Here is a 55,245-nt window from a genome sequence, read left to right on the forward strand (position 1 = left end):
GCACAGCCTTGCCGACGTGGAACTGGCCACCGCCGAATGGGTGGCCTGGTTCAACACCACCCGCCTGCACTCGGCCATCGGACACCTCCCGCCCGAGGAGTTCGAGGCGATCTACTACGCTCAACACCACTCCAACGAAGTCCTAGCAATCAACCGCTGAGGTCTCCATCAAACCCGGGGCGGTTCAAAGTGCGCTCCCAACTGGGCCCACTCCTGGTCCATGAACCGACGTATGCGCTGGAAGTCGGTGAGACCAGGGTCGAAGGCATCGCCGAGATAAGTGGCCAGGCGCTGCCATGCCGTCTCAATGTCGGGATACGCCCTGGTCCACGTCACTTGTGTGACCTCGGTACGGTAAGGGCCGCGTTCGATTCCGCTGCCTGCCGGATGGCCTCTGTTACACGAAGAACGTGCAATGCCGATTCGCCGGATGCCTTGGATGGGCGTCTGCTGAGCATGGCGTCGGCGAGATCGAGAACGCCCATGCCGCGGCCGATCACCTCGAACTCGGCTGCTTCCTGCGGGAGAACTCGCCAGTTCGTCTCATCACGGCGGCGGACGCGTACGACACCCTCGTGGAAGTTCGGGTCGAGGAGGACCAACGTGCCTTCGGTCCCGTAGATCTCCAGGTGTGGACGGGTAGTCGCCTGAACGTCGAAACTCGTGGTCAGCGTGATGGAAACTCCAGTAGTGGTCTCCAGCAGCGCTTCGACGTGTGTCGGCGATGCAGTCGTGAACACCTCGCCGGACGGGCGGGTTCGGCAAGATCGGCTACGGCAGGTGGCACCGCGGACCTTCCCGATCGGGCCGAGCAGCGCGGTCAGAACACTCAGGTAGTAGGGCCCCATGTCGAGGAGCGGACCAAGATCGTAGATCGGCTGAGGGTTTGGGTGCCAGCGCTCCGGGCCTGGTGAAAGGAGAGCGCCTGTGCCGGCGATCGGTTCTCCGATGAGGCCGGAGGTGAGCGCCACGGCGGCAGTGTGCGTCGGCGGGGCGAGGAAGGTGTCCGGTGCCGCCCCCACGAGTACACCGGATCGCTCCGCCATGGCCAGCAGGGACTCGGCCTCTGCCACGGAGCCGGCAAGAGGCTTCTCCACGTACACGGACATCCCCGCTGAGATGGCGGAGGAGGCGACATGCGCGTGGTGTTCCGGTGGTGTGAGCACGAGTATCACATCGGCGTCGAGCTGCTGGAAAGGCGCGACGTACGAGATGCCGTGCCGGTCAGCGAACGCGCGGGCCCGATCAAGGTCGATGTCGGTGCAGGCCACGAGTTCGACGAGGGTACTCGGCCGCAGGGTGCTCGCGTACTCGTCGGCCACCATTCCGCAACCGGCGATGGCACAGCGAAGCCTGCGGCTCATGCTCGGGCACCTTCGATCGCACGGCCCAGTAGCTCTAGGAACTCCTCGGGGCGGTCGGTGTACGGAATCTGAATGTCCAGGTAGTGGTCCCAGGCGTTCGACGGTGTAGCCACAGGCCAGGCGGCGCAGGTATGTAGGTCGCCCGGCGTCGGCCGCCAGCAGCGCAAGTGAGCGAGCCGTGCCGCAAGTACTTCGGCGGCTGCCGGTGTGTCCAACCAGACGCCGACATGGGCGCCGTTGCCGGCGTCAATATCACTGGGAAGAACCATCCCCACTGCGCGCAGCAACTCCACGGCTGGGCGTTGGAGCGAGCGCAATCGCTCGACCAGTTTGTCCAGCCGATTGAGCTGCGGCAGGGCCAGGGCGGCCGAGATCTCTGGCATCCGGACGTTGCCCCGCCAGATCGGCGCGGATGTCCGTACGCGCGTATCTCCAGCCAGCGCGCGCATGCGCGAGACCAGCTCGGTGTCGTCGCACAGGGCAAGGCCGCCTTCCCCGGTCGCAATGACCTTGTACGCCTGGGTGGAGAAGAACGCCGCCGCGCCGTACGTACCGGCCCTCGGAACACCCCACGCCTGGGCACAGTCCTCGATCAGCGGGATGCCGCGCCGGTGCAGCTCCGCGGCGATCCGCGCCACGTCGCCCGCCAATCGGCCACGTAGATGAGCGATGACCACGGCCTTCGTGGCGGGCGTCAGCAGGCCGGAGAGGTCTTCAAGAGAAGGGGTTAGGTCTGCCCCGGTCGGTGCGATGCGCACCGATGCTCCGGTCGCGGTGACCGTCGCGCCGACCGACACCCACCCGAGTCCGGGGATCACCACCTCGTCACCAGGCCCTATGTCGAGCCCCCGCAGGATCACATCGAATGCCGCCGTGGCGCTGGCGGTCGCGATGGCATGTGCCCGGCCGGTTCGGGCGGCGACGGTGGCTTCGAGTCGCGGTACGTAGACGCCGCCGATCGACCCGAGGTGCCCAGTGGTGATGACCTGCCTGGCGAGATCGCTCTGAGTGTCAGCGGTGAGCAGGCTGTACTGGTAGAGCATCGTCGTGCGCCTCCGCTGGAGTCACAGGAAGTCGGATGCAGGAAGCCGTCCGAGCACCGGGACAGGAGTGAACGCCTCGCCGTACGCGGTGCCGATCCGGCCGCCGTGCAGCCGGGCGAGGTTCTCGGCCATCGGACCGAAGTGCTCGTCGATGGGCTGGGAGCGATGCACGGCGAGGGCGCGCATCTTCGTGGTGAAGGTCGTGCTGATGTCGATGATCGTGTGCGGAGCGGTGGGGCCGTCCAGCGACAGGCCGTTGTAGGACTCGCACATGTAGACCCGGCAGGGGCGGCCGGTGGCGATCACCGGCGCCGGGAGCGCGTCGAGAACGGCCAGGCACGCTTGCCGGTGATCCGGGTGGACGTCCCGGCATCCGTGGGTGATGACGACGTCCGGGCACAGCTCGGTGAGCAGTTCGGCGACGATCGTCGCAGTGACCTCGGGCAGGAGCCGCAGTGACGCACCCAGGACGGACGCACCGGCGGCGGCTTCGGCGTCACGTACCGGGTCGTGTGCCGGGACGGCGATGGTGACCTTCGCTCCGGCCTCGGCGTGCCGGGCGAGTGTGCCGCCCGCCCAGAGTTCGGCGTCGTCGGGGTGTCCCATGACGGTCAGGACCGACGGCGGGTTCACCACAGGCCCAGCTTCTCGACGATCTCGGCGGGAGTGGGGAGCGGTGGGCTCGCAGCGCCGCAGGGCCGGTACGGTACCGCCACGTCGGTCCGGACGCGGATCATCTCTCGCCAGGCCAAGACCTGGCCGAAGCCATCCCGCACTCGCTGTCCGGCGGCTCCGGCAAGACGGCCGGAGCCCGGCAGGTCTTCCAGCGCGAGGCCGTCGGCCAGCAATCGGGCGGCCGTGACCGAGCCGATCCCGCGTACGCCGGGGATGTTGTCCGACGGATCGCCGCACAGTGCCCGAAAGCACGGCCACTGACCAGGAGTGACGCCATAGCGCTCGATCACCTCGGGCGGGCCGATATGGCGCTTGCCCGGATGCATCGCGGTGTTCAGCACACGGACGTCATGGCCCAGAAGCTGGTAGAAGTCCCGATCGCCGGACATGATCAGCCGCTCGCGTCCGGGAGCCAGGCGCACGAGGGTGGCGATCGTGTCGTCGGCTTCGGCGTCGTCGATCTCTATCCAGGCGATGCCGTAGGCGTCCAGGCCGCGCTTGACGTCGGGCAGCGCGCGGATCGGCTTGAGCGCGGTCTCGTTGGTGACCCGGTTGGCCTTGTAGGAGGCGTCGGCCTGTTTACGCTCGGCCGAGCCGTACTCGCCGTCGAAGACGACGATCACTTCGGGCGGATCGGGGATCTCGTCGCGGATCGCCACCCGGAGCAGGGCGAAGAATCCGAAGACACCGGTGAGTTCCCGGGACTTGTCGCGGGAGTGGATCGGCGCGGGGAACCCGAAGGTCGCCCGGAACAGCAGATTGTGGCCATCGACCAGCAACAGTGGAACTTCCATCACCAGACCGCCTTCAGAAATGCTTCAGCGATTGTGGTGGGCCGGAAGTCCCGTGACCGGTAGTACGCAGCCCGTGACGTACGCAGGTAGGTTACCGCGTCGCTCGTGATCGCCGCAGCGGCTCGCCAGAGTCCGGCCGCTCCCATCGACCGCCGGACGATGATGCCGCCGGGGCCGATCAGTTCGGGGAGGTTGCCGACGTCGTAGGCGACGACGGGTGTGCCTACGCTCATCGCCTCCAGCGCCACGAGCCCGAAGGTCTCCGCATGCGAGGGCACGACGACCACCGCGGCACCCGCGAGCCAGCCCGGCACCTGACGCCAGAGGAGGCCGCCGGTTCGTACCGTTAGATGAGGGGCGCTGAGGCATCGGCGGACGATCTCGGCCTGCCCGCCCTGCTTGTCCTCGAACGGTGCCGAGGCCAGGACGACCTGCACGCGCCGGCCATCCGGCGGTGAGGAGGTCAGAAGGTCCTCCACTCCCTTCTCCGGCGCGGCCCGGGCCAGCACGCGGATGGGTCCACGTTGGCGCAGTCGCCCTCGCCGGGTGTCGTCGAGCCAGGCGCATTCGTCGTAGAGCAGCGCGTTCGGTACGACCTGCCATCGATGTGTGGGATAGCCACGCTCGGCCGCCTGGCTGAGCACGGTGGCCGAGGGCGCGATGACGGCTTCGGCCGACGCGAGCGCCGGGCCGAGGTCTTCGTCGTGGCCGACGACGTGTACGGCGAGCACCTTGCGCGCGGGGTGTACGGCCATCGCCCGGCCGAGACCCCACAGGGCATCGGTGTAGACAACGATGTCCACACTCCGCTGATCAAGGATCTTCGCGATCTCCTCCCGGAGCGCGGAGCCGCCGATGGCATGCCGCAACGTGGCATCGTCGGCGGGAAAGGACACAATGAGGTGGGTCAACCGGACACAGTCCGCCGAATCGGTGCCGCTCAGAATGAGCGTCTCGTGGCCGAGTTCGCGAAGGCCGGCGGCGAGGGCGGCCGTGGCGCGTTCGATCCCGGCGGGCGTGTCAGGCCGGTACGAAGCCAGCACGAACGCGATCACCATGACCGCACCCCGACCGCATCGGGCAGCCGACTGGTCTGCTGCCCAGGCGGAGTCTGTTCCCACGGGAAGATCACCCAGTCGGCGACCTCCCACACGTACAGGTCGGGCAGTTCGGGTGGTGCCCCCGCGTTACGGCAGAGCGTCACCGTACGAATCTCACCCTTGGGAAGGCCGGAGACCACGGCGGTGAGCGTCGCGCCGCTCCCGCAGATGTCGTCCACGACGAGGATCGGGCCGGGCGGGGGCTGGCGGACAGGGCTCAGGTCATAGGTCACCTCGCCGGTGGCGGGGATTCCGACCTCCTCGGAAGCGTTGTGGCGAGCCTCGACGATGACCACGACAGCCCCGGTCTCCGCGCCGATGGCGTACGCCGGAGCGCGCCCGCCGTTCGCGATCCCGACGACCATGCCCACGCTTCCGAAGCGCTCACGGGCTGCCATGGCCAGCAGGCGGGTGGCGACCCAGTACTGATCGGGGTCCATGCGCCAGACGGTGCGGCCCTCGAAGACCCTGCTCATGCGGACCCGTCCGGTCCGGTCAAGGCGAGGTCTGCCGGGCTGCGCAGCGGGCGCAGGGCGGAGATGTGCTCGGCCGGACGGTCGTTGCGCCACACCCGGCCGTCGGCCCGGATGACGGTGAAGCCGCCCGCGCCGCGCCGGGTGCGAAGCCGTACCGTGAGCTCAGGCGGCACGTCGAGCCGTTCGACGAGTGCGTGGGCTTCGTTGTCGCTCAGCATCTCCGCCGGTGGCAGCCGGGCGGCCTCGCCGATCGGGAGCATCTGCAGGAACGTGACGCCGGCGGCACCGAGGCGGTGCGCCAGGCGTACCAGGTCCTGCGCGAAAGCACGGCTGGACGCCATGAGCACGCTCTGGATCTGCACGCACAGACCGGCTGCGACGGCCTCCTTCACCCCGTCGATGGCGCGGCTGAACGATTCCGGCCCGCGCCACGCGTCGTGAACCAAGCTGCTCGGGCCGTCGAGACTGACCTTGACCGCGTCCACATGCCCGGCGAGCCGGCCGGCGCGGCGCTGGAGGTGCCAGCCGTTGGTGGTCACGCTGACCGTGCAGCCGCCTGCCGTCAGCTCGTCGGCCAGTTGAGCGAGGTCGGGCAGCAGGAGCGGTTCTCCGCCGGAGATGTCCACTCCCAGGACGTCCGTGCCCGCGATCAGGCGGGCGATCCGCCGCCGGTCGGCCGCCCCCAGTTCGGTGACGGACTTGTCGTCCAGGCAGTGCGGGCACTGAAGGTTGCAGCGGACTATCGGCGACCAGCAGACGCTGACCGGGACGGTTCCGCCGCAGGCAGCGGGATGTATGACGGGCCACCCGCTCGCCTCGGTCCCGTCTAGCTCCGCGCGGCCGGGAGGTAGAGCGCGAGGGGTGCGATGGGTGAGCCCGGTCGCTGGATCATGAACGAGCGTCGTTCCATCGCGTACGGCGACGGCGAAGGCTCGGATCACCTGTTCACCTCACATCGGGAGAGAAGCCGGAGCGTTTCGGCAGTGAAGAGGGCGGACCGCTGAGGTGGTGGCGCTTCCAGCAGGGAGCGGTAACGACGGAGCGTGGCGGGCCAGGACGCCAGCTTGGACTGCCAGAGAGCCGCGGCGTCGGGCGGGTCGAGATGGAACCCGGCGGCCTGCCGCACCGGGATGACCACCAGCCCGGCGGCGATCAGCTTCGCGCCCAGATGGGTGTCCTCCATGCCCCACCCGAGCCGGCCGAACTCCGGATCGAACCCGCCGACCTCGAAGAATGCATGCCGGGGCACGGCGAGCAGGGCGGTGACCACCATTCGGGGCAGGTCCCAGTCGTAGTAGGTCCGTCCGTATCCGAGGTCGATCAGGTCGCGCGTGTGTTCCAGGGGCCATCCGTCGATCGGTTCGTCCAGGACGATCCCGGAGTAGAGCAGCGGCGTGCCCACAGGCGGACGCCATCGGACCCGATGATCCTCGTAGATGTCCGGGGTGTCAGGGAGCGGCGTACCGTGGGCGACGTTGTGGCGGAAGCCCAGCAGTACGGCGGCGTCGTCGGCACGGGCCGCCAGGTCGGCGATCACGTACGGCGGGATGACCATGTCGGCGTCCATGAAGACGACCGTGCTCTGAGAGGCGGCGACCGCTCCCACGTTCCGGGCCGTGGCCGCGCCCCGATGCTCGGGCTGGCGGATCACCTGATCGACGTATGTGTGCCTGCGGGCGATGTCGGCGGTGCCGTCCGTGCTGCCATCGTCCACCACGATGATCTCTGGGGTGTGCGTCTGGACGGACAGGGCGTCGAGTACGGCGGGCAGGCAGTACGCGACGTTGTAGGCCGGGATCACCACCGAGGCGCACGGCCTGGTGGGCGTGGCGCCGGCCTCGTGCCAGCGGTGCCGGTTCTCCGCCTCGAATCGACTGGTGATCGGCCGGTAGTCGTTGTCCTGGCGGAGGAGCAGAGCGCGAAGGGAGTCGGTCACGGCCACCCCCATGTGTCGAGTACGACGGAGGCGGTCGCCCAGTCGCGCGGGTCGTTGACGAGGCGGACCCGGACGTTGCGCAGATGCTCCCGCACGATGTCCTGGTAGGGCGGCTCGGCGATGAGCAGGACGCCGGTCGGCGTGCCGTATCGCTCGAATTCCCGCGCCAGTACGGACCCTGCGTTCCGTCGCAGCTCAGAGGCCCGCTCGGGGGTGAGAGCCCGGTCGTACGGCAGGAGCGGCCGGTCGGCATCGATCAGGCCGTGCTCGGCCGACAGGATGCGCACCTGCCGACGCAGACCCTGACGCTGGCCGATGCGACGGCGCAGTTGCGGGATGCAGCCGCCCTCGTAGAGGTCGAGCGCGGGGACCGGGGTCGCGGTGTCCCGCTTGCGACGGGAACACCCGACAATCACGAGTTTCACAGGTCACGCACCACCCGGAAGCCGATGCCCGGCGATGCCAGTTCGACCGGAGCGGCGTTGAGGAAGGTGCATTGGGCGTACAGCGGCGGTGACGCGAACGAGCCGCCCCGGATGATCGCGCCGTCCCCCATCACGGTCGTGGCCGTCCACTCCCAGACGTTTCCCGCGACGTCGAGCAGCCCGAGCGTGGTTGCCCCTTCGGGACAGACACCGACGGGGCACGGACGCCCTTGGCCGGACTCCCGCAGGTTGGCCAGGTCGGGCCGCCAGGGCCGGTCGCCCCATGGGTAGAGCCGTCCCTCGGGCCCGGCGGCCATCCATTCCCATTCCACCGAGGTCGGCAGGCGTCCGCCGAGTCGTACGGCGATGGCGGCGGCCTCCCCGTGGCTGACTCTGGTCAGCGGGTGGTCATCGGCTCCCGTGATCGGAGTCGCCGTCCAGCGAAGGCTGCGGACCGGGACCCGGCGGCCCTGGTCGCCATACTCACAGCTACCGCCAGGCACGAATATCCAGGTCAGTGCCATTGTGATACCTCCTTCACCCGTCGATCAGGAATAGGTCCTCGGCGCACGCCGAGGTTCTGATGCGGCTCTTGCGGGGGTTGGCGGCGAGGCCGATGTTCTTGAGGGCGCGCCCGATGCGGTTCATCGCCTGCCTCGCTTCGGCATGGCCGGCCGTGAAGGCGCAGTAGTTGTCCACGAAGCGCACGATCCGCAGATCGGAAAGAAGCCGGTCGGCCGGAGCCAGCCGCAGGTTGATCAGGGTCGGTGCCAGCCCTGTACCGGGCACCAGCGGGTACGGCAGGCCGGACAGGGCAGTGCGGAACCGGTCCAGAAATTTGCTGTCATGGACATGTTCGGCCAGCCAGTCGGTGACCTCGTCGGCGTTCGAGCCCTCGGACACGCGGGCGACGTCGACGTCGGCCACCCAGGTGAACCCTTTGTCGATGTACGTCATGGCCTGCCGTAGGGCGGTCAGCCGGTTCCGCCGCGGCCGGTAGCCGGACACCCAAGGGGCGAGGACACCGCCTTCGAGGATGTGGTCGATCGCGTTGCGCATCGCCCGGTGTACCAGGCGGTCCTCAACCGTCGGGATCACGCACATCAGTGGCCTGCCCGTGTAGGTCAGGATCGAGTTGGCCCGAAGCGGCGCCGGTCGCCAGCTCCCTTCGCGCAGGGCCACTGCCAGCCGTGGAATCCGTACGGCGGCGGCTCTGCGGTAGTCACCCCACGTCACGCCGTCAGTCCCGGGAGAGGAACAGCGACGGCCGCACTGCCGAAGCGCCCGGACGAGATGGACCTCCCCGAGAAACGGCATCAGCGAGTGAGCCTGAGGGAGTACGCTGGTGCTCGCCTGAGCGGCAGGAACGATCCCGGCTTCCCCTTCGGACACTGGCCTGCAACCCAGCACGCGCGGCCCGGGAAGCCCGGAAAGACGGCCCCGCTCAGGTCTGGTCTCAGCGGACACTTGTCCCCTCCAGCAGGATGTGCAGGCGGGTGCTCAGATTCCAGCGCCGGGCAAGGATCTCGTCCGCCATCTCCCGCATCACCGTCAGCACCTGTGGCGAGCTGGTCGCCTGTGGCATGACCCAGATCGGCACGAGGCCGTGCTTCTCCTCCAGCCTGGCGATCTCTTTCAGATCGGCGAGGCTCTCCACGACGAACTTGAACGCCGCGCGCCCCGAGCTGACGAACATGGCGAGCGCGTCGGGCTTGATCCGCTTACCTTCCGGGATGCCGGAGTTCGCGAGCTTGGGAGAGACGTTCCACTGCCGCACCGCGTTGAGCAGCCCGCGCGAGGGCACGATGGTGCCGTTGGTCTCGATCTCGACCCGCCGTCGGTTGGCGCGGAACATGTCGGCCAGCCAGACGAGCCGATCTTTCTGAAGCAGCGGCTCGCCGCCGGTGATCACGACCAGCGGTGCGGGGATCGCGAGTACTTCGTGCAGCGCTTGCGCGTCGGTCATCCGGCGGGTGATGGCGGTCAGGTCATGGCGGCTGGCGTCCCAGGTCTCGGGGGTGTCGCACCAGGTGCAGGTCAGATTGCACCGGCTCAGCCGGAGAAAGGCGGCGAGCTGTCCGGCCGAAGGCCCTTCTCCCTGGAAGGTGGGGCCGAAGATCTCGGTGACGAGAAGGCTCACGGCTCCTCCCGGTACTCGGCCCAGGTGAACGGCGTTTCCGAGACGCGAACCGCGCGCAGCAGGTGGGCGACGGGCAGGTTGTCCGAGCACCACCTGTAGAGGCGTCGTGCGAGCCGTTCGCAGGTCGGTTGCTCCAGGACGTCGTTGAGGCAGCGGTGGTCGTAGGTGTCCGCCAGGTGGTCCCGTACCGGGGTCAGCTCGCTGAAGTCCGCGACGAAGCCGTAGGGGTCGAGTTCCTGCGCGGTCAACTGGATTTCGACCACGTAGTTGTGCCCGTGGTCCCTGCGGCACGGGTGGCCCTCGGGCAGCAGGTCGAGCCGGTGGCTGGCGCTGAAGGCGAACCGTTTCGCGATCACATACACGGCGTCTCCGGGTTTTCGTAGTCGGTGGGGTCGGGGACTTGTGCCAGGACGAACGCCTCCTTGCGCTCGGTGCAGGTACCGCACCGGCCGCAGTGCCGCGGCCCGCCCGCGTAGCAGGACCAGGTGTCGGCGAACGGGACGCCCAGGTCCGCGCCGAGTCGAACGATGTCCGCCTTGGTCATGTCCATGAACGGCGCGATGACCTGGAGACCGCTCACCGTGAGACCCTCGTTGGCCACGGCGGCCATGCGCCGATAGGCGTAGAGGAAGGACGGCCGACAGTCCGGGTAGATCGGGTGATCGCCCGCGTGCGCGCCGAAGGCGACGGTGTCGGCCTTGACGGAGATGGCCAGGGCTACGGCGATGTCCAGCAGCAGGGCGTTCCGGTTCGGCACCACCGTGACGCGCATGGAATCGTCGGTGTAGTGACCAGCCGGGACCGTCGCCTGCTCGTCGATGAGCGCGGTCCCGGACAGGACCGGCCTGAGACCGCGCAGGTCGAGGATGACGCATTCGGCGTCGAGTGCCTGCGCGAGCGCGGTCAGCCGGGACAACTCGACCCGGTGGCGCTGGCCGTAGTCGATACCGAGCAGGGTGAGCCGGCCGGTGCCCTTCGCCTGAAGCCAGTAGGCCAGCGTGGTGGAGTCCAGGCCACCGGAGGACACGACAACGGCGTGCCCGGCCTGGCGTTGGGTGGTGATCATGGTTGTCCTCCCCGAGCGGGTGAAGTCAGGAACGACCGCGCATGCGGGCCACTCGAACGGCGGCCCAGGAACGGAAAAGTCTGCGCCTGCGCACAGGGACTCGGGCCGCTGAAGGGAGTGCGAAGCCGACCGCCTTGCCGGGAATGCCGGTGTCGCACGTCGTTGCGGGGTAGACGCCACAGCGCCCCCTGGAGAGCTGATGGACCATGAGAAGTCCTCGGCCGCTCTCCTGAAACCACATGGCGCACGGGTCGAAGCCGCTCATCCCGCGCAGCAGGCGGGAGACCACGCGCAGTTCGGGATCGCCGTCGGTGATCTCGCACCAGGCGGGCTCGCCATTGGTGGCCGCGATCCGTAGGGCGTACGGCGGGCGGGCGTGTGTTTCCGCCTTGGCGGCGAGTTCGGCTATCGCGATCTCCGCGTCACCGATTTCCTCGTCATCGATACCCGCCTGCAGGAGTACCTGGCGGACGGCGGTCCGGGCCTGGTGAGCGGCGGAGCCGGGCAGGAGTGCCTGCACGAGAACGTAGTGATGGGGCCGGGTGAAAGGTTCCACGGCGTACCTCCGGGTCTTTCTGCGACCGGACTCATGGCGGTCGCGAACTCCGGCACCCAGTGGATCAGGATGATTACTCTGAGTGAATAGATTCGTAGTGTGAAGGTCATGAAGCTTCCGACCACTGCGTGAAGGTCGTGAAGGTGGCCCACTTTCGGCCCAAGTGCCGTTCGTGGAGCCGTAAACCCGGGGTTACCGTCGCATCAGGCAAGGAGGGGCTTTGATGACAGAAGCACCCACGGCACTCGCCGAGCTCCTGCAGCGAGCCGGCATGAACGCGCGACAGCTCGCCGCCGCCGTCAACGCCTGGCTGGAAGGGCGCGGCCTCAGCTCCCGTCGCATCGACCCCACCGCTCCATATGCGTGGGTGCGGCATGGCTACAAGCCGTACGAGCCGCTGCCCTCCGTGGTGGCGGCCGTATTGTCCGATCAGCTCGGGTACGCGATCCCCGTGGACCAGATCTGGCCCGGTCGTTCGGCGACCGCCGTATACGCGGCATCCGGCTTCGGGAAACGAGGGACCACAGACGACGCGCTGCGGTCGCTGTGCGAGTTGACGACGGTCAGCGCCGGAAAGCACACCGACATCACCGCCGCCTCGGGGCCCGACCTGGCTGCCGCCGTTCTCGACGGGCTGCGTACGACCGCGACCAAAGCCCACCGCACTGCGAGCCGCGAACGCGTGCTGGCTCCCCAAGCCCGCCTGATCGGCGCCCACGTCACCGCGATGCCGCCAGGCTCGACGACCGGCACGGCGGCGGCCTCGTCAGCCTCAGATACGTGACGAGCGAGCTACGCAACATCCTGGACCTGATCCAGGCCGCGGACTACGTACCCGCCGTAGGGCACGAGCTGATGACCATCGCCGCCGACCTCGCCCAGCTCGTCGGCTGGATGCACTTCGACGCCCACCGGTACGGCGCGGCCGAACGCTACCTGCTGCTCAGCGAACGCATCGCCCGAGGAGCCGGCGAATCCGGCCGCGCCGCGAACGCCATCGGCATGCTCGCCTACATCTCCGCATTCGCCGGTCACGGCCGGGCGGCCGTCCACATCGCCGAGGCGGCCGAGCGTTCCTGCCCCGCTGACCCGGTACTCCGGGCCAGGATCACGGGCCGCACCGCCACGGCGGCAGCCGCCGCAGGCGACCTCGCCGCCTTCCGCGAGGCATCGGACAAGGCGCGCGAACTGCTCGCCTCCGCCTCCCACGGCACCCTGACATACCTGTACTACCTGGAGCCCGCCCAGCTCATCGCCGAAGCCGGGCAGGCGCTCGTCGTCCTCGGCGAGCAGGCGACCGTGTACCGCAAGCGACTGCTTGGCGAGGCGATCGAGCTGCTGGCTCCTATCTCGCAGGCTGGGGCCCGGCCGGACTATCCCCGCTCGGCACTGCTGCACGGCGTGTTCCTGACCAAGGCCTATCTGCTCAGCGGCGAGCTGGAGGCAGCGGTCGGCGCGGCGCGGGCCGCCCTCACCCGGTTGAGCGAGGTCCAGTCGATTCGGGGAATCACCTATCTACGGCGGCTGCGTCCCGCTTTCGCCCGGCGCGGTCGCTCATTGGTCGTGTCCGAGTTCCTTCCCGAGTTCGACAAGGCACTGATGCAGCAATGACCAACCTGGACCACTTCGCCCTACGCCCGCGCAACTACGACCACCCCCACGCCGCCCGCCTGGTCCGCGCCCTGTTCGACGACCAGACCCAGCGCTACGGCTACGCCGACCCCTTCGAGGCCGACCCCGCCGGCTACACCCCGCCCCAGGGACTGTTCCTCGTCGGCTACCTCGATCAAACCCCGGTCGCCTGCGGCGGCTACCGCACGTACGATGCCCGCACCCGCACGGTTGAGATCAAGAAGATGTACACCCTGCCGGAACTGCGTGGGCACGGGCTGGGCGAGCGGGTCATCACCGAACTGGGAACGGCATGCGCGCGAGTCCGGGGCGCGGCGATCCATTTTGGAGACCGGCGTACGCAACATCGCCGCCCTGGCTCTGTACGCCGGGGTTGGCTATGAGCCGACCGCGCGTTATGTCTGTGGTCGTGATCCGGCCATCAACCGCGCCTTCATCAAGGACCTTGCCGGCTGTCCCGCCATGCCCTAAGTGGGCATCTGGTCTTGTCTGACCTCCGGTTCAGGTACCGCCCCAGGAGGGGGAGTTCTCGCCGGTGTTGCGGCGGATCATGAGGTCGATTAGGGCGATGTGAATCATGGCCTCGGAGCGGTCGGGATGTTCTTCGTAATCGCGGGTCAGGCGGGCCCTGGACCGTCTTTGTCAGCGGATGATCATCACCCAGCACCCGTATGCAAGCGCTCAGCGTCCGCTCCAATAGGGGGATGGCTCGGTTCAGATCTCCTGCTGCCCATAGGGGCCGGCGAGGTTATTGCGTGAGGTCAGGGTGTCGATCGCCGTCGCCCTCGATCCGGTCGCGGTCACCGGCGCCGTGATGGCCTGCTCGCCCGGCAGGCGAGGGCCGACGGTGGAGGGGACGGGGATGACGATGCGGGAGTGGGTCTGCCCTGCGTATGGGCCACCCCCTTCGGCGGGGGTCACCGGTTGTGGGTGATGGTCGCGTCGTCTCCGGTGGAGATCATGCCGGAGTTGTCGCCGCCGATGGCGATCGCGCCGGTGCCGGAGGCGGTCATGCCAGGCGGTGGCGGGTCCTGCTGCGGTGGTGTGGCAGGCGATGAGGAGGGGGAGGATTGGATGTGGGGTGGGTGGTGATCAGCCCGATGATCGCAGTGGCCAGCCCGGCCAGCGCGGCTGCCAGGCCGAGCGCGCTGGTTAGGGTATCGGCGTCGGCTAGACCGACGCGTGCCAGGTAGATACCCGTTCCGGCCAGGGCGGTCCCCGTGATCGGGGTACTGGCCCAGATCAGCACACGTCTGCGCATGGCCTTCATCTCGACCCACCACGGTGATTACTCAAGGTGAATGAGACGCGACGCGTCGGATGCATCGAACGTACCCGATGTCGCGATCGGGTTCGACTTCGCAGCAATCGCCAGAAGCTCATAGATAAGCTCTGACCAACTCGGCCTCCCGTTCGACACTGATTCCATGCTCGGCGAATCGTTCGTGAATGACGGGAACGCCGCCACCTTGTAGCCAGTGCCAAGTAGCAGCGACCGTCTCTCGCAGCGATCGGCAGGTAAGCCCCGCCTGCTGGGCCTTGTCGGTGCTCATCGCCCATGCGGTCGGCAGCGTCCTCCAGAGGGGGATCTCTGTCCACTCCCGAACCCCCTGCTGGGCGAGCCATGCTTCATCGGCCCACACGAACTCGGCCGTCGATCCGGTCACCTCTCTGCACACGCACAGGAGATCCCCGAAGGTGTCCCGGCCGATCGGCGCGGCGACGTTGAAGGGGCCGGTGGCGCTGGCGGCGATCATGTCGAGGGTGAAGCGGGCGACGTCACGAACATCGACCGGCTGAATGGCCCTCTCGGGCGGTGCGGGTGCGAGAACGTGACCGCCCCGGCTGATTCGGCTCAGCCACCAGGGCAGACGGCCTACGTACTCGCCGGGGCCGAGGATCACGTGGGGGCGGATGAACAACGCCCTGTCGCCGAACTCCCGGCGGACCGCCAGCTCGCAGCCGACCTTGAGCGGCCCGTAGGCATCTGGATCCCACCGCCGCGTGCCGGGGTCCAGGTCGGGATCACCGTCCCAGAGGGGCGAAGACTCATCCACCGGCTGGTACGGCCAGTCCCGGTAGACCGAGATGGTGGACATGAAGACGTAGCGTTCTGCGGCAGAGGCGAGTGCCCGCGCCACGTTGCGCACCACGGCAGGTATAGCACCAGCGACATCCACGACCACGTCCCAAGGCCCATGAGCCGCGAGCCGGACGAGATCCGCAGCATGCTCCCAGTCCCCGCGAACGAGAAGGGGCCCTTCTGGAGCGCCGGCGCTACGGCCCCGGTTGAAGAGAGTGACCTCCCACCCCCGCCCTATCGCGTCGGCGACCACCGCCCGGCCAACGAACCATGAGCCACCCAGGATCAGTATGCGCACCACGTCATGATGCCGGTTGGGCCGCAGCGTGGCCTACTGGCTATGTCGATGAGTTCGAGGGCCGATGTTCGTGAGGGTCGAGTCAATACACGCGCTCGTTGATCAACTCGATGAGCTCGGAGGCCGAGGCGAGGAACTTCGGCGGAGGTCTCCATGCTGGCGTGGCCGGGCACCGCCTGTACACCTTCGCCAGTGGCGGCTAAATCCGCATCGGCCTCAAACAAAGCCGCAACCACACCACTGTCTGCTGGTACGAGGTCAAAGACCTCGGCCTGTAGCGCGCGCAGGCCCTCTGCAGAGTTCCCGCGGTGAGGCCGCGTCGAGCCTGCCCCAACGGTGCGAGTTCACCCGGACGCTGAGCTGTGATGCGCCATCGTGCGGCCCGGCGTGGCAAGTCGCCTACGAACTACCTGCGCGCTACCTAGCCCATCCTGGCTCTGGCCGCCGACCAGCCGCAGGCATCCACTGAGCCTCCCGGCTGCGTGCGCAGCCATCCTCGTACTGGGCACCTCCAGTCAGCCGTGCCCGGCGGCTGTCTCGGCAAGCCGGGTGAGGTGACGGCCTTGGACGTCCGCGTGCCGTACGCGCCAGCGCAACCGCAGCCACACGCTCAACAAGGCGCATGTGTGCGCCAGGGCGATCGAGGCGATTGTGACCATTGCTGTGATCACGTCCATGCGGTGGGTGTTCCTTGAGATCCGCGGACCCGAGGCCTGGGTCCCTTCACCAGATAAGAGCCCAGCCGAGCCGCTTGCATGAACTCCAGAGCCAAAGAATTTTCCCCACGCGAGTTTCCATACCGCAGAAGGCATTGAACTGCCTGGCCCGCGGCGGGACTGCGTGGCGGCGTGCACGGTGAGATAGAGCGAGACACGGAACAGCCGGAGGGGTGGCGAGCATGGCCGAAGCCATCCAGACAGACCAAAACGGGCGCCTCCAAGAGGCGCCCGAGGACGTAGATCTTAAGCGTGCCCCCTGTAGGAATCGAACCTACGCACCCGGCTCCGGAGGCCGGAATGTATCATGGCCTTCACCTGGACGTATGCCCAGAATGCGCTACGCCTGCACGCGACTGGTACGTGACCAGAGCCTAATACATCCTGCAAGGCAGGAGGTACCGCCACCATCACATCCCTGACGCTGCTAGGTCAGCGTTCCGAGCTACCCGATGCCCTACACGATTTCCCAGCGTGACTATCTGAGGACCACGACGGCCAAGGCCGGAGTAACGCAAGCTTGCCGGCTCTGGCCGACCAAAGGTCATCAATCTCCCCAGAGACTAGATGCGACCCGCTTCGCGCACCAGGACCGCAATCATACTTGCCGCCTCCACTACGTTTTCATGTTCCCACACACGGACAACATGCCAACCTGCATCCGCCAACAGCTGGTTGGTCTCCGTATCACGCTCACGCGTCCTGTTTATTTTTTCCGCCCAGAAGTCGGCGTTCGCAGCAGAGACTGTGTGGTGCTCCGGGCATCCATGCCAGAAGCAGCCATCCATGAAGACAGCGACTTTAGCCTTAGTGAACACTATATCTGCCGTCCGGCGAACCCCAGCAAGGGGACGATATGAAACACGATAACGTAGCCCCAATGCATGCACCGCGCGCCGAAGGGCAAGTTCGGGCTTAGTATCACGACTCTTGTTGGCTCGCATCCTCGTACGGACACGCCGGTTGGAAGCCCATGACTTTTCGCTTGTCACTGCCATCAACTCTAACAGAATAAAGCTCAGTACGTCCTGAAGCTATTGAGATTCCGTGGCACTTGCCACCTGAAGCTTAGCCTGTTCAAGTTTTTGCCTGGCCATAGCCACGCGCTTATCTACAGCAGGCAGGTACTCAACTTCGGACTGACGTCCGACCAATCCGGCGAGAGCAAGCCCATGAAGATAGGTAAAGCGCGGCGGCACAGCCTCTCCAATCATATCACGGACGTTGGTGGCACCCCAGCGCCTTAGTGCATCGCCCCAGTTAAAATCGTGAGGTATTGTTTGCAAGTGGGCGCACTCACGAGGACTGAGAAGCCTATTTTCCCATGGATGAATGGTAAGGTCACTACCAATATGGCCGCTTGCGGTTGTGATCGTTGCGGACGGGGTATCGCTCCTCATGCGCCGATAGCTGCTGTTCCGAAATCCTTTCACTAGGCTCCACTCGCCTTCTCTGAGCACTGTAGGTCGTAGCAGCCTAGTCCCACACTGGTGGCAGGTTGCACGATCTCGGTCTGCTACGTCGGCGACACATGACGGGCATATATCGTTTTCCCAAGCACTTCGCCCACTGTCTGGGGGGATAGCTGCAACCATCGGATAGCGATGGTCGGTCCACACAGGCACGAAGTGCATCGGATCGCTAACGTCTCGGGCAGAGTCGGGATCTTTGGCATCAAGCGGTCGCGCATCCAAGTACTTCAGTGCCTGGCGCAATGACACTGGAGGCTCTGCACCATACTCGGCCGCATGCGTAGGGCTCGGAAATGGAACAAGGCCGCTTTCCCTCAACCAATCAACGCCTTGCTCCCCCTTACGAACGAGTGTCAGAAAGGCCCGCTTCCGAAACTGAGGAACGCCGTAGTCGGCAAGGTCCGCTAACACGGGGTATACTCGATAGCTTCTCGCCAACGAGTTTATGAGAAGTAGTGCCGCAGAGATTGGCTTAGCCGTCTTAGGATCCCGTACAGAGCGCGTCAAGAACGCTGGCACGTTCTCTACAACGATAATTCTAGGCTTGAGCGCTCTTGCCACATTGACAATGACGGTGACCAGCAAATTGCGAGGATCACGGCTTCCAGCGTCTGCATCACTCTCTCGGCCTCGCCCGCTTCGCGCTGAACTCATGCCCTGACACGGTGGACACGCAGCAAGAAGGGCAGGCGGGGAGTCATGAAGGCTCTTGTAGGTTTTTACAACCTGCTTCCAAGTAACTCGCAGGTCTCCTGGAATACAGGTTGACTCAGGATGATTAAGTTGCGCCACCTCAAGCCGCCGCCAATCAAGCTCGGCCATAACATCGAATCGAAAGCCAGCTTGCTTAAAGCCCAAATCTCCGACCCCACAATTGCTAAATAGGCTAACCGCACTCAGGGGACTCATTGACTATTCCGATTCGTTCTGACGCAAAGCCGTAGGCCTGCGCGGTGCTGGCGCGCTACCCTACTGCAACCTCACAGGAGAGCAGGCTTCGTCAGTTCAAGATCTTATACGGGTGCCCGCGTTAGCGAAAGAGGGCTAGCCTACAGCGTCTCGGTGCTTCAGACTCAGAGACGAGGCTGAGCCTGCCCAGGACAGCCCTGGACGAAGAGATGCCCCAGCGCCTCGTCTCGGGCAGGAGCAAAGGGGACGATGATCAGTTCGAGGGGCCCTTCATAGGGCAAAGCGGAGGGATGTGCAATGACAGGAGAGATCGGCCCAAGTCGGCATGAGCCGTATGTTATGCGGATCAGTCGGTTGACAGTCGACAAACTAGGCATCAAGATGTACGACCGCGTATCCGCCGTACTGGCGGAGCTTATTGCGAACTCGTACGATGCAGATGCGGAGCGCGTCACTATCACATTGCCATGGAACACCTATCTGAAATCCCGGCCGGGCCAGCCGCCCGTCGGGCCATTTGAGATCACGATAAGCGATGACGGCCATGGCATGACTGCTAGCGAGGTCAATACACATTACCTCACGGTTGGGTCCGACCGACGCCAACGTTTCCGGAAAGATACCTCTCTGCGCAAGCAGCGGCCCGTTATGGGGCGGAAGGGCATAGGGAAGCTAGCGCCGTTCGGAATTTGTGAGACAATTGAAGTCATATCAGCCGGCGGCGAGCAGGGTGATCGTGGATTCCAGGTTGCGCACCTAGTTCTTTCGCTAAGCGAAATCCTTTCCGACACCGATGAAGAGTATCTCCCTACGCCCGGCGAGCTTGACGGTACCTGGGCAGCCGACCATGGAACCACGATAAAACTTCGCGATTTCCATCGCAAACGAGTTCCTAGCAAGGAAGAGCTCGATCGGCAACTTGCAGCACGATTCGGGCTTGAGCGCAGCGATTGGCAAGTTCAGATTTTCAACAGCTCAACTCACGATGGGCAAGGGCATGTCCAAGGCTCCGACTCATTTATCCTCGGGCGCCTCAATATCGACGTCTTCGATGAGACCCGCATCATAGTCGATAACCGCCCCATTCCGACCGACCAAGGCGTATACCTTCCGGTAACAGGGTGGGTTGCCTATGCCAAGTCGCCGTATAAGGATCCCGCTATGGCAGGTGTGAGAATATTTGCCAGAGGGAAGATTGTGGCACAGACCCGCGACTTCGGAATCGGAGCCGGTTTCACAGGTGAATACAAGCTTCGCTCCTACTTGGTGGGCGAGGTACACGCCGAGTGGTTAGATGACAACGAAGACCTTATTCGGTCCGACCGGCAGGACATCATTTGGACCTCGGAGCTCGGCGAAGCGTTCAGCGCATGGGGGAAGACTCTAATAAAAGAGGTTGCCGCGAACAGCGAATCGGCAATCCAGCAAGAAACCTGGCGCGAGTATGTGGAAAAGTCCAACTTACAACAGCGCCTTGAGCAAGAGGCCCCAGGGGACCAGAACTTCCATGAATCGGTCACAAGAGCGGCGAAGATTCTCGTTACCAATAAGGACCGAGAGGCTTTACAGGACCAGGACCATGTCGACCGACTTACGAAGCTAGCCCTGTCTATCGGCCCTCACAAAAGTCTGCTTGACGCTCTGCATAGCGTAGCAGCCGACAACGATAATACACTCGATATGTTGATTGGGCTGTTCGACAAAGCCCGGATCGCCGAGATGTATTCGCTCGGCCAGGTTGCCTCGGAGCGAATCGCTGTCGTCAAGAAGCTCACTGGTTTCATAGAGGATGGCACCACCCTGGAGCAGCCATTACAAGAGCTATTGGAGCAAGCTCCTTGGATTCTCGCCCCCGAGTGGACCCCTTTGGGAACCAACGAATCTCTTAAGCGCGTTCGAGGGTCATTTGAAGCATGGTACAAGAAGAAGTACGGTCGCGCTATAGTCACAACTGCGATTAACAGAGAACGCAAAGAGCCCGACTTCGTGATGCTCCACGACTCCGGCATTCTTTGGATTGTAGAGATAAAGCGCATGAACTATCATCTATCCGATGCCGAGTACCAGAGGGCCTTGCAGTATCTCGTCGATCTTGAGGCGTTTTTAGACGAAAACCCTACACTTGGAGATCAATTTCCGATAAGGCGGCTGACCTTTGTGGTGGACCACATCGATCGACTCAGTGTCGTGTCCACTTCCTCTATGGATGCCGATCGGCGAGTAAGCCGTAAAGGCTGGCACGAACTTCTCGATGACACCTTACGCGCACATCGCGATTTTCTTGCTCGCGTCGCCGAGATGAAAGCTAGCGGGACATACATCTAGCATCCCGGACAAGGAGCGCCGCCATCAGCCTCGCGCCCGCCGAGCCTACTACCAGCGGCAAGGCAGCAGAGATCACTAAGCGCCGCTAGATTACTAGCGGAGCGTAACGATTACAACACTAGAACTCATCTCGCTACTTCCGCAGAATTCACAGAATGCAAGACTGCCGCAGTCACACTGTCGGCAAGGCCACAGCTATCCCCAACGGGACCGCAGTATCGCAGCTTTTTCTGCAAAACGTTCACCGGTATGCCTTCAGCAACCCTACTGCGGCCCTAGTCCTTGTTTTCTGCGGGGACGCCTCTCACAGCGGAAGGCCCTAGGCCTGCCTGCCAGACATCAGAACACTGCGGTTCTGCGGCAATGCGGATATTGCGACACCGCTATCCCCTAGACTCACCGCTTTGCCGCAGTGCCCATCTTGCCGCTGTAGACGAGGGTGAAGCGATCGGCTGGCACCACAATGTCAGCTGACTCGACTGGGTGCTCGCCCGCATAGTACGTGCGCTGGATGGTCATCATGATGGACCCCGGCGGGCGCTTCAGACCGTCGCACTCCACCGCAGTACCAAGCCGCGAGCTGACCTCTTCGACCCAATCGTTGATCACGACACCGATGCTCAGCATCCGCTCGACCACGCCCCTGCCTGCAAGCATGCCGTCCTCGGGCAGCACGATCAGCGTGCCTCGCGTGGTGGCCAAAGGCTCCCAACTGGTTGAGAGCATCACCGGTTCTTCGTCGGCCGTGAAGACGTAGTGAGTCCTGACCACGTCTTCTGTCTCGCCTTCCGGTTCGGGCAGAGCCAGGCGGGTACGGATCTCTGGGGGTGCCTGGACTGTCTGGGAGTCGTAGGTCCAGCCGGCGGCGCGGCCCTGGCGTTCCATGTCCTGGCGGAAGGGTGAGCCGTACGGCGTTGCTCGGTACCAGGCGCGGATCAGGCGTTGTGGCTCGCGAGGTAGGCGGACGAAGGTGCCGGCTCCTGAGCGGGCGACGGCGAGACCTTCGGAGATGAGGACCTTCAGCGCTTCGGACGCGGTAGACCGCGCGATGCCGAGTTCGGAGGCGAGCCCTGGTACGGAGGGTAGGCGGTCACCCTCCTGTAGCTCGCCGGACGTGATCTTGGCGCGCAACTGGTCGGCCACTTGGAGGTACAAAGGCCGTTCATCGTCTCGATCCACGCGGGTAGCTTGACAGCCTTACCGGTAAGCTTCAAGCTTGTCGGTACGCAGCTTGACCTACCCGAGAAGGTTGGGGCGATGTATCGACAGTCCCTCCCACCCACCGAAGCCAGCATCGAAAGCGCCGGCGTCTGGGCACGCGGCATCGCCAAGGCCGAGGAGCCTGGCCTGGCCGCCGTGGCCGACCAGGTCACCCGAGGCTTACTGTCCGCGGCGCTCCGACGGACGCCGCCTGGTGGACGCATCCACGTCGAGATCGACATCACCGCCGATGGCTTTCGGATCGAAGTCCAGGACCCAGGGCTTCCCGACCCGACCGGCGGGATCGAGACGGCCGAGCTGTCGAGCGTCACGACCTCCTTCGGCGCTTCATGCGGTCCCGAGGGACACCGCACATGGGTACTCCTGCGCAGACAACGGATGGCGTCATGACCGCACGCGATGCAGACGACAACACCCCAGACGACGCCAGCCCGCAAGCGAACCCGAACGACGGATTCCCGCTGATCTCGCGCGCCTTCCGGGACGCGGTAAAGGCCGTGCGAGCGATTCCGGAACCGCGACGGGCCTTCGACAATGCGACCGATCTTGCTGAGGCGGTTCGCGGGATGGCGGACACTGCGGCTCAGGTTCGCGCCGAAGCCGCCGCACGCATTCACCGGGCGGAAGGGCTCTCGATCGGCAAGCTGGCCCTGCGCCTCGGAATCTCGAAGGCACGCGCCGAACAGCTACTCAGGATGGCGTGCAGAGCGAGGAACGACCATGCAGAAGAGTAGAGCGCGCATCCTTTACCCGGCCTCAGCAGCAGAGCAGCTTCAGCGTGCCCTCGCGCAACTCGATATCGCCGCCGATGTCCACGTAGGAGACCGCATCGCGCTCGTCTCCGTGTGGACCGACCTGGTCGTCTGGACCGACGGCGTCACTTACCTTTGGTGGACAGGAAAGATCTCCCCCAGGACACGGCGCTACGTCTACACGGGTTACCCGGTAACGCGCCTGGAAGCGGTCGCCCGTGCGGTGAAACAGCGGTATGACACCTTGCGCACCTACCGGCGTCCGTGGTCTGCGGATGGTGCGCAATGTGGTTGATGACGCGCAGTTGGAATCCGAACGATTTCCCGCCAAGTACCGACGAGCAGGTTCAGGCGGCCCGAGAGGCTGTCGCCCGAGTGCGAGCCGCGATAGCCATCGTGGTGACGCGCTCCTTTGGTGATCAGGCCCTGGACGTCGTCCACACCTGGGAACTGTCGCGCAAGGCGATGGACGACGCGGCCGAGCGTTACCAGATGCCGCCGATCTCAGATGAGGAATGGGAGATCGTCACAGACCGGCGCGGGGGCAGGGTCGATGGCCCTTCCTCGTAGGGGGAGGAAGGGAGGCACCTCCCCTGCCGCCGCGCCACTCACGACCCCCTAAGCTCCTCCCCCGCCTCAACGGCCATCGGCCGAGGTCACGCCCTTGCCCTTCGTATATCCGCCCCACACCCCCATACGGATATGCGCCCACGAGGTCGGCCCTGTCTCATGGTGTGAGGCGGGGGAGGTTCGTTCATCACATCTCTTCGGCACTGATGTCGGCCGACAGCGTGACAGTGACGCCGTCATAGTCCGACTTCGCCGCATGCATATGAATACTCTCAGAACGTTTAATGCCATCGGGCCATGGCTCTGCGCCAATGGCCGCCTGCCAGGCATAGAAGTCCTGCTGTCGCTGTATCGGATCGCTGGCAAAGCACTGCCCGACCAGCAATGGACCGGTACCCCCGTCACTGATCGTCCACGAAATAGGGGGCAACTCCTCGCGCCCCGTGCGCTCAAGAAGGTTTCCGAGAGCCCGGTACGCCTCCCGCTGGGCGCTCAGCCTCTCGTCAAATTCGTAGCCCATCATGATCCCCTCATTAAGGAATGCTCGCGTCAGGAAGCACGATCGGCGACTCACCATGCTTGTGGTCGTACATGCCGGCGAGTGCCGGACGGAACGCGGCGAGGTGCCCACGCCACACATCGCTCAACGCCTCACGCGCCGACGAATCCGTTTGAAGGAGGAACTGAAGGTGTCTCAGCCCGTGCATGAGGACATCGATGTATCGCGGAAACGGCGCTTCGGTGGCCTTCACCTCGATCGGTTTCCCGACCGCATCGGGGAGTTCTGGGCTGATCGGCGCGGCTTGCGGCCATCGGTCCAGTGCCAGTTCGTCAGAGTCGCCGACCACGGCCACATAGGTGAGGATCACCGCTGTGTCATCGGCCCGCCACGAAGTCGAGTGCAGTAGCTTCGCCTCCCCGGTGCGGTGCTCCCCCAGTAGCGCCTCAACCTCGCTGTGCGGGTCGCTGTCCTGGCGAATGGCGTCGGACCGCCACGCGTCCTGGCCGCTGATCAGCCATAGGCCGACACCGTCAGCAGCGACGGGCCAGACTTCAACGCGCACCTCGGTGTTGGGACTCACGTGGCTTCCTCCGGAACGGGATTTGCCTTCTCATCCGCCTTCTTGGCGGTATTGATGAGCTGTGCCGCACGTGCTTTCGAAATGCTGATGCGGTCGGCCAACCCGGAGAGCGACAGGCGTTCGCTCTTGAAAATGCGGGCAGCCGACTGCGCGCGCAGGTCACCCGATGCTTCGCTGAACCGCTGAAGCGTCTCGACCAGCTCGGTCGCCTCCGCGTACGCCCGGTCAGCGTCGGGATCGTTCTGGATGGCACTCACCGCGGACTCGAAAGCGCGCACAAGGCCGGCCAGCGCGGCGGCTACGCCCTCGTTCGCGTCCTGGTCCTGCATGCAGCCCAGGTTACGCGAACCGTCAAGGGGGGCCTAGACACGCCGCGCTCCCCCGCCGACTCCTCTGGGACACGCCGCCGTGTAGTCCCCCCTTGACGTTCGTACAGGGGGGGCTGTACGGTCTTTCGTGTAGGCCCCCCTGTACGACACTCGATCAGAGGAGACGCCCAATGATCCCCGTCACGAAGCCCCGCCGCCTGCTGCCCACGCTGTTCGTGCTCGTGACCGTGTTCTTCCTGCTCTCCGCCGTCAAGCAGCCCGAGCGGGCCGCTCAGGTCCTCCTCGGCCTCATGGACGGCATCGCGATGCTGATCGACGCCGTGAGCGGGTTCATCAATGCCCTTGCCTGACCCCAGAAAAGACATCGGAGCGGCCCCGATCCGCCAAGACACGAAGCCGCTCCGGTCTCCCTGCACCCATCACAGAGCAACAAGGAGTGCCACCATCATGGCAACCGATCCCATTCCCGTCTCTACCGGCAAGGTGATGCTTCACCCTGCCCTGCTCTCCCCCGGCCAGCGACGCAAGGCGTTCCGTGCCGACCTCCCCGCCGTGGGCGTCGAGTGCTGGATCGATCCCGAGTTGCACACCGGGCCTTGCCGTACCGAGTCCGCCGAGGAGCGCGCCGCACGTGAAGACGTGGCTCGCGACCTGTGCGGGTCCTGTCCCACACGCCGACTCTGCGCGGACTACGCACGCAGGGCATGCCCGGACTCGGGCGTGTGGGCGGGCATGACTCCTGACGAGATTCACCGCGTGCCCGAAGCGCAGGTGGCGTGATGAGCCGCGCCTTCCAGGACCCGGCCGGCGCCCGCTACGGCATCCCGACCTACCGGTGGCGGACGGCCCCGCCGTACCTGCTGACCCTACGGCAGCTCACCGCGCGGGGCCTGCGTCCGCGCGGCCGTCAGGCGCAGGCTCAGGTACTTCGGCGTACCCGTCGCCGCGGCGCTCACGGTGTGCGCGCCGTCTACCTGTACGACGCCCGGCTCGCACTGCCGAACCGTACCCGCCGGGAGCGCGCCGCATGAACGATCCCTCGACCACTCCAAAGCCGCTCAGCCAGGGCGAACGCACCACCGTCAACGTGACCGCCGCCGCGACCGCCGTCCTCGGTCTGCTCGGCTTCGTGATCAGCTTCGCCACGGTCGCGTCGGCCGCCGCGCCGTCCTTCGGCCGGCTGGCCTGGATCGTGCCGCTTGGCGTTGACCTCGGCATCGCCGTGTTCTCCGCGCTGGACATCGTGCTTGCCCGCCTCGGCATGCGCCTGCGCTGGCTCCGGCTGATCCCGTGGACCCTGACCGCCGCAACCGTTTACCTCAACATCGCCACCTACCTCAGCGCTCCCCTGGTCGATTGGTTCGCCGTGGTGTCACACGCGGTGCTGCCACTGCTGTGGGTCATGGCTGTAGAGGTCGGCGCGCACACCGTCCGCAAGCGCGCCGACCTCGCCAAAGCCGACCGTAGGGACGGCATCCGCCGTTCGCGCTGGCTGCTGGCTCCGCTGGCCACGTTCGCGCTGTGGCGGCGCATGGTGCTGTGGGAGATCCGCAGTTACCCGGCCGCGCTCGCCCGCGAACGTGACCGCATCCTGGCCAAGACCGACCTCCAGGACCGCTACGGACGTCTTTGGCGCGCCAAAGCCACCAGGCGCGAGCGCGCTCTGTACCGCCTCGGCGAACTGGTACCCGCGTCCGCGCGTGAAGTCGTACGATCCGCACCTCCCAAGCCGCCTGCCCCGAAGTACGGCAAGGCCACGCCGGACGTCACCGACCTGATTCCGGTGGGGCGTCGAGTCGCCGCCGACCTCAACGCCCGCGGCCTGCCGCTCACCCGTGATCGCCCCCGGGCAGCGGTCCGCCAGTCCGGCCGATCGATCTCGACCGACCGCGCTGGCGTACTCCTCGCACGACTGCGCGCCGAGAAGACAAGCGAGGCCGCCTGATGAGCCTGCGCATCGACGAAACGCTGATGACCTGCGACCGCTCCGGCCAGCAAGCCGTACGACGTGCGGACGGCCGCTGGACCGTGACCGGACACCCCGGACGGACCTTCGACCGCGACCAGGCCATCACCGCCCTCACCATCGGCGAAGTCCTCGCCATCGACCCGCCGCCCGGTGACCCGATCTGGCTGTTCGTTCCCGGCTGGCGGGCCGAACTCGGCGGACCGACCGCCACCACGCCAGCGGACCGACCGCACCGGACGGACCGCCGCACGTAGTTCACGGACGGGGCGCGGACCCCACTCGCCAAAGCCGGACCGCGCCCCGCCCACCCCGCGCAACGCCAACGCACACGAGGTGAACTCATCATGTCCGACCACCCCGACGACCGTACACAGCAGCCCGATCAGGACGCGGAGATCGTCCACCTGGACAAGTTCCGCGCCGGTCGCCACCCATACCCGCCCATCCGCGTTGACCTCCCCGGCCACGACGAACACGACTGGATCAGCGACCTGGAGGAGAAGACCAGGACGCGCCGCCCGATCGTGCCGCTGTGGCTGCGCTCCAGGGCTGAGGCTTTGGGCATTCTGCGGTGGGTCGCCGCGCACTACGCCTATGTGGCCGGCTACCAGGTGAGCCGCGCTCCGCTGTACGCGGGACGGCTGGCCGTACGCGCCCCGCGTGGCCTCGGCCGCCTGGTGGGCGGCTTCTTCCGGTGGACCTTCGACCTGGAAGGCGAGCCGGTACGGCTGGCCACCGTGCAGAAGGCCGATCCCGAGGCGTATCTGAAGCTGAGCAGGCAGCGAGATGCGCGGGTACGGCTGCGCGCGTTCGTCGCTGTGCTCATCCTGGTAACGCTGTTGATCGCGGCCATCTTCGTGGCTGCCGCCCCGACACCTGCCCAATGGGCGACACTGGCCTTTACGGTCGCCCTGCTCGGCCTGCTCGGGCGTCCGGCCGACCGGCCGCTGATCGACCGCGCGGTCATCCCCGCCTCGGTGGAGAAACTGACCAGTGATGTCGTGATCCGCGCGCTGGGCTCACTCGGCATCTCCGCGATCAACCAGGCCGTCGCCAAGAACCCGCGCAACCCGCTGGACTTCAAGGCCCCCATCACCAGGGACGGCCCCGGCTGGCGGGCAGATGTGGACCTGCCGTACGGCGTGACCGTCGCCGAGGTCATGGACCGGCGCGACAAGCTCGCCTCGGGCCTGCGCCGCCCGCTTGGCTGCGTGTGGCCGGAGACCGTACCCGAGGCGCACACCGGCCGCCTCATGCTGTGGGTCGGCGACCAGGACATGAACAAGGCCCGCCAGCCCGCATGGCCGCTACTCCGCTCCGGCCACGCCGACCTGTTCAAGCCCACCGCGTTCGCCACCGACCAGCGTGGCCGGTTCATCGGGCTGACGCTGATGTTCGTCTCCGTGATCATCGGCTCCATCCCGCGCATGGGCAAGACGTTCCTGCTCCGCCTGCTGGCGCTGATCGCCGCCCTGGACCCGCGTACCGAGCTGCACGCCTACGACCTGAAGGGCACCGGCGACCTGTCCGCGCTGGAATGCGTCGCCCACCGCTACCGCGCCGGAGACGACGACGAGGACATCGAGTACGCCATCACCGACATGCGCGCACTGCGCGAGGAACTGCGCCGCCGCGCCAAGGTGATCCGCAACCTGCCCAAGGACATCTGCCTCGAGTCGAAGGTCACGCCCGAGCTGGCCGGCAACAAAAGCCTCGGCCTGCATCCCATCGTGATCCCGGTGGATGAGTGCCAGGTCTGGTTCGAGCACGAACGGTACGGGGCCGAGTTCGAAGCCATCTGTACCGACCTGGTCAAGCGCGGCCCCGCACTGGGCATGGTGCTGATCCTGGCCACCCAGCGCCCGGACGCCAAGGCCCTGCCCACCGGCATCAGCGCCAACGCCGCCGTACGGCTCTGCCTAAAGGTGATGGGCCAACTCGAAAACGACATGGTGCTCGGCACCTCGGCCTACAAGAACGGCGTCCGCGCCACCATGTTCAGCTTCAACGACAAGGGCATCTGCTACTTCTCCGGTGAAGGCGAGAACCCGCGCATCGTGCGCTGCGTCTACCTCGACGCCCCGGCCGCCGAGAAGATCGCCCTGCGCGCCCGCGCCGTACGCGAGCGGGCCGGAACGCTGTCGGGTCACGCCCTCGGCGAGGACGTCACCACGACAAAGGCCACACCCGCCGACCTGCTCGCCGACATCGCCGCCGTAGCAACCGAACCCAAACTGTGGAACGAGGTCGTCATCGATCGCCTCGCCGAACTACGACCCGCGATCTACGGGCCATGGGCCGACTTGGAAGGCGCGGCCAAGACCGCGCAACTCACCAACGCCCTCAAGCCACACGGCGTCAAGACCGGCCAGGTCTGGGGCACCACCGCCGATGGCAAGGGCGCCAACCGCATCGGGATCACCCGCGACGACATCACCCAAGCCCTCACCCAACGTGACGACCGGAAGGGCACAGGCGCGGCCTCCTGACCATCCGTACGCCTCTAGACCTAGAGGCCACCCCCTCTAGGTCTAGAGGGTCCGCTAGACCCCTGAACCCCGCCCTGCCTGCGATCTAGCGCCTAGACACCGACCTGCGCCGACCCGCTGAAACGGCACTGGAGACCACTTTGGCGACCCTTCTTGCCCTACTAGGCATCTACCTACTGCTCGTCACGCTCGGTTACACCTTCATCTGCCTGGCATGCCCATGGCGCACCTGCCCGCGCTGCCGAACCCTCACCACCCACCGCCGCCGCATCTGCCGCGCCTGCTCCGGCACCGGCATGCGGCCCCGCCTCGGCTGGCGCATCTACACCTACCTGCGCCGCCTCCACGACGACGGCACCCGCTGAAAGGCCCGCTCATGACTGACCTCACGCAGTACGCCCTCGCCGCCGCCGCACGCGGCTGGCATGTCTTCCCGCTCACCCCGTACGGCAAGCGCCCGCTGCGCGGCTTCACCGACTGGGAACGCCACGCCACCACCGACCCCGCCCGCATTCGTGACATGTGGGCACGCGGCCCGTTCAACATCGGCATCGCCTGCGGCCCCTCCCGCCTGGTCGTACTCGACCTGGACACCCCCAAGCCCGGCCAGCACCCACCACCACCGTGGAATCAACCCGGCATCAACGACGGAGCCGACGTACTCGCCGCCCTCTGCGAACAGGCCGAAGAAGCGCTGCCGCTGGAAACCTTCACCGTCCGCACCCGCCGAGGCGGCACCCACCTCTACTTCACCGCCCCACCCGGCGCACGTCTCGGCAACACCGCCGGACGCCTCGGCTGGCTGATCGACACCCGCGCAAGCGGCGGCTACGTCGTCGCCCCCGGCAGCCACGTCCGAGCGCCTGACGGCACCGGCCACTACGACGTCATCCACACCGCCGCACCCGCCGTACTCCCCGACTGGCTCGCCGCACGGCTGACCCCGCCACCGCCTCAGCTGCCATCGGCCTGCGCCCCCGATCTGCTCGCGCTACTCGGCACCGAACGCGCCGCCGGCTACGCGCTGGCCGCGCTGCGCGGCGAGGTGGAACGCGTCCTGGCCGCCATGCCCGGCACCCGCAACGACACCCTCAACGCCGCCGCGTTCGCCCTCGGACAGCTCACCACCCCCGGATTCCTCCCGCGCCGGTTGGCCGAGCAGGCCCTACACGCCGCAGCCGAAGCCACCGGACTGACCACTCATGAAGCACAGGCCACCATCCGCTCCGGACTCGACTCCGGCCAGCGCCAACCCCGCCGGGAGGCAGCATGACCCTCACCAACGGGGCCACCCGGCAAGCAAGCGCGATCCTTGCCAGTCTCGGGGCCGCCGACCAGCTCGCCGACGCCCACCACCGGTGGGACACCCCGATCCCCCTCCGGCAGCGCGCCGAGCTGCCGCCCTTCCCCGCCCGCGCGTTCCCGGCATGGGTCGCCGACCACATGACCGCCGTAGCCGAGGAGACACAGACCCCGCTTGACCTTGCGGGCTGCGTCGGCCTGGCCGCCCTGTCCACTGCCGCCGGGGGCCGAGCAGTGGTCAACGTCCGAGGCTCATGGGTCGAACCAGTGAACCTCTACGTCCTGGTGGCCATGCCGCCAGGCTCGCGCAAATCCGCAGTATTCCGCGACATGACCGCACCACTCCGGACCGCTGAAAAGGCCCTGCTCGAACAGATCGGCCCGCAGATCACCGAGGCCGAAGTAGCCCGCCGTCTGGCCACCGACGCCGCCGAGAAGGCTGCCCGCGCCGCCAGCGCCGCGCACGGCGAAGCCGCCGCCGAAGCACTCGCCGAAGCCCAAAGCGCCGCCCTGGCCGTGAATGCGATCAAGGTTCCGGTCAAGCCCCGGCTCGTCGCCGACGACATCACACCCGAGTCCGCCGCCAGCTTGCTCGCCGAGCAAGGCGGACGGCTGGCCGTCCTGTCGGCCGAAGGCGGCATCTTCGCCACCCTCGCCGGACGCTACTCCGGCACGCCCAACCTTGATCTCTTCCTGAAGGGGCATGCCGGAGACACGCTGACCGTGGACCGGCGCGGCCGCACCGAACACGTCGATCACGCCGCGCTCACCCTCGGCCTGGCCGTGCAACCGGAGATCGTCGCCGACATCGCCGGCATGCCGGGCTTCCGCGGCAAAGGGCTGCTCGGACGCATCCTCTACAGCCTGCCCAAGTCCAACATCGGATACCGCCGCATCGACCCCGACCCCGTTCCGCCCCAGGTCGCCGCGCGCTATCAGCACAATCTGCAAAAACTCGTCATCGGCATGCACGAGTGGGAGGACCCCGCACGGCTGGCGCTGTCGCCCGAGGCCGCCGAGGTGTTCGCCGAGCAGCGCCGCCGTACCGAACCACGGCTACGACCCGAGTCCGGCGACCTGAGCCACATCGCCGACTGGGCGGGCAAGTTCGACGGCGCGGTTGCCCGCATGGCCGGACTGATCCACCTCGCCACCCACGTAGACGACGGCTGGCGACATCCGATCAGCGCCGACACCATGACCGCCGCCGTGGAGCTGGGTGGGTACTTCACCGCTCACGCGCTGGCCACCTTCGACGCGATGGGCGCAGACCCCGACATGGAGGGTGCGCGCACCGTCCATGCCTGGCTTGAACGCACCCGCCCGGCACGATTCACCGCCCGCGAGGCGTTCACCGCACTCCCCCGCAGCCGCTTCCGCAAGGTCACCGAACTGGAACCCGCCCTCGAAGTCCTCGAACAACTCGGCTGGATCCACCGCCAACCCGCCCCACCCCGCACCGGCCCCGGCCGCCGCCCCTCGCCCGCTTATCTGGTCCATCCACGCCTCTCCACCCGCGAGCACGGAGAGCGGAGGTGAGGCAGACGAGACCGAATGACATGCGACGCGTGCCCGATCGGCGCGGCGTGTGGATGAGCGTCCCCGACGTCCTCGGTGAACTCAATATCGCCCGCCGTACCTGGCAGCACTGGCGCGCCCTCGGCATAGCCCCTCGGTGCCACCGCCTTCCGAACGGCGAACTGCGCATCAAGCGCAGCGACTTCGACGACTGGCTCGACTCCCTGGCCGAAGAACGAAAGGCGAGCTGACCGGATGAAGAGTTACAACGTCCGCATCTGGAAGATCTCCACCAAGAAGACCGGCAACCGCCCTTACATGGTCCGCTGGGTCGTCGAAAGCAAGGTCTACACCGAGCACTACGCGACGTGGGAACTTGCCGACAGCGTTCGGTCCGAACTGAAGAAGGCGGCCCAACGAGGCGAGGCGTTCGACACCGAAACCGGCTTGCCCGAATCCAAGACCCGCACCAAGAACACGGTCACGTGGTACGCACACGCCTGCGAATACGTTGACGTCCGATGGTCCAAGGTTTCCGGCAGACAACGCGTATCCATCGCGGAAACCCTCGTGGTCGTGACCCCGGTCCTGGTCAAAGACCGGCGCGGTGCCCCTCAACCCGAGGTGCTGCGCAGCGCCCTCTACCGCTGGGCCTTCAACAAACGAAACAGGGACGCGGACAAGCCGAAGGAGATCGCCGAGGCGCTGGAATGGATCGCCAGGGCATCGATCCCTGTCGCCGAACTGGCCGAGTACGACCACATCACGACGGCGCTGGAAGCGTGCGCGACCAAGCTCGACGGCACTCCCGCCGCCGCCGGCTACTACAGCCGCCGCCGGAGGGTGCTCTACAACGTCCTGCGCTACGGGGCCGCCAAGAAACGGCTCACCAAAAACCCGATCAGCGCAGAACTCGACTGGAAAGCTCCGGAAGCCGAGATGTGCGAGGAAATCGACCCGTCCGTGGTGGCGTCACCCGCTCAGGTCCGGGATCTGCTCACCGCCGTGAGCTACGCCGGATGGCGACGCGGAGAACGACTCGTGGCCTTCTTCGCCTGCATGTACTACGCCATGATGCGTCCCAGCGAAGTCACGGCTTTGCGCGAGGAAGACTGCGATCTTCCGGCCGCAGGGTGGGGACGGCTGACACTGGGAGGCTCAGCATCCACCGTAGGAAGTGAGTGGACCGACAACGGCCAGGTTCACGAGGTGCGCGGATTGAAGGGGCGCCCCCGTAAGGCCAAGCGGATCATTCCGGTTCCCCCCGAACTGGTGGCCATTCTTCGCAATCACATCAGGCGGTTCGGCGTTGCGCGTGACGGGCGGCTGTTCCGCACGGAACGTGGTGGAACACTCCACAAGTCCGGCTACGTCCGTACGTGGAAGCTCGCCCGCGCATTCGCCCTCACACCACAGCAGGTGGGCACGCAGCTCGCCAAACGGCCTTACGATCTGCGGCATGCAGGAGTCTCCATGCGGCTCAACGCCGGAGTTCCCGCAACCCAGGTCGCCCAGTGGGCGGGGCACAGCGTCGAAGTCCTGCTGAAGATCTACGCCAAGTGCATCGACGGGCAAGACCACCTCTGGCGGGGCCTGATCGACGGCGCCCTCGGCGACTCGGCCGGACCGGACGGCGGCGAAGCCGTGTGACACCAGGTAGCCCAGCGGAGAGGGGCCAGCCGTACGGCTGGCCCCTCTCCGCGTTACGCGCGCCGCCAGGCCCGTGGAGATCGGTACGTGAGTGGTACGTGATCAAGGCATTCGGCTGCTCACGGTGGCACTCGGCCGCACACTCCAGAAACGCGAATGGCCTGCGTTTCCCCAGGCCAGCGCACGTTCCCAAAGGAAGATCAGCGGTGCCCCCTGTAGGATTCGAACCTACGCACCCGGCTCCGGAGGCCGGTGCTCTATCCCCTGAGCTAAGGGGGCGCGTTGCGGAACCAGGTTACCAGTACCTGGGCGGCGCTCGGCACCATGATATCTCTGGGGTCAGAAGTCCCTTGAAAAACGCACGGGGTGGCCTGGGGAGGGGCTAGTGTCGCCGCCGTGGGCGAGCATCTTGGGCGGGTACTGGTGGTGGATGATGATGAGGTCATCCGGCAGCTCATAGCGGTCAATCTGACGCTGGAGGGGTTCGAGGTCGAGACGGCGAGTGATGGGCAGGATTGCCTGGATCGGGTGCTCGATGTGCGGCCGGATGTGGTGACTTTGGATGTGATGATGCCGCGGCTGGACGGGTGGGCGACGGCGGCGCGGTTGCGGGGGGATGAGGGGACGAGTGGGATCAAGGTGGTGATGATCACTGCTCGGGCGCAGGATGACGATCGGCGGCGGAGCAGGGGGATCGGGGTGGACGCCTATCTCACCAAGCCGTTCGATCCGGCGGAGCTGATCGAGTTGGTGCGGGGGCTGGCGCTTTCGGAGCGTGCCCGGTAGGAGCGTGCCCGGTAATAGCGTGCCCGGTAGGAAGCCGGGTAGGAGCGTGCTGGGGTGGTACCGGGGGTTGGGGCGTTAGGGGCGGCGGGTCAGGGCGGCGGCCTGGGTGCGGGTGGAGACGCCGAGCTTGGCGAGGATGTTGGAGACGTGGACGCTGACCGTCTTCTGGGCGATGAAGAGGCGTTCGGCGATCTCGCGGTTGGTGAGGCCCTCGGCGACGAGGGTGAGGACTTCGCGTTCGCGGTGGGTGAGGTTGTCCGGGGCGGGGGTCGAAGGTGATGGGGCCGAGGCGAGGCGGGCGCGGCGGCCCAGGGTGGTCAGCGCTTCGATGAGCGGGGTGGCGTCGAGTTCGCGGGCCGTGGTGAGGGCGGCCTTCCATTCGTCGGCCGCGGCGGCGCGGTCGCCCGCGGTGATGAGGGATTCGGCGAGGCGCCAGCGGGAGCGGGCGACCTCGTAGGAGAAGCCGAAGTCGAACGCGGTGACGACGCGGGCCCAGATGGCGGGGGTGGCGGTGCCGCGGACGCGGTGCCATTCGGCTTCGGCGCGGGCGAGCCAGGCGAGGCCCTCGACGCCGAGCGGGCCGCGGGCGCCGGAGCCCGGGCCGGTGGTGGCCGCGTGGCGGGCTCGGGCGAGCAGGTCGTCCGCCAGATCGGCGGCATCGGCGGGGCCGGTTTCGGCGAGGGCGGCGAGGCCGATGGTGCAGATGCGGATGAGGACCGCGTCGTACGGCTCGACGATGGCGATCAGCGCTTGGACGTGGGCGAGGGCCGCCTCCGGGTCGCCGCGCCAGAGGGCGTGTTCGGCCTCCAGGCCGCGCGACATGTACGCGATCAGCGGGAGGCGCTGGAACTTCCGCAGCCACGACAGCCGTTCCTCGGCGGCCGGCTGGCCACGGGCCACCTCGACGAACAGCGCGAACGAGGACAGCAGGGCCTCGGCCTCGGTGCCGACGCGGATGGGGAAGCCCGCCGCCACGCGCTGGGCGTCGTCCCATTCGCCGAGAACGTAGTGGATGAGGAAGCGCAGAAAGCGAAGTTCGGTGCCGAAGGTGCTCCAGGAGAGCCCGGCCTCGGCGGCGAACCGGACGCCGCGGTCGGCGGTACGGGCGGCGGGGGCCAGGTCGCCGGCCTCGTACTGGAGACGGGCGAGGTTGAACAGACCGCGCAGGTTGATGGACAGATTGGGGCCGGGGCGGGAGGTGACGCGCTTGAGCAGGCGTTCGGCGGTGACCTCGTCGCCCGCGATGGAGGCGTACGCGGCCAGGGAGATGAGGGCGCTGTTGGCCGCGTCCGACTCGCCGGCGGCCTCGGCCGCCGCGAGGGCGCGGGCGGCGAGGTCCTTGCCCTCGTCGTGCCGGGTGGTCCAGTACAGGACGCGGGCGTAGGTGGCCAGGGCGTGGGCGCGCATGGAGTCGTCCGTGGCGGCCTCGACGGCCGCCTGGGCGGCCTGGATGGAGCCCGGCTCGTCCTCGATCTCGGTGAGGTAGTAGGCCAGCCGTTCGTTGACCTCGGCGGTCGGCGGAAGCTCCTTGAGCTGGGCGACCGCGCGGCGGTTGTCGCCGCTGTCGGCGGCGGCGATGGCGCTGCGCAGCCCGAGGCTGGTGCGGTCGGTGCCGGTCACCCGTTCGGGGTCGGGTACTCGGTCCCACAGGCCGAGCGCCTGGTCGAAGTGGCGGTGGGCCTCGGCGGGGGCGCCGAGGCGCAGCGCGCGGCGGCCCGCCTCGGCCGACGCGGCGAGCGCGCCCGCGAGGTCGTGGCTGGCGAGGTGGTGGTAGGCGAGTTCGGCCGGGTTGCCGCCCCCGGGGGCGGCGGTCAGCAGCGCGGCGTACTGCGTGTGCAGGCGGGTACGCTCGCCGGGCAGCAGGTCGCCGTAGACGGCCTCCCTGAGCAGGGCGTGCCGGAAGACGTAGCCGTACCCGTCGCGCAGCAGCAGCCCCCTGGACACGATCTCGCGCAGCGCCTCGTCGAACCCGGACTCCGCCAGCCCGGCGGCCCCGGCGAGCAGGTCGTGGTCGGCGCGGCGGCCGGCCACCGAGGCGGCGCGCAGCGCCTGCTGGGCCGGTTCGGACAGCTTCTCCACGCGGGAGAGCAGGAGTTCGGCGAGCCCTTCCGGCAGGCCGGCGTCCTGATCGCAATCGCCGTCATCGCGGGCGGCGAGCAGTTCCTCGGCGTAGAAGGCGTTTCCTCCGGCACGTTCCACGATCGAGTCGATGGAGCCGGTGGACACCGCGGCGGGGGGCGCCAGCGCGGCCAGGTGGTCGGCCATGGCGTGGGGCGGCAGCGGGCCGAGTTCGATCGGGACGACGATGGGCAGCCGGCGCAGCTCGGCCAGCAACGGGCGGAGCGGGTGGCGGCGGTGGATGTCGTCGGTGCGGTAGGTGCCGGCCAGGCAGACGCGTTCGGACTGCAGCATGCGGGTGAGGAAGACGAGCAGGTCGCGGGTCGAACGGTCGGCCCAGTGCAGGTCCTCAAGCAGGAACAGCACGGGCTGTTCCGCGGACAGCTCGCTGAGCAGGGCCAGGGCCTGCCCGAACAGCCGCTGCTGGGTGAGGCCGCCGGCCTGTTCCTCGTCGGTCTCGCCCCGCGTGCCGGGGAGCAGGCGGCGTAGCACGGGCCAGGCCGCGACCTGGTCGGGGGGCGCGTCGCGGAGCGCGTCGGCCAGCGGGAGGTACGGCACGGCGTCGCCCAGCTCGGCGCACTGCCCGGCCATGACCATGAACCCGAGCCCGGACGCCCACTCCGCCAGCTCGGTCACCAGGCGGGTCTTGCCGATCCCGGCGTCGCCGCCGACGAGCGCCACGCCCGCCGACCCTTCGGCCGCCGCCCGCGCGACGCCGATCAGCCGGTCCAGCTCGGCGGAACGCCCGATCAGCGCGCTTTCCGCCGGTCGCCACGCTCGCCACGCCATGCGCCGAGTATGCCATGTGCGACCAAGACCGGGTCTCCGGTGGTTCGGCGTAGGTTCAGGGGGTCTGGATCAGGGCCTCGGGGATGCGGTCGAGCACCGGGAAGGGGGCCAGGCCGTACGCATAGAAGTCGACCGCCTGGGCGCCCGCCGCGCGCACGGCGCGGACCTTGGCGGCCAGGCGGTCGGCCGAGTCGGTGTCGGGGAGGCCGGGGCGCAGCACGGCGCGGATCTGGCGGTCCTTGCCGACCGAACGGCGGTACGCGGCCACGTCGTCGGCGACCCTGGCCGCGTCGCGGGCGTAGGCGAGCACCCCGAAGGAGGGCACCAGGTCGCCGAGCGCCAGCAGGTCAATGCCGAGCTGCCAGGCGTCGTGAGCGGCGAGCCCGGGGGACGGCAGGCCGTCGGTGTACCCCTTGTGCGCGCCGGTGGCGTCCAGGAAGACCAGCTTGGAGCCCTCTTCGGCCACGGCCGTCGACACCGCGGCCACCAGCGAGGTCACCGTCTCGGAGCGGGCGCGGGCGTAGGCGACGACGTCGGGCCCGGCGTACGCGGTGAGCGCCGCACGGGTGACCTCGCCCTGGGCGGGCGGGTCGCCGTCCAGGATGCCGCCGACGATCCGGGCGCACTCCTCCCTGGCCACCTCCGCGTGGACGCCGAGGTCGGTGGCGCGGCGCATGCAGTACTCGCAGAAGCACAGGCTCAGCAGGAACGCGTCCATCGGGCCGAGCGGGACGAAACACCGCTCGTGATGGTATCCGTGGGCGAAGGGGGCGAAGTGCAGGGATTCGGCCACCACGCCGTCCACGCCCTGCCGGGCGACCGCGCGGGCCAGCGCCTCGGCGTAGAACCGCACGTCGGGGTGGGCGGGGCACAGGTCGGCCGGGGAGCCCCGGTCGCCGAAGCAGTTGCGCACGGTGACGTCGGGGTTGGCCAGGCCGAGCGTGGTGTTGTGCAGGAAGACCGTCCAGCCGTACAGCTTGAGGCCGCGTACGGCGGTGGCCTCGCGCAGCGCCGCCAGCGGCTCCTCCGCCGCGCCGTCCTGGATCGGCGGGGCCAGCCGCAGCTCGGTGAACAGCTCGTCCGGCGGGTGGAAGTGCGTGCCGTCGTAGCGTAGGGTCACCCGGGTCTGGCCGTGCGGGGTGACGTCGCGGGCGCGGTGGTAGGCGGCGGCGACGGTGATGCCGCCCGCGCCGTACGCGGTGAGGCGGTCGAGCACCTTGTCCATGCCTTCGCCCCTGATGTCCTCGACGAAGACGTATACCGAACTGTCCACCTCAGCCGTCCTGCCGTCTCGAAAGCCGCGTGCCATCGACCCTGCCGTAATGCCCTGCCACCAGGCCCTGCCGTCACCAGGGCCTGCCGTCACCAAGCCCTGCCGGAAAGCGCCCTCCGGAATCGTGCCGCCAAGCCGTGTCAGAAGACCCGGGCGGGTCAGAAGATACGTCTCAGAAGTACGTGGCGATCAATTCGACCACGACATGACGCTCGTCCACCACCGGCAGGACCCGCCACTTGTCAAACGCCGTGCATGGATGGGATATGCCGAATGAGACCAGGTCGCCCGGCCGCAGGTCGTTCTCGCCCGTCAGCAGTGCGTGCTGGTCCCACATCTTGACCACCTCGCCCTTGACCGGGGACAGCTCGCCGTCCGCCCGCCGGACCGCCTTCGGCACCGGCAGCCCCTCGTCGTAGGGCGCGTCGCGCTTGCCGAACCCGACGATCGTCATCCCCGGCTCGGGAGTGGACAGCACGTGCGCCCAGACCTCCAGGGCGGGGCGCAGTTCGCCCGCGATCCGGTTGTACGGCGTGCGCTCGCGGTAGATGCCGTCGTCGTGGGTGATGTAGGCGCCGCTGCGCAGCAGTACGCGGGCCTGGCAGTCGGCCAGTTCCCGGCCGATCACGTCGAACCACATGCTGCCGCCGACCGACAGGATCGGGTCGCGCACCCGCAGGTGGTCCAGTGCCTCGCGCAGCCGGCCGAGGTACGCGCGCACCTGGTCGGCCGAGTTGAGGGTGCCCTCGTAGCCGCCGACCCCGGCCAGTTCGACGCCCGGCGCGGCCTGGCCGGCCGCCGCGACGTCGAGCAGGTCGCCGACCGTACGGCAGCCGCCGCGCCCGCCCGGCTGCCCCAGCTCGGCCAGCACCCGGAACGGCCTGGCCCCCGCGTGCCGGGACATGATCTCGATCTGCGCGACGGAGTCGGCGAAGCACAGGAACTCAAAGGACGGATCGCGCTCCAGCTCGGCCGCGATGGCGCGCAGCCCCGCCGGGTCGACGATCTCGTTGGCCACCATGATCCGCTCGACGCCGTGGCCGCGCAGGATCAGCGCCTGGCTCGGCGTGGCCACGGTGAACCCCCACGCGCCCGCCTCAAGCTGGGCGGCGAGCAGCGCGGGGGCCATGGTGGTCTTGGCGTGCGGGGCGAGTTCCATGCCGTGCTCGCGGGCGAACCCCGCCAGGGTGGCGATGTTGTGCCGCAGCGCGGCCCGGTCGGCGACCATGAGCGGGAAGCTGAACGGCCCATCGAAGATCGACCGTCCGGCCGGGTCCGCGAGGATGCCCTTGGCCGCCCGGACGTCCGGCTGCTCGGGAGTCCGCAAGGAGGCGCCCCTTTCGCGCGAAGCCTGGTTAGGTGCTTCGCACTTTATCGGGGCTCATTCGGCGTCGCCGCTCCGGTAGGGCACGCTCGCGCAGCTCGCCTGCGGCAGCAGCGGACGGGCCGCGATCGCCTCCCTGGCGCGCTGTCTGGCGAGGTTCCAGCTCTGCCAGGTGGCGGGCTCGGAAAGGCCCGCGGCCCTGGCGATGTCCTGGAGCACGCAGGTACGCATCGGCTCGGGCAGCCGGTCCAGGGCGGGGATCGCCTCCGGGCCGAGTTCGTTGAGGTAGTCGATGTCCAGCCGGCTGATGGTCTTCCTGACCTCGATCTGGGTCGCGGCCACCTGGAGGTCGGGGTTCCAGACCGCGAACGCCACCAGCCCGGCCCCGGTCAGCGCGACGAGCGCCCTGGGCAGCCGGCCGCCGTGGCCGCGACGCGTCAGGCGTACCGCGCCGGCCACGATGACCAGCACGAACACGGCGGCGAGCCAGATGATGGTGGCGGCCACGGAGGCGCGCAGCCGGGTGTAGCCGTAGGCGTCGGTGTAAAGGCCGATTCGGTGCATGGCGGAGGCCAGGATGACCATGGTGAGCAGGCACAGTACGCCGAGCAGTACGGCCAGCGCCCAGCGCTCCCGGCCGCGCACGGACACGGTGCCCGCGGCGACGGCCACCACGGCCAGCACGAACACGCTGACGATGAGGAGCTGGAAGAAGCCCTCCCTGGCGTAGGCGGCGTAGGTCAGGCCCGCGGTCACCGCGACCCGCCGGCCGCCGCCGAACAGGACGGTGATCTGTACCAGGACGAACGCGGCGAACAGCAGGTTGAGCGCGACCAGCGGCAAAGCCCACACCGAACGGCCGACCCGCAGCCGTACGTCGGGGGCCACCGGCTCGGCCACCGGGCGCAGGCCGACCAGCAGCCCGGCCGCGGCCAGCGCGCCGAAGATCAGGAACATGAACGCCCTGGCCGGTACGGTGTCCAGCCAGCCTGGCGGGGTGAGCAGTACGCGGAGGTAGGAGGAGAAGACCGCGTCGGCGGAGGCGAACAGCGCGCCGAAGATGCCGAGCAGGCCGAGCGTGAGCGCGATGCCGGCGACGAGCTGGCCCGGCTTGCTGGGCCTGCGGCGGGCGAGGGCGCGCAACGGCCCACCAGCGAACCACGGCAGCGGAGGCAGCGCCAAGACCAGCGAGACCAGGCCCCGGAGCAGTCCGTACCAGCCGCGACCGGCTCCTGAGATCGCCAGCGACACCAGGCAGAAGCCGGCCAGCATGGACGGGACGACCAGCCAGACGGCGTGCAGGTACAGGGCGGTGCCGATCAGCGCGTAACCGATCAGGCCGAAGGTGATCGACCAGCCGTCCAGCCTGCGCCACACGGCGGGGAGGACGGCGGCTCCGGCGGCGAGCGCGGCGAGCACCATGCCGAGGCCGGGCGAGCCGTACGGCACGGCGACGATGGCGAACACGGCCACGGCCACGATGGCGGCGAGGCCCCAGGGGGGCATGTCCGGGACCACGGGGCGGGGGAATACCGGTGGCGGCGTGTAGGCGGGGGGTTTGCGGGCGGACGGGGGGCCGGGCTCGGGGGTCGTCCCCGGGGCCGGTGGGGTGCGGCGGTCGGTGGGCGGCGGGGCGATTCCGGCGACCCGGGTGGCCCCGATGACCGTGCCCACGAAGGCCCCGACCACCGTGCTGAGGGCGCCGAGGAACATCCCGGCCAGAAGGTCGAGCGCGGCCACCGGGAGGGCCATCAGTACCCCGGCCACCAGTCCGAAGAACGCGCCCAGCAGGCAGAACGCCACGGCCAGGCCCCAGTTCCTGGGGTAGGAGGAACCTGGTGGGAGGGTCGGCGGGGGCGGGGTCCGGCCGGGGGGCGGGGGGCCGGCGGCCCTGGCTTCCGCGGGAAGGGAGGCGGTCACCCTGCCGGGGGTGGTCGCGGGCACGGCCCTGGCTCCGGAGGGGGCGGGCGCGCCGGAAGGGGTGGAGGCCGGCCCCGCCGCGCTGCCGTGGGCCTGGGGTGCAGCGGATACCAGGGCGGGACCCGGATCAGGTGAGGTGGCGGGGGCCTGGGCTGAAACGGGAGCCGGGTCGGAAGGGAGCATGGGGCCCGGGGCTGAAGCAGGGGCCGCGTCGGGCGAGAGAGCGGGGGCCTGACCCGGAGCCAGAGCCCGATCGAGCGAGGAAGCAGAGCTCTGAACCGAAGGCAGGGCCGCATCAGGCGAGAGAGCGGGGGGCTGACCCGGAGCCAGGACCGGATCGAGCGAGGAAGCAGAGCTGTGAGCCGAAACCGGGGCCGCATCAGGCGAAAGAGCGGGGGGCTGACCCGCAGCCAAAACCGGATCGAGCGAGGAAGCAGAGCTGTGAGCCAGAGGCAGGGCCGGATCTGGTGAGGAAGCGGGGCCCTGGGCCGAAAGGGAAGCCGGGTCGGGTGAAGCAGGGGGACGTGGGGCCGGATCGGGAGGTTGAGTTAAGGCGGGCTCCAGGCTGGGTGAGGGTGTGGGGGGTGGCGAGGGGGTTGTGGGCACGGTGGTCCTTTCGGGGAGTTCGACGACCATCCGGCAGCCGGGACCTTCGTCGATCCGGACGCCGCCGCCGTGGAGTTCCACGATTTCCTTGACGATCGCCAGGCCGAGCCCGCTGCCTCCGGCATCGGCGGCGCGGGCCGGGTCCAGGCGGGAGAAGCGTTCGAAGACGTGGGCGCGGGCGTGTTCCGGGATGCCCGGTCCCTCGTCGCACACGGTGAGACGTACGCGCGGCCCGTCCGGGCGGGCGGTGACCGTGACGGTGCCGCCGGGCGGGCTGTGCCGTACCGCGTTGTCCAGCAGGTTCGCGAGCACCTGGGCGAGCAGCCCCGGGTCGGCGAGTACGGCGAGCCCCGGCGGCACGTCGCCGCGCACGCGCACACCGTCGCGGGCCAGGGTCGCCTCCTTGCCCGCCTGCTGGACGAGTGCGCCGAGGCCGACCGGTTCGGGGTCGATGAGCCGCGCGCCGGAGTCCAGCCGGGACAGGTCGAGCAACTGGCCGACCAGTTTGCCGAGCCGTTCGGTCTGGGCGAGCGCGGTGCCGAGCGTCTCAGGGTCGGGTGCGGAGACGCCGTCCACCACGTTCTCCAGTACGGCCCGCAGCGCGGTGATCGGTGTGCGCAGTTCGTGGCTGACGTTGGCGATCAGTTCGCGGCGCTGCCGGTCCACCTCGCCGAGGTCGGCGGCCATCGCGTTGAAGGCGCTGGCCAGTTCGCCGACCTCGTCGCGGGAGGTGGCACGGACCCGCTCGCCGTACCGGCCCTTGGCGATGATCTGCGCGGCGGCAGCCATGTCGCGCAGCGGCTTGGTCATGCCACGGGCCATGATCTGGACCAGGACCAGGGCGAGCCCGGCGGCGACGGCGATCCGCGCGTCGCGGGTGTACCCGAGGTTGATCCCGACCTCGTTGACGACGAACGCCGCCGCCACGGCGAGCAGGATCACCACGCCTAGTTTGATCTTGATGCGCCCGAGGAAGTCCAGCGGTCGCATCGCGCTCACCCGGTCTTGGCCAGGGCGTAGCCGACGCCGTGCACGGTCCTGACCACGCCCGCGCCGAGTTTCCTGCGCAGCGCGCGGACGTGGCTGTCCACCGTCCGGGTGGCGGCGGCCTCGGAGAAGCCCCAGATGTCGGCCAGCAGGCGCTCCCGCTCGTAGACCTGTCCGGGCCGGTCGGCGAGGCGGCGCAGCAGGTCGAATTCGGTCCTGGTGAGCTGGGCCTCGGCGCCGCGTACGTACACCCGCCGCTCGGCCGTGTCGATCTCGACCTCACCCACCTTGATCACGGTGTCGCCCGCCGTTAACTGGGCGGCCCGCTCGACGCGGCGCAGCAGGGCGCGCACCCTGGCGACCAGTTCGCGCATGCTGAACGGCTTGGTCACGTAGTCGTCCGCGCCGACGCCCAGGCCGACCAGCAGGTCGGTCTCCTCGCTCAGCGCGGTCAGCATCAGCACCGGCACCGGCCGCTCGGCCTGCATGCGGCGGCACACCTCCAGGCCGTCGAGCCCGGGCAGCAGCCGGTCGAGCACCACCAGGTCGGGTTCGAGCGCGGTGTAGACCTCCAGGGCGCGCGCGCCGTCGCCCTCGACCCGCACCGCGAAGCCCTCGGCGGCGAGCCGGTCGCGCACGGCCCGCGCGATCGTCTCGTCGTCCTCGACGAGCAGAATCGTGCGTTGTTGTCGCTGGTTGGCCATGCCGGAAGACTAAGGCGTACCGGTGCAGATACTCCTCTCCACAATGTGAAGAACCGGTGCAATCAGGCGAGGGTGAGCCCGCCGGGAAGGCCGGTGAGGGAGCCGTCTCCGGAGGCGTCCACGGCGGCCTCCACTTCGGCGCCGGCGATCCGCAGCCCGCGTACCGAAAGCGCGCCGAGCGGGGCCCCGGCGAGCGGGCGCAGCGCGACCCGGCCCGCCGGGACGTCGGGGCGCACCCCCAGCACCGCGTTGACGAGGGTCACGGCCGCGGCGGCGGTCCACGCCTGGGGGCGGCAGGCGGCGGGGTAGGGCACCGGCGTGCCGAGCGGGCGCCGGTCGTCGCCCCCGTAGAGTTCGGGGAGCCGGTGGCCGAACGCCTCGGCGGCGTCGAGCAGCGAACGCGCGAGGTCCGCCGCGGGCTCGTCGTAACCGGCCGCGGCCAGGCCGCCGATCACGATGGCGGTGTCGTGGGTCCAGACCGAGCCGCAGTGGTAGGACAGCGGGTTGTAGCCGGCGTCGCGGGCGGACATCGTGCGCAGGCCGAACGCGCCGGACATCTCGGGGGCCGCCAGCAGGTCGGCGACCTGGCGTTCTTCCTTCGGGGAGAGCAGGCCGGTGCCGAGCAGGTGACCGATGTTGCTGGTCAGGGAGTCCACCGGGCGCTTGTCGCGGTCGAGGGCCAAGGCGGGGCGCGGGCCGTACGGGCCGGTGTCCACCCAGAAGCGGGCGCGAAAGCGCGTGGCGAGCGCGGCGGCGTACTCCCGCCAGCGGTCCCCCTCCCCCGGCCCCGCGAAGGCGTCCAGCAGCGCCGCGCCGCCCGTCGCCGCCTCATACGCGTAGCCCTGGACCTCGGCCAGCGCGATGGGGGCCGCCGCGTGCCGCCCGTCGTGGAACCGCACCGCGTCCGGGGAGTCCTTCCAGCCCTGGTTCGCGAGGCCCTGGCCGCCCTCGTCCGCGTACTCCACGAAGCCGTCGCCGTCGGGGTCGCCCTCGCCCGCCAGCCAGCCGAGCGCAGCGCGCAGCGCGGGAAGCAGCGCGGCGACCTCCTGTTCGGGCATCCCCCAGCGCCAGGCGTCGTGCAGCAGGCAGATCCACAGCGGGGTGGCGTCCACGGTGCCGTAGTAGACGGGCGGCAGCCGGACCTCGCCGCCCCGGCCGGTGATCGTGTACTCGCCGCGGCGCAGTTCGTGCATGATCTTGCCGGGGGCCTCGCCCGAGGGGCCGTCGGTCGCCCTGCCCTGACGGCGGGCGAGCACCCGCAGGGTGCTCTCGGCCAGGCCGGTGCCGAGCGGCAGCAGCATCCGGGCGGTCCACAGGCTGTCGCGGCCGAACAGCGTGAGGTACCACGGCACGCCCGCGCCGATGAAGGTGTCGCCGGGCGCGGCGGCGTCGGCCAGCCGCAGCGCGCGCAGGTCGTCCAGCGAGCGGTGCAGCAGCCGGGCCAGGCGGCGGTCATCGGCCCGTACTTCGGGTTCGGGCCACTCGGCCGGGCCGGTGGCGGCGATCACCACCGCGCCCGGGTCGGTCACGCCCGCCGACCAGCGCAGCACCGCCCGCCCGCCGGGGGCGAGCGCGACCCGCCAGGCCAGCCGGGGATCAGCGCCGCCCTCCCCCGCAACGGCGGCCATCACCCCGCCGGCACCAGGCCGGGAAGCGCCGGAGGGCTCCGCCGCCGTGGGGGGCACGCCGCCGGTACCAGGCCGGGGGCCATCGGCGGGCTCCGCCCGCGCGTCCTCCTCCACGAGGGTGGGGGTCACGTCGCCGGGGCTCGGCTGGGGAGCGCCGGAGGGCTCCGCCCCCGTGGCGGCCACCCCGCCGGTACCAGGCCGGGGGCCATCGGCGGGCTCCGCCCGCAGGGGTTCTCCCGCGACGGTGGTGGTCACGCCGTCGGGGCCCCGCCAGATCAGGGTGTCGTCGGCCTGCCGTACGGCGGGTGCGGGCTCCCCGGCGAAGCCGGATCTGACCTGCGCCATCGGTGCGAAGTCGCAGCCGAGCTCCAGGCGCACGTCGATGGCGAGCGGCTCGGCGGCCGACGAGATGATCGTGATCTCCTCGCGTACGCCCTGCCCGGTCACCGTGCGGACGCGTTCGATCCGGACCTCCGGGTCGGGGCCCTCGTCGCCGAGCCAGCGGGCCAGCGCGACGAACCTGCCGACGCCGGGGCCGCCGGGCGCGTACGCGACGGCCTCCGGTTCCAGGCCGTCCACGAGCAGCACGGCCCGGGACAGCACCCGGTGGTCCGCGTGGAACACCCCTTGTGCCCCGATGGGCCTGATCTGCCCGTCCCGGCCGCTCAGCGCGCTGGTCGGGGCGAGGATCACGACGGCCAGGTCGTCCAGCCGGGGCGGCACGCGCCGGCCGGGGTACGCCGCGGACATGAGTTCTCCTCCCGCCGAGGTCTCCCTGCCAGCCTGACAGAAAAATGCCCTGGAGGCCGGTAGGTGGCCGTCCGGATGGTAAATGGCTATTTTGCTATGGGCCATGCAGTCGGACGGGGAGGGCCCATTGATCGGCGCTCGACGGCTTGCCGGACGCTACCGGTTGCTGAACCCGCTGGGGGAAGGCACGGTGGGGACCGTCTGGCTCGCCCTCGATGACGTACTGGGCAGGGATGTGGCCATCAAAGAGGTGCACATCCCGCCCGACCAGGACGAAGACCGCCGCCGGGAGATCCGCGAGGCCGCGGTCCGCGAGGCCAACGTGGCCGCCCGGCTGCGCCACCCGTCCATCGTGACCGTCCACGACGTGCTGGTGGAGGACGGGCGGCCGTGGGTGGTGATGGAACTGCTCAGCGGCGCGTCCCTGGAGCGGACCGTGGCCGAGCGCGGGCCGCTGCCGCCGCACCAACTGGCCAGGGTGGGCGTCCACCTGCTGTCCGCGCTGGCCGTCGCGCACGCCGCCGGGATCGTGCACCGCGACATCAAGCCGAGCAACGTCTTCCTGACCAGGACCGGCCGGGCGGTGCTCACCGATTTCGGGGCCGCCGCGATCGAGGGGGAGACCACGGTCGGGCGTACCGTCCACCTGATCGGCACCCCGGCCTACGTCGCGCCGGAGCGGCTCAGCGGCGCCGACGACGGCCCCGCGGGCGACCTGTGGTCGCTGGGCGCGACGCTCTACTTCGGTGTGGAGGGACGCCCGCCGCACGACGCCGAGTCGCCGATCGAGGTGCTGCGCAAGGTGCTCACCGAGCCCGCCCGCCCGGCGGAGCGGGCCGGTCCGCTCGGCCCGGTGCTGGAACACCTGCTCGCCGCCGACCCCGCCGTACGCCCGCCGTTGCCCGTGGCCGAACAGATGCTTCGCGACCTGGCCTCGGGGCGCACCCCGGCGCTGCCGCCCCCTCCCCCGTCGCCCCACACCGCGCCCACCGGCCCGCAGCCGCGCGGGCGCGGGCGTACGTGGCTCGTGGCGGCGGCGATGATCGCGGGGCTGCCGCTGGTGAGCACCGGTACGGCTCTCGCCGTGAACGCCGTGGACCGCGCCTCCACGCCCGATCCGAAGCCGACGAGGCTGAGCGAGGAGACCGGGAAGTACGCGATCCCGCTCCAGTTCTGCTCGATGCTCACCGACGCCCAGGTACGGCAACTCGTGCCGACCGGCCCCGCGGGCGAGCCCAACAACAGGGAGGGCTGCCAGTGGCCGGGCAAGGGCGTCGCGCTGACCATCGAACTGGTCGGCGGGCAGAAGTTCGCCATCGGCGGGGAGGAGTCGACCTGGGGCGCCAGCCCGGCGCGGGCGCACGAGTGGTACCGCAACGAGCTGTTCACCACCTTCCCCAACGGGACCATCGGCTGGAAGTGGCCGGAGATCGGCGCGAACGAGATGCGCTCGGCCCGCGTGACCGGCCCGGAACCGGTCACCGGGATCGGTGACGAGGCGTTCGCGATCCACCAGTACGACAACAGGACCCATCTGAAAATGGAACAGAGCTTCATAGTGACGCGCGTGGACAATCTGGTCATCAAGGTCGGCTACACCGCCATCGACGGCGCCCGCGACGAACGGGCGCTGCGCCAGGGCGCGGCGACGGCGACCCGCTGGTTCATCGCGGCGATGGACCGGACGGCCTGAGCGATGCACCGGCACACTCCGCGGGACGGCCTTCCCGCCATGCCTCCCGGCGAGTCCAAGAGCCCGCCACCAGGGCAGCCGGTGGCACGCCCGCACGGCACCCAGCCCACGATCGACGGCTCCGGGCGGACCGGTGTGCTGGTGCCACGGCCCATCGTGGTGCTCACCGTGCTGCTGATGGTGGCGATGGCGGCGGCCATCGGGGTGCTGGGCGCACCGTACCTGCGGGGCGAGCGGCCCATGGCGGTGGCCACGCCCACCCCGACCCCGGCCGCCTCCGGCGCGAAGGGCCGGTTCGCCGAGGCGCCCCGGGCCTGCGGCCTGCTCGGTGACGCCCTGGTCGCCGAACTTCTGCCCGCCTCGCGTACCTCACAGGTGTCCGAGCTGGAGTGCGAATGGCGGACCGCGGACTACCGCAAGCCGTCGAACAGCAAGTACGACATGGTGCTGCGGCTCGTCAAGTACGAGCAGGAGGCCACGGGAATCGTCAAGGCCAAGGAGTACTTCGCCGGCAAGCGGGACGACTTGGTCCGCGATGGCCGGCTCGAAACGCCCGCGCCCGCGCCGCCCGCCGCGCTGTCCGGCCTCGGGGACGAGTCCTTCGGCTACACCAAGCCCATGAAGATCTCCATCTTCAGCGAGTCCGTCAAGCGCATCGTGCTGTGCCGGATCAGCAACCTCGTCGTGGAGATCGAGTACGAGCGCGGCGGGACCACGGAGGACAAGGACGGCAGGCTCGCCGCGGGCGCGGAGAAGGCGGCTCGGGCGATCGTCGCGGAGCTGAACGCCCGTGGCTGACCTGGAACACCCGCCGCCACCGCTCGCCGGCCGCTACAAGCTGGAGGAACGGCTGGGCGCGGGCGGCATGGGCGTGGTGTGGCGGGCCCGCGACCAACTGCTGATGCGCGAGGTCGCGGTGAAGGAGGTACGGCCCGCGCCGTACCTGCCGGAGGCGCAGCGCGCCGACCTGAGCGAGCGGACCATGCGCGAGGCCCGCGCCGCCGCGATGCTCTCCCACCCCTCGATCGTCGCCGTCCACGACGTGATCCTGCACGACGGCCGCCCGTGGATCGTGATGGACCTGGTCAAGGGCCGTTCCCTGGAACAGGTGGTGAAACGGGACGGCCCGCTGCCGCCCGAGCGCACCGCGATGATCGGGCTGGCCGTGCTCGACGCGCTCGCCCACGCCCACCGCGGCGGGCTGATGCACCGCGACGTCAAGCCGGGCAACATCATGATCGCCGACGACGGGCGGGTGCTGCTCACCGACTTCGGCATCGCGACCCTGGAGAACGACACCGGCCCGACCCGGCCGGGCAGCCTGGTCGGCTCGCCCGGCTACATCGCCCCCGAACGGCTGCGCGGCGTGGCCGAGGCGCCGCCCGCCGACCTGTGGTCGCTGGGGGCGACGCTGTTCGCCGCCGTGGAGGGCCACTCGCCGTTCCACCGGGCGACGCCGGTGGCGACGCTCGGCGCGGTGCTCACTCAGCCCACGCCGGAGCCGGCGCACGCGGGGCACCTGGCGCCGGTGCTGATCGCCGTACTGGAGAAGGACCCGCGGGTGCGCCCGGGGGCCGCCGAACTGCGCACCGCCCTTCGGCATGTCGCCGAGGGACGCCCGGCCCCGGCGCTGCGCCGCAGGTCACCGACGCGGCGCAGGCGGATCGTGGCCGCCGCGGTGGCGGGCGTCGCGGCGTTGGCCGTCCTGGGCACGGCGCTGTGGACGATGTCCCGCGACGGGTCGGGCGGGACCGTCGCCGCGACGGCCACGCCGTCCGCCGACCCGCGCGCCGGGCGGTTCACCGAACTCCCCGACCCGTGCGGTCTGCTCACTCTCGAACAGGGCAAGCTGGTCGTGCCCACCCCCAGCCCGCAGGTCGACGCGGCGCGTCAGCGGTACTGCGACTGGGGCGGATCCAGCGACGAGCGGTGGCTCCGGGTGAAACTGACCCTCTACAAGCCGGCCAAGAAGCTCACCGCGCCCGAGGTGGCCCACGCCTTCCTCGTGCACCTGCGGCAGAACATCGCCGCCGACGCCGGGACCGGGCTGGTCGGCTCGGTCTTCCCGCTGCGGTCGGTCACCGGGGTGGGTCAGGACGGCTTCGCCTACGAGGGCACCAGCCTGGACCGCACGTCCAGCACGGTCGTCTTCCAGTCCAGCAACCTGCTGGTGGAGGCGGACCTGTCGATGAAGGGCAAGAAGCCGACGGAGGACCTGAAGGAGCGGGCGCTCAAGTCCGCCAGGTCCATCGCCGAGGAGCTGAACAGTCGTGGCTGATCCGGGTTCGGCGCTGCTCGGCGGCAGGTACCGGCTGCTCGGCCGGCTCGACCAGGCGGGCGGGCCGTGGCGGGCGCGCGATGAGATGCTGCACCGCGACGTCGCGATCAGCGAGGTGCCGCTGCCGCCGCCAGGGCCAGGGCGCGAGGCCGTGCTTGCCACGGTCCGGGCTGCGGCCGGGCTGCGGCATCCGGCGATCGTCACCATCCACGACGTGCTGGTGGCCGCCGACCGGCTCTGGATGGTCTGCGAGCTGATCCCCGGGCGCACGCTGTCCCAGACGCTGCGCACCGAGGGCCCGCAGCCCGCCGAGCGGGTGGCCGACATCGGGCTGCGGGTGTTCGACGCGCTGCGCGCCGCCAAGGCGGTGGGCGTCTCGCACGGCGGCCTGTCCCCCGACGCGGTCGTCATCGCGCCGGACGGCCGGGTCGCGGTGTCCGGGTTCGCCACCACCGGGTCCTACGGCGACGACATGCGGGACCTGGGGGTGATGCTCTACACCGCGCTGGAGGGCCATCCGCCGGGCGGGCAGGGCACGCCGATGACGATGGGCGACATCCCGCTGACCGACCCGGAGAACGCGCCGCCGCCGGACGGGCCGCTGGCCCCGCTGCTGGCCGCGCTGCTCCAGGACGACCCGTCCTCGCGGCCGGACGACGAGTCGGTACGGCTGACGCTGCTGCGCATCGCGCCCCGGCACCGCCTGGCCCGCCGCCGCGGCCTGCTCCTGGTGGCGGGGGCGCTGGCGGTCCTGCTGGCGGCGTCCGTCGCGGGGGGCTTCCTGTGGCGCTCAGGGACGACCCAGCCGGTCGCCGCCGCCACCCCGTCGCCGCCGCTGATCCTGCCGACCCACTTCAGCGCTCCGCTGGATCCATGCGGCTTCCTGACCAATGACCAGATGCGCGAGGTGGGCATCGCTCTCAATCCCAAGAGGGCCGACCATGAGTGCGACTGGCTCAGCGCCGACAGCACCCAGCCGCGCTCCTTCCGGCGGGACCTGACGATCTACGCTCTCCACTTCACGGCCAAGGGCGGCGACACAGGCGTCGAGCGGGCACGGCTGTACTTCGTCAATCGCCTCCAGCAGGAGATCGGCCGCAAGACCGCCACCTTCGGGCAGCCGATCCGGCACACCGTGCCGCCGAAGATCTACGACGGGCCCGGCGAACAGGCGTACATCACGGAGTACACCGGAGACAGCGTCTCTTACACGACGGAGATCCTCTTCCGGGTGGGCAACGTCCTGATCGCCGTGCAGTACTCCCGGGGCAACGGCAGCGACCCCGACCGCGTCACCTCCACGGGGGCGAAGAAGATCGCCGGGTGGATCGAGCGGTCGCTCGCCGAAGGGTAGCCGCCTGGAACCCCTGGCCCCTGCCCGATCGTTGTCCTGGCGACGCACAATGTCAGGGCGGGGCACGTGGCCCCACCGAAGGAAAGGCCCATCATGTCGCCACTGGCGAAGTACTACACCGGCGCTGCCATCGCGTCCGTCCTCGTGCTCCTGCTGCTGCCGCTGCCCTCGCTGGTCAACTGGGTCATCGTGCTCGCCCTGCTGGGCGCCCCGGTCGCCGGCTATTTCATGCTCGACCCCAGCCAGCGCGAGCGGTTGAAGCGGGTGCGCAGGCGCGGCCTGGGCCGCTAGCCGGCTATGCGGCGGCCACCTGGCCCTGCACGCGGCGGGTGACCTTGCGCTCGATCACGAACGACAGCAGCGGGATCGTCCCGGCGAGCAGCACCCCGAGCGTGTACGGCCAGGTCCAGCGTGCCTTGAGGCCGAGGTTGAGCGCGGCGAGCAGGTAGACGGCGTACAGGAAGCCGTGGATCGGCGAGATGATCGACACCGGCCCCGGCACCGCAAAGGCGTACTTCAGCACCATGCCCGCCACCAGCAGCAGCAACATGACACCGACGATGTAGGCCAGCACTCGGAACGGCTTCAGCGCGGATTGCACGGTCATCTACCTCATTGACGATTCGGACAGGGCCACACCGGCGGCGTCACCGTCGTGCTCCGGTTCGCGCTGCTCGCGGACGGGGGCGCGGTGGGCGTCGCGGATGTAGTGGAACCACAGGAAGATCGTGAAGACGCCGAAGATCCACCAGTTCGCGGCGTAGGCGAGGTTGCGCCAGGAGAATTCGCCGGGTTTGCTCGGCGGTGGGGCCGGTACCGGCTCGGCCGCCACGGCGGGGGCCGGGCTCTGCGCGGTCGCCACCACGTAGCCGTCCCGCAGCCGCGCGCCCGGCCAGACGTTGATCAGCTCGGCGGTGGACACCGACAGCACCTGCCCGGCGGGCAGCGTGCGTGCGTCGCGGCGCACCGAGTCCACCTGCTCGGGGGGCACTAGCCGCCCGGTGACGGTGACCTTCCCCTGCGGCACGGCCGCCGCCGGATCGCCCGGCCGGGCCACCCGGCCGCGTACGACGGGCACCTGAGTGCCGTCGCCGAGGTCGAGGGAGTCGAGCAGCCAGAAGCCGCCGTCGCGTCCGGCGACCAGCAGGCTGCGCGCGGGGTCGAAGACGCCCTCGGCGGTCACCTTCCGGTTGGCCGCCGCCCGGGTGACGTGCTCGCCCGGCTTGGACAGCGTGGCGAGCGCGACGGCGGGCGGGTCGCTCACGGTATGCGGGCGGCCGGAGTCCTCGAAGACGCCGAGCTGCCAGCGGCCGAGCAGGCCGAAGGCGACCAGCGCCGCGATCGCCACCAGGTGCATGCCCACCAGGCGCGAGGAGAACACGGTCCGCAGCATGACCCCACGGTATCCGCCCACAGGTCCGCCCCTTCCTCCGGCCGCCCGCGGGCGCGGGTAAGGGGCCGTCCGTTGCCACCACCATGGGTTGCCGCCAAATGGGACAAACACCTGACGGGGGCCTTGGCTGAGTGACTAGAGTCATCGTCATGGCAGATCAGATCGACCCGGCGGGCAACACCCAGCAGTTCCGGGCCTTCGCACAGAGCAACGAAGGGGAGACCGCCAAGCAGCGGCCTTCCTACCTCATCCCCGTCGTGGTGGGCGTGGTGGCGGTCATCATCGTGGCCGTCGGCGCGTTCCTCCTGTTCAGGTAGGGGCGAGCACGCGCCAAGCCGACGCCGGCGGCCCTGGGCCGCGCGGCGTTTCCGGCATTGGCGACACCCTCGTGCTTGTCCCGACTTACCTCTCCGTGACGACCAGCGCGCTGCCGCCTCCGCGTCTGGCCGGCTCGGCGACCGCCCGCACCCGGCCTCCGCCGAGGAGTTCGAGCGCGGTGGCCGCCCCGATCTCCGGGGTCGGCGCGAACGAATGGCCCCTGGCGGTGAGCGCCGGGCCATGGGAGGCGATGAAGGCGGGCTCGGCCTGGGTCTGCGCGGTGTTGCGCTGGGTGGCGCGCGGCGCGGCCAGCGCCTGCGGCAGCGTCATGCCCAGCTCGTAGCGGCCGATCAGGATCTGCAGCACGGTCGTGATGATCGTGGAACCGCCCGGTGAGCCGGCCGCGAGCACCGGCCGCCCGTCGTCCAGCACGATCGTCGGGGACATCGAGGAACGGGGCCGCTTGCCCGGTCCGGGCAGGTTGGGATCTCCAGGGGCGGGCCCGAAGGTGAAGTCGGTCAGCTCGTTGTTGAGCAGCAGCCCGCGCCCGGGGACCACGATGCCGTTGCCGCCGGTGGACTCGATGGTGAGGGTGTACGCCACCACATTGCCCCAGCGGTCGGACACCACCAGGTGGGTGGTCTCGGGGCCCTCGCGGGCCGGCGTCGCCGCAGGGCCCGGTACGGTGGCGCGGCACGGCCCGTAGGAGCCGTCCGGGTCGCCCGGCGCTGCGGGATGGGCAAGCGCGGTCGCGCCGATCAGGCAGGCGCGCTCCCCCGCGAAGCCGTCCGAAAGCAGCTCGCGCAGCGGGACGTCCGTGAAGGCCGGGTCACCGACGTACTTCCCCCGGTCGGCGAACGACAGCCGGGACGCCTCCAGGAACTCGTGCAGCCCGACCTGCGGCAGCTTCTCCAGGATGTTGAGCGCCTCGCCGACCGTCGATCCGCCCGAGGACGGCGGGGCCATGCCGTACACGTCGAGTCCCTTGTAGCCGACCCTGGCCGGGGCGCGCTCGATCGGCCGGTACGCCCGCAGGTCGGACAGCTCCATCAGGCCGGGGCGCACCTTGCGGGCCGCGCCCGGGCGGACCGGCGGGCGCTTGACCGTGGCCACGATCTCGGCGCCGAGCCGCCCGCCGTACAGCCAGGACGGGCCGCGCCCGGCCAGCTCACGGTAGGTGCGGGCCAGCTCGGGGTTGCGGAACACCGAGCCGACCGCGGGCGGCGCGCCACCCGGGAGGTACAGGCGAGCGGTGGAGGTGATGTCGGCGAACCTGGCCTGGTTCGCGGCGGTCTGGTCGTGGAAGGTCTGATCGACCACGAAGCCCCGCTCGGCGACGCGGATCGCGGGCCGCAGCGCCTCGCCCAGGCCGATGCTGCCGAACCGGCGCAGCGCCAGGTCCCACTGCGCCACGCTGCCGGGCACGCCCGCC

At 69.0% G+C, this 55,245-nt stretch carries 60 protein-coding genes, 1 tRNA gene and 1 pseudogene (1 of these 62 only partly in view); 27 read left to right on the plus strand and 35 right to left on the minus strand.

What is annotated here, in order from left to right:
- A partial coding sequence (locus ACH34R_RS40235; RefSeq protein WP_397566969.1) for an integrase core domain-containing protein occupies positions 1–160 on the plus strand: 160 nt, incomplete at its 5' end.
- Between the two features lie 172 nt (positions 161–332).
- On the opposite strand, the gene ACH34R_RS40240 is transcribed toward ACH34R_RS40235, so the two are convergent.
- The 15 genes from ACH34R_RS40240 to ACH34R_RS40310 form a co-directional block, all read right to left on the minus strand.
- Complete coding sequence (locus ACH34R_RS40240) at positions 333–1,364, minus strand: Gfo/Idh/MocA family protein (RefSeq protein ID WP_397566875.1); 1,032 nt, start codon at positions 1,362–1,364, stop codon at positions 333–335.
- The gene (locus tag ACH34R_RS40245) at positions 1,361–2,407 is read right to left on the minus strand and encodes an aminotransferase class V-fold PLP-dependent enzyme (protein ID WP_397566876.1); all 1,047 of its coding nucleotides are present in this window, start codon (positions 2,405–2,407) and stop codon (positions 1,361–1,363) included. The genes ACH34R_RS40240 and ACH34R_RS40245 overlap by 4 nt, the downstream gene beginning before the upstream one ends.
- 21 nt (positions 2,408–2,428) lie before the next feature.
- A complete protein-coding gene (locus ACH34R_RS40250) occupies positions 2,429–3,040 on the minus strand; it encodes a PIG-L deacetylase family protein (RefSeq protein ID WP_397566877.1) in 612 nt (203 codons plus the stop codon).
- Positions 3,037–3,876, minus strand: coding sequence for a 5'-3' exonuclease H3TH domain-containing protein (locus ACH34R_RS40255; RefSeq protein ID WP_397566878.1), 840 nt, complete (start codon positions 3,874–3,876; stop codon positions 3,037–3,039). Before ACH34R_RS40255 ends, ACH34R_RS40250 begins: the two co-directional genes overlap by 4 nt.
- On the minus strand, positions 3,876–4,934 hold the full coding sequence (locus ACH34R_RS40260) for a glycosyltransferase family 4 protein (RefSeq protein WP_397566879.1): 1,059 nt from the start codon (positions 4,932–4,934) through the stop codon (positions 3,876–3,878). The genes ACH34R_RS40255 and ACH34R_RS40260 overlap by 1 nt, the downstream gene beginning before the upstream one ends.
- Complete coding sequence (locus ACH34R_RS40265) at positions 4,928–5,452, minus strand: phosphoribosyltransferase (protein ID WP_397566880.1); 525 nt, start codon at positions 5,450–5,452, stop codon at positions 4,928–4,930. Before ACH34R_RS40265 ends, ACH34R_RS40260 begins: the two co-directional genes overlap by 7 nt.
- Positions 5,449–6,393, minus strand: coding sequence for a radical SAM protein (locus ACH34R_RS40270; RefSeq protein ID WP_397566881.1), 945 nt, complete (start codon positions 6,391–6,393; stop codon positions 5,449–5,451). Before ACH34R_RS40270 ends, ACH34R_RS40265 begins: the two co-directional genes overlap by 4 nt.
- Positions 6,390–7,388 carry a glycosyltransferase family 2 protein gene (locus ACH34R_RS40275; protein WP_397566882.1) on the minus strand — a complete coding sequence of 333 codons (999 nt, stop codon included), beginning with the start codon at positions 7,386–7,388 and terminating at the stop codon, positions 6,390–6,392. Before ACH34R_RS40275 ends, ACH34R_RS40270 begins: the two co-directional genes overlap by 4 nt.
- The gene (locus ACH34R_RS40280; RefSeq protein ID WP_397566883.1) at positions 7,385–7,813 is read right to left on the minus strand and encodes a DUF6884 domain-containing protein; all 429 of its coding nucleotides are present in this window, start codon (positions 7,811–7,813) and stop codon (positions 7,385–7,387) included. Before ACH34R_RS40280 ends, ACH34R_RS40275 begins: the two co-directional genes overlap by 4 nt.
- Positions 7,810–8,337: a formylglycine-generating enzyme family protein gene (locus ACH34R_RS40285; protein WP_397566884.1), complete on the minus strand. Its 528-nt coding sequence runs from the start codon at positions 8,335–8,337 to the stop codon at positions 7,810–7,812. The genes ACH34R_RS40280 and ACH34R_RS40285 overlap by 4 nt, the downstream gene beginning before the upstream one ends.
- 13 nt (positions 8,338–8,350) lie before the next feature.
- Positions 8,351–9,130, minus strand: a complete 780-nt coding sequence (locus ACH34R_RS40290; RefSeq protein ID WP_397566970.1) for a reverse transcriptase domain-containing protein — start codon at positions 9,128–9,130, stop codon at positions 8,351–8,353.
- Between the two features lie 139 nt (positions 9,131–9,269).
- The gene (locus ACH34R_RS40295) at positions 9,270–9,953 is read right to left on the minus strand and encodes a 7-carboxy-7-deazaguanine synthase QueE (protein WP_397566885.1); all 684 of its coding nucleotides are present in this window, start codon (positions 9,951–9,953) and stop codon (positions 9,270–9,272) included.
- Positions 9,950–10,309, minus strand: a complete 360-nt coding sequence (locus ACH34R_RS40300; RefSeq protein ID WP_397566886.1) for a 6-pyruvoyl trahydropterin synthase family protein — start codon at positions 10,307–10,309, stop codon at positions 9,950–9,952. The genes ACH34R_RS40295 and ACH34R_RS40300 overlap by 4 nt, the downstream gene beginning before the upstream one ends.
- The gene (queC, locus tag ACH34R_RS40305) at positions 10,306–11,019 is read right to left on the minus strand and encodes a 7-cyano-7-deazaguanine synthase QueC (RefSeq protein WP_397566887.1); all 714 of its coding nucleotides are present in this window, start codon (positions 11,017–11,019) and stop codon (positions 10,306–10,308) included. Before queC ends, ACH34R_RS40300 begins: the two co-directional genes overlap by 4 nt.
- Positions 11,020–11,044: 25 nt before the next feature.
- Positions 11,045–11,575 (minus strand): ATP-binding protein, encoded by a 531-nt coding sequence (locus ACH34R_RS40310; RefSeq protein ID WP_397566888.1) that lies wholly within the window; start codon positions 11,573–11,575, stop codon positions 11,045–11,047.
- Between the two features lie 223 nt (positions 11,576–11,798).
- Here ACH34R_RS40310 and ACH34R_RS40315 point away from each other — a divergent pair, with 223 nt between their 5' ends.
- From ACH34R_RS40315 to ACH34R_RS40325, 3 genes are read left to right on the plus strand one after another with little or no spacing between them, the layout of a single operon-like run.
- Complete coding sequence (locus tag ACH34R_RS40315) at positions 11,799–12,359, plus strand: hypothetical protein (RefSeq protein WP_397566889.1); 561 nt, start codon at positions 11,799–11,801, stop codon at positions 12,357–12,359.
- Positions 12,356–13,186 (plus strand): hypothetical protein, encoded by an 831-nt coding sequence (locus ACH34R_RS40320; protein WP_397566890.1) that lies wholly within the window; start codon positions 12,356–12,358, stop codon positions 13,184–13,186. The genes ACH34R_RS40315 and ACH34R_RS40320 overlap by 4 nt, the downstream gene beginning before the upstream one ends.
- Complete coding sequence (locus ACH34R_RS40325) at positions 13,183–13,590, plus strand: GNAT family N-acetyltransferase (RefSeq protein ID WP_397566891.1); 408 nt, start codon at positions 13,183–13,185, stop codon at positions 13,588–13,590. Before ACH34R_RS40320 ends, ACH34R_RS40325 begins: the two co-directional genes overlap by 4 nt.
- A gap of 53 nt (positions 13,591–13,643) precedes the next feature.
- On the opposite strand, the pseudogene ACH34R_RS40330 reads toward ACH34R_RS40325, so the two are convergent.
- The 6 genes and pseudogenes from ACH34R_RS40330 to ACH34R_RS40355 form a co-directional block, all read right to left on the minus strand.
- A pseudogene (locus tag ACH34R_RS40330) lies at positions 13,644–13,931 on the minus strand (tetratricopeptide repeat protein); the annotation flags it as partial.
- Between the two features lie 285 nt (positions 13,932–14,216).
- Positions 14,217–14,477 (minus strand): hypothetical protein, encoded by a 261-nt coding sequence (locus tag ACH34R_RS40335; RefSeq protein WP_397566892.1) that lies wholly within the window; start codon positions 14,475–14,477, stop codon positions 14,217–14,219.
- Positions 14,478–14,586: 109 nt separating this feature from the next.
- Entirely contained in the window at positions 14,587–15,591 is a 1,005-nt protein-coding gene (locus ACH34R_RS40340) for an NAD-dependent epimerase/dehydratase family protein (RefSeq protein WP_397566893.1), read from the minus strand.
- Between the two features lie 512 nt (positions 15,592–16,103).
- Positions 16,104–16,265, minus strand: a complete 162-nt coding sequence (locus tag ACH34R_RS40345) for a hypothetical protein (protein WP_397566894.1) — start codon at positions 16,263–16,265, stop codon at positions 16,104–16,106.
- Between the two features lie 602 nt (positions 16,266–16,867).
- Complete coding sequence (locus ACH34R_RS40350) at positions 16,868–17,302, minus strand: very short patch repair endonuclease (protein ID WP_397566895.1); 435 nt, start codon at positions 17,300–17,302, stop codon at positions 16,868–16,870.
- Positions 17,303–17,338: 36 nt separating this feature from the next.
- On the minus strand, positions 17,339–18,685 hold the full coding sequence (locus ACH34R_RS40355) for a DNA cytosine methyltransferase (protein ID WP_397566896.1): 1,347 nt from the start codon (positions 18,683–18,685) through the stop codon (positions 17,339–17,341).
- 297 nt (positions 18,686–18,982) lie between these two features.
- Between ACH34R_RS40355 and ACH34R_RS40360 the strand changes: the two genes are divergently transcribed.
- The gene (locus ACH34R_RS40360; protein WP_397566897.1) at positions 18,983–21,010 is read left to right on the plus strand and encodes an ATP-binding protein; all 2,028 of its coding nucleotides are present in this window, start codon (positions 18,983–18,985) and stop codon (positions 21,008–21,010) included.
- Positions 21,011–21,406: 396 nt separating this feature from the next.
- On the opposite strand, the gene ACH34R_RS40365 is transcribed toward ACH34R_RS40360, so the two are convergent.
- A complete protein-coding gene (locus ACH34R_RS40365; protein ID WP_397566898.1) occupies positions 21,407–22,189 on the minus strand; it encodes a GntR family transcriptional regulator in 783 nt (260 codons plus the stop codon).
- A gap of 9 nt (positions 22,190–22,198) precedes the next feature.
- Here ACH34R_RS40365 and ACH34R_RS40370 point away from each other — a divergent pair, with 9 nt between their 5' ends.
- The 4 genes from ACH34R_RS40370 to ACH34R_RS40385 are packed head-to-tail and all read left to right on the plus strand — an operon-like array spanning position 22,199 to position 23,553.
- Complete coding sequence (locus tag ACH34R_RS40370; RefSeq protein ID WP_397566899.1) at positions 22,199–22,621, plus strand: hypothetical protein; 423 nt, start codon at positions 22,199–22,201, stop codon at positions 22,619–22,621.
- Positions 22,618–22,965, plus strand: coding sequence for a hypothetical protein (locus ACH34R_RS40375; RefSeq protein ID WP_397566900.1), 348 nt, complete (start codon positions 22,618–22,620; stop codon positions 22,963–22,965). The genes ACH34R_RS40370 and ACH34R_RS40375 overlap by 4 nt, the downstream gene beginning before the upstream one ends.
- The gene (locus ACH34R_RS40380) at positions 22,952–23,278 is read left to right on the plus strand and encodes a hypothetical protein (RefSeq protein WP_397566901.1); all 327 of its coding nucleotides are present in this window, start codon (positions 22,952–22,954) and stop codon (positions 23,276–23,278) included. Before ACH34R_RS40375 ends, ACH34R_RS40380 begins: the two co-directional genes overlap by 14 nt.
- Positions 23,278–23,553 (plus strand): hypothetical protein, encoded by a 276-nt coding sequence (locus ACH34R_RS40385; protein ID WP_397566902.1) that lies wholly within the window; start codon positions 23,278–23,280, stop codon positions 23,551–23,553. The genes ACH34R_RS40380 and ACH34R_RS40385 overlap by 1 nt, the downstream gene beginning before the upstream one ends.
- 187 nt (positions 23,554–23,740) lie before the next feature.
- Here the strand turns inward: ACH34R_RS40385 and ACH34R_RS40390 are convergent, their stop codons facing one another.
- The 3 genes from ACH34R_RS40390 to ACH34R_RS40400 are packed head-to-tail and all read right to left on the minus strand — an operon-like array spanning position 23,741 to position 24,964.
- Complete coding sequence (locus tag ACH34R_RS40390) at positions 23,741–24,076, minus strand: hypothetical protein (RefSeq protein WP_397566903.1); 336 nt, start codon at positions 24,074–24,076, stop codon at positions 23,741–23,743.
- 10 nt (positions 24,077–24,086) lie between these two features.
- Complete coding sequence (locus tag ACH34R_RS40395) at positions 24,087–24,635, minus strand: hypothetical protein (RefSeq protein ID WP_397566904.1); 549 nt, start codon at positions 24,633–24,635, stop codon at positions 24,087–24,089.
- Positions 24,632–24,964 (minus strand): hypothetical protein, encoded by a 333-nt coding sequence (locus ACH34R_RS40400; protein WP_113982441.1) that lies wholly within the window; start codon positions 24,962–24,964, stop codon positions 24,632–24,634. Before ACH34R_RS40400 ends, ACH34R_RS40395 begins: the two co-directional genes overlap by 4 nt.
- A gap of 170 nt (positions 24,965–25,134) precedes the next feature.
- On the opposite strand from ACH34R_RS40400, the gene ACH34R_RS40405 reads away from it, so the two are divergent.
- The 11 genes from ACH34R_RS40405 (at position 25,135) to ACH34R_RS40455 (ending at position 33,892) form a co-directional block, all read left to right on the plus strand.
- The gene (locus ACH34R_RS40405; RefSeq protein ID WP_397566905.1) at positions 25,135–25,314 is read left to right on the plus strand and encodes a hypothetical protein; all 180 of its coding nucleotides are present in this window, start codon (positions 25,135–25,137) and stop codon (positions 25,312–25,314) included.
- A 97-nt stretch (positions 25,315–25,411) separates the two neighbouring features.
- A complete protein-coding gene (locus ACH34R_RS40410; RefSeq protein ID WP_397566906.1) occupies positions 25,412–25,744 on the plus strand; it encodes a WhiB family transcriptional regulator in 333 nt (110 codons plus the stop codon).
- Positions 25,744–25,995 carry a hypothetical protein gene (locus tag ACH34R_RS40415; RefSeq protein WP_397566907.1) on the plus strand — a complete coding sequence of 84 codons (252 nt, stop codon included), beginning with the start codon at positions 25,744–25,746 and terminating at the stop codon, positions 25,993–25,995. Before ACH34R_RS40410 ends, ACH34R_RS40415 begins: the two co-directional genes overlap by 1 nt.
- The gene (locus ACH34R_RS40420) at positions 25,992–26,909 is read left to right on the plus strand and encodes a DUF2637 domain-containing protein (protein ID WP_397566908.1); all 918 of its coding nucleotides are present in this window, start codon (positions 25,992–25,994) and stop codon (positions 26,907–26,909) included. The genes ACH34R_RS40415 and ACH34R_RS40420 overlap by 4 nt, the downstream gene beginning before the upstream one ends.
- Positions 26,909–27,187 carry a hypothetical protein gene (locus ACH34R_RS40425; protein ID WP_397566909.1) on the plus strand — a complete coding sequence of 93 codons (279 nt, stop codon included), beginning with the start codon at positions 26,909–26,911 and terminating at the stop codon, positions 27,185–27,187. The genes ACH34R_RS40420 and ACH34R_RS40425 overlap by 1 nt, the downstream gene beginning before the upstream one ends.
- A gap of 90 nt (positions 27,188–27,277) precedes the next feature.
- On the plus strand, positions 27,278–29,422 hold the full coding sequence (locus tag ACH34R_RS40430; RefSeq protein ID WP_397566910.1) for a cell division protein FtsK: 2,145 nt from the start codon (positions 27,278–27,280) through the stop codon (positions 29,420–29,422).
- Between the two features lie 140 nt (positions 29,423–29,562).
- Positions 29,563–29,787, plus strand: coding sequence for a hypothetical protein (locus tag ACH34R_RS40435; protein ID WP_397566911.1), 225 nt, complete (start codon positions 29,563–29,565; stop codon positions 29,785–29,787).
- An 11-nt stretch (positions 29,788–29,798) separates the two neighbouring features.
- Complete coding sequence (locus ACH34R_RS40440) at positions 29,799–30,695, plus strand: bifunctional DNA primase/polymerase (protein WP_397566912.1); 897 nt, start codon at positions 29,799–29,801, stop codon at positions 30,693–30,695.
- Positions 30,692–32,263, plus strand: coding sequence for a YfjI family protein (locus tag ACH34R_RS40445; protein WP_397566913.1), 1,572 nt, complete (start codon positions 30,692–30,694; stop codon positions 32,261–32,263). The genes ACH34R_RS40440 and ACH34R_RS40445 overlap by 4 nt, the downstream gene beginning before the upstream one ends.
- Before the next feature lie 29 nt (positions 32,264–32,292).
- Entirely contained in the window at positions 32,293–32,493 is a 201-nt protein-coding gene (locus ACH34R_RS40450) for a helix-turn-helix transcriptional regulator (protein ID WP_397566914.1), read from the plus strand.
- A 4-nt stretch (positions 32,494–32,497) separates the two neighbouring features.
- Positions 32,498–33,892: a tyrosine-type recombinase/integrase gene (locus ACH34R_RS40455; protein ID WP_397566915.1), complete on the plus strand. Its 1,395-nt coding sequence runs from the start codon at positions 32,498–32,500 to the stop codon at positions 33,890–33,892.
- 207 nt (positions 33,893–34,099) lie between these two features.
- On the opposite strand, the gene ACH34R_RS40460 is transcribed toward ACH34R_RS40455, so the two are convergent.
- Positions 34,100–34,171, minus strand: a tRNA-Arg gene (locus tag ACH34R_RS40460).
- Between the two features lie 117 nt (positions 34,172–34,288).
- Here ACH34R_RS40460 and ACH34R_RS40465 point away from each other — a divergent pair.
- A complete protein-coding gene (locus tag ACH34R_RS40465) occupies positions 34,289–34,678 on the plus strand; it encodes a response regulator transcription factor (protein WP_111168873.1) in 390 nt (129 codons plus the stop codon).
- Between the two features lie 75 nt (positions 34,679–34,753).
- Here ACH34R_RS40465 and ACH34R_RS40470 read toward each other — a convergent pair whose 3' ends face one another.
- The 6 genes from ACH34R_RS40470 to ACH34R_RS40495 form a co-directional block, all read right to left on the minus strand.
- The gene (locus tag ACH34R_RS40470) at positions 34,754–37,585 is read right to left on the minus strand and encodes an AAA family ATPase (RefSeq protein ID WP_397566916.1); all 2,832 of its coding nucleotides are present in this window, start codon (positions 37,583–37,585) and stop codon (positions 34,754–34,756) included.
- 55 nt (positions 37,586–37,640) lie between these two features.
- Positions 37,641–38,858, minus strand: a complete 1,218-nt coding sequence (locus ACH34R_RS40475; protein WP_397566917.1) for a hypothetical protein — start codon at positions 38,856–38,858, stop codon at positions 37,641–37,643.
- A 172-nt stretch (positions 38,859–39,030) separates the two neighbouring features.
- Positions 39,031–40,185: an alanine racemase gene (locus ACH34R_RS40480; RefSeq protein WP_397566918.1), complete on the minus strand. Its 1,155-nt coding sequence runs from the start codon at positions 40,183–40,185 to the stop codon at positions 39,031–39,033.
- 54 nt (positions 40,186–40,239) lie between these two features.
- Positions 40,240–43,698, minus strand: coding sequence for a DUF4153 domain-containing protein (locus ACH34R_RS40485; RefSeq protein WP_397566919.1), 3,459 nt, complete (start codon positions 43,696–43,698; stop codon positions 40,240–40,242).
- 5 nt (positions 43,699–43,703) lie between these two features.
- Positions 43,704–44,399, minus strand: a complete 696-nt coding sequence (locus tag ACH34R_RS40490) for a response regulator transcription factor (protein WP_111168345.1) — start codon at positions 44,397–44,399, stop codon at positions 43,704–43,706.
- Between the two features lie 62 nt (positions 44,400–44,461).
- The gene (locus ACH34R_RS40495; protein WP_397566920.1) at positions 44,462–46,777 is read right to left on the minus strand and encodes a glycogen debranching N-terminal domain-containing protein; all 2,316 of its coding nucleotides are present in this window, start codon (positions 46,775–46,777) and stop codon (positions 44,462–44,464) included.
- A 127-nt stretch (positions 46,778–46,904) separates the two neighbouring features.
- Here ACH34R_RS40495 and ACH34R_RS40500 point away from each other — a divergent pair, with 127 nt between their 5' ends.
- The 5 genes from ACH34R_RS40500 (at position 46,905) to ACH34R_RS40520 (ending at position 52,393) form a co-directional block, all read left to right on the plus strand.
- Positions 46,905–48,470, plus strand: coding sequence for a serine/threonine-protein kinase (locus ACH34R_RS40500; protein WP_397566921.1), 1,566 nt, complete (start codon positions 46,905–46,907; stop codon positions 48,468–48,470).
- A gap of 39 nt (positions 48,471–48,509) precedes the next feature.
- Entirely contained in the window at positions 48,510–49,268 is a 759-nt protein-coding gene (locus ACH34R_RS40505) for a hypothetical protein (RefSeq protein WP_397566922.1), read from the plus strand.
- Positions 49,261–50,748, plus strand: coding sequence for a serine/threonine-protein kinase (locus ACH34R_RS40510; protein WP_397566923.1), 1,488 nt, complete (start codon positions 49,261–49,263; stop codon positions 50,746–50,748). The genes ACH34R_RS40505 and ACH34R_RS40510 overlap by 8 nt, the downstream gene beginning before the upstream one ends.
- Positions 50,741–52,102 carry a hypothetical protein gene (locus tag ACH34R_RS40515; RefSeq protein WP_397566924.1) on the plus strand — a complete coding sequence of 454 codons (1,362 nt, stop codon included), beginning with the start codon at positions 50,741–50,743 and terminating at the stop codon, positions 52,100–52,102. The genes ACH34R_RS40510 and ACH34R_RS40515 overlap by 8 nt, the downstream gene beginning before the upstream one ends.
- Positions 52,103–52,195: 93 nt before the next feature.
- Positions 52,196–52,393: a hypothetical protein gene (locus tag ACH34R_RS40520; protein WP_111168339.1), complete on the plus strand. Its 198-nt coding sequence runs from the start codon at positions 52,196–52,198 to the stop codon at positions 52,391–52,393.
- 4 nt (positions 52,394–52,397) lie between these two features.
- Here the strand turns inward: ACH34R_RS40520 and ACH34R_RS40525 are convergent, their stop codons facing one another.
- Positions 52,398–52,709, minus strand: coding sequence for a DUF3817 domain-containing protein (locus ACH34R_RS40525; RefSeq protein ID WP_397566925.1), 312 nt, complete (start codon positions 52,707–52,709; stop codon positions 52,398–52,400).
- A complete protein-coding gene (locus tag ACH34R_RS40530) occupies positions 52,710–53,495 on the minus strand; it encodes an SURF1 family protein (protein ID WP_397566926.1) in 786 nt (261 codons plus the stop codon). It lies immediately after the preceding gene.
- Positions 53,496–53,644: 149 nt separating this feature from the next.
- On the opposite strand from ACH34R_RS40530, the gene ACH34R_RS40535 reads away from it, so the two are divergent.
- Complete coding sequence (locus ACH34R_RS40535; RefSeq protein ID WP_199536991.1) at positions 53,645–53,812, plus strand: hypothetical protein; 168 nt, start codon at positions 53,645–53,647, stop codon at positions 53,810–53,812.
- A gap of 85 nt (positions 53,813–53,897) precedes the next feature.
- Here ACH34R_RS40535 and ACH34R_RS40540 read toward each other — a convergent pair whose 3' ends face one another.
- Positions 53,898–55,245, minus strand: partial view of a gamma-glutamyltransferase family protein gene (locus tag ACH34R_RS40540; protein WP_397566927.1) — the 3' portion only. Its footprint extends 392 nt past the window's final position; the window shows 1,348 of its 1,740 coding nt (coding positions 393–1,740); its start codon lies beyond the right edge, outside the window; the stop codon is at positions 53,898–53,900.

Source organism: Spongiactinospora sp. 9N601 (genome assembly GCF_044326295.1).
GTDB lineage: Bacteria > Actinomycetota > Actinomycetes > Streptosporangiales > Streptosporangiaceae > Spongiactinospora > Spongiactinospora gelatinilytica.

Bases quoted from the DNA above. Each gene is read 5' to 3' on its own strand.
- ACH34R_RS40240 (WP_397566875.1), bottom strand. From the start codon at position 1,364: ATGAGCCGCAGGCTTCGCTGTGCCATCGCCGGTTGCGGAATGGTGGCC.
- ACH34R_RS40245 (WP_397566876.1), bottom strand. From the start codon at position 2,407: ATGCTCTACCAGTACAGCCTGCTCACCGCTGACACTCAGAGCGATCTC.
- ACH34R_RS40255 (WP_397566878.1), bottom strand. From the start codon at position 3,876: ATGGAAGTTCCACTGTTGCTGGTCGATGGCCACAATCTGCTGTTCCGG.
- ACH34R_RS40260 (WP_397566879.1), bottom strand. From the start codon at position 4,934: ATGGTGATCGCGTTCGTGCTGGCTTCGTACCGGCCTGACACGCCCGCC.
- ACH34R_RS40265 (WP_397566880.1), bottom strand. From the start codon at position 5,452: ATGAGCAGGGTCTTCGAGGGCCGCACCGTCTGGCGCATGGACCCCGAT.
- ACH34R_RS40285 (WP_397566884.1), bottom strand. From the start codon at position 8,337: ATGGCACTGACCTGGATATTCGTGCCTGGCGGTAGCTGTGAGTATGGC.
- ACH34R_RS40290 (WP_397566970.1), bottom strand. From the start codon at position 9,130: ATGCCGTTTCTCGGGGAGGTCCATCTCGTCCGGGCGCTTCGGCAGTGC.
- queC (WP_397566887.1), bottom strand. From the start codon at position 11,019: ATGATCACCACCCAACGCCAGGCCGGGCACGCCGTTGTCGTGTCCTCC.
- ACH34R_RS40315 (WP_397566889.1), top strand. From the start codon at position 11,799: ATGACAGAAGCACCCACGGCACTCGCCGAGCTCCTGCAGCGAGCCGGC.
- ACH34R_RS40325 (WP_397566891.1), top strand. From the start codon at position 13,183: ATGACCAACCTGGACCACTTCGCCCTACGCCCGCGCAACTACGACCAC.
- ACH34R_RS40335 (WP_397566892.1), bottom strand. From the start codon at position 14,477: ATGAAGGCCATGCGCAGACGTGTGCTGATCTGGGCCAGTACCCCGATC.
- ACH34R_RS40345 (WP_397566894.1), bottom strand. From the start codon at position 16,265: ATGGACGTGATCACAGCAATGGTCACAATCGCCTCGATCGCCCTGGCG.
- ACH34R_RS40350 (WP_397566895.1), bottom strand. From the start codon at position 17,302: ATGGCAGTGACAAGCGAAAAGTCATGGGCTTCCAACCGGCGTGTCCGT.
- ACH34R_RS40355 (WP_397566896.1), bottom strand. From the start codon at position 18,685: ATGAGTCCCCTGAGTGCGGTTAGCCTATTTAGCAATTGTGGGGTCGGA.
- ACH34R_RS40360 (WP_397566897.1), top strand. From the start codon at position 18,983: ATGACAGGAGAGATCGGCCCAAGTCGGCATGAGCCGTATGTTATGCGG.
- ACH34R_RS40375 (WP_397566900.1), top strand. From the start codon at position 22,618: ATGACCGCACGCGATGCAGACGACAACACCCCAGACGACGCCAGCCCG.
- ACH34R_RS40380 (WP_397566901.1), top strand. From the start codon at position 22,952: ATGCAGAAGAGTAGAGCGCGCATCCTTTACCCGGCCTCAGCAGCAGAG.
- ACH34R_RS40385 (WP_397566902.1), top strand. From the start codon at position 23,278: ATGACGCGCAGTTGGAATCCGAACGATTTCCCGCCAAGTACCGACGAG.
- ACH34R_RS40390 (WP_397566903.1), bottom strand. From the start codon at position 24,076: ATGATGGGCTACGAATTTGACGAGAGGCTGAGCGCCCAGCGGGAGGCG.
- ACH34R_RS40400 (WP_113982441.1), bottom strand. From the start codon at position 24,964: ATGCAGGACCAGGACGCGAACGAGGGCGTAGCCGCCGCGCTGGCCGGC.
- ACH34R_RS40405 (WP_397566905.1), top strand. From the start codon at position 25,135: ATGATCCCCGTCACGAAGCCCCGCCGCCTGCTGCCCACGCTGTTCGTG.
- ACH34R_RS40410 (WP_397566906.1), top strand. From the start codon at position 25,412: ATGGCAACCGATCCCATTCCCGTCTCTACCGGCAAGGTGATGCTTCAC.
- ACH34R_RS40415 (WP_397566907.1), top strand. From the start codon at position 25,744: ATGAGCCGCGCCTTCCAGGACCCGGCCGGCGCCCGCTACGGCATCCCG.
- ACH34R_RS40420 (WP_397566908.1), top strand. From the start codon at position 25,992: ATGAACGATCCCTCGACCACTCCAAAGCCGCTCAGCCAGGGCGAACGC.
- ACH34R_RS40425 (WP_397566909.1), top strand. From the start codon at position 26,909: ATGAGCCTGCGCATCGACGAAACGCTGATGACCTGCGACCGCTCCGGC.
- ACH34R_RS40430 (WP_397566910.1), top strand. From the start codon at position 27,278: ATGTCCGACCACCCCGACGACCGTACACAGCAGCCCGATCAGGACGCG.
- ACH34R_RS40440 (WP_397566912.1), top strand. From the start codon at position 29,799: ATGACTGACCTCACGCAGTACGCCCTCGCCGCCGCCGCACGCGGCTGG.
- ACH34R_RS40445 (WP_397566913.1), top strand. From the start codon at position 30,692: ATGACCCTCACCAACGGGGCCACCCGGCAAGCAAGCGCGATCCTTGCC.
- ACH34R_RS40455 (WP_397566915.1), top strand. From the start codon at position 32,498: ATGAAGAGTTACAACGTCCGCATCTGGAAGATCTCCACCAAGAAGACC.
- ACH34R_RS40470 (WP_397566916.1), bottom strand. From the start codon at position 37,585: ATGGCGTGGCGAGCGTGGCGACCGGCGGAAAGCGCGCTGATCGGGCGT.
- ACH34R_RS40485 (WP_397566919.1), bottom strand. From the start codon at position 43,698: ATGCGACCGCTGGACTTCCTCGGGCGCATCAAGATCAAACTAGGCGTG.
- ACH34R_RS40490 (WP_111168345.1), bottom strand. From the start codon at position 44,399: ATGGCCAACCAGCGACAACAACGCACGATTCTGCTCGTCGAGGACGAC.
- ACH34R_RS40495 (WP_397566920.1), bottom strand. From the start codon at position 46,777: ATGTCCGCGGCGTACCCCGGCCGGCGCGTGCCGCCCCGGCTGGACGAC.
- ACH34R_RS40505 (WP_397566922.1), top strand. From the start codon at position 48,510: ATGCCTCCCGGCGAGTCCAAGAGCCCGCCACCAGGGCAGCCGGTGGCA.
- ACH34R_RS40520 (WP_111168339.1), top strand. From the start codon at position 52,196: ATGTCGCCACTGGCGAAGTACTACACCGGCGCTGCCATCGCGTCCGTC.
- ACH34R_RS40525 (WP_397566925.1), bottom strand. From the start codon at position 52,709: ATGACCGTGCAATCCGCGCTGAAGCCGTTCCGAGTGCTGGCCTACATC.
- ACH34R_RS40530 (WP_397566926.1), bottom strand. From the start codon at position 53,495: ATGCTGCGGACCGTGTTCTCCTCGCGCCTGGTGGGCATGCACCTGGTG.
- ACH34R_RS40535 (WP_199536991.1), top strand. From the start codon at position 53,645: ATGGCAGATCAGATCGACCCGGCGGGCAACACCCAGCAGTTCCGGGCC.